The following is a 57,671-nucleotide window of genomic DNA, read 5'->3' on the forward strand; positions in this document are numbered from 1 at the left end:
TTTGAGATCCTGGCGATAGAAAAGGACGGGGCAGCTTTTGGGAATGAAGACAATATTATCGGTATAAATGAGGAAACCGGATTGGTTACGGTAGCACATAACCATGTTTTGGAACAGGGACGATACAAGATTCGTGTGCAGGCCAATTCGGTCACCGGCCTTGTTTTTGAGACGGAATTAACCCTGATTATGGAGTCCGTATCGGAAGACGATCACCATCATTAACATCTTTTGCCGTTACGGTATACAACAAGAGGTTGTCAAAAAAGTGAAGACAACCTCTTGTTGATAACAGGATATTTTTGCTTACCGGAGCTCCCGTATCCAAATATTCCTGTAACTGACCTCACTGCCGTGATCCTGTAACCGGACAGGGCCTTCTCCGTGGGGTTCGTTCTTAGGCCACCCGATATATTCGGTTGTACCTTTTATTGCTACATGGTCCTGAACCAGAATACCGTTGTGCAGTACAGTTACGGTAGCAGGTTTGGTCTTATTGCCCGCTTCATCAAATTCCGGGCCGTGATAAATAATATCGTAAGTATTCCATTCCCCTGTTTTAACGGAAGCTTTGGCCAGGGGCACGTGTTGTTTATAGACGGCTCCTACCTGCCCGTTCACGTAGGTATCGTTATCATTGTTGTCCAGGACCTGTATTTCATAACGGTCCTGCAGGAACACTCCGCTGTTTCCGCGGTTTTGTCCGTCCCCTTTTATTTTCTCGGGAGATTTCCACTCCAGGTGCAGCTGTACGTCACCAAAGCTTTTTTTGGTTTGTATGTCCCCTGCTCCGGGTTTTACAGACATACTCCCGTCCCTGTTCAATGTCCAGGAAGCTTTGGAGGAGGTTTTTGTGCTGACCCATTGATCCAGGTCCTTACCGTCGAACAATACGATAGCGTCGCTCGGAGCGCTGTTTTCGCTTGCAGGGGTTACTACGGGCGGAACGGGTTCGTAAAATTCGGTTTCCTCCGGTTTTGTGGGTTCTTTTTCACCTTGTTTTTCCTGTCCACGGGTGTACATGCTTCCGAAGAGACAGATGGTAATAAATATGTGTGTCTTTTTCATCTTTGTTCTTTCTTCGGGCATTATAGTTCCTTGATCTTTATGTTCCGGAAAGAAACGCCGTCGCCATGATGCTGTAGCCCGATTTTTCCGGTTTGATAGGCACCGAAACCTTCCCAGCCGTTAAACTTGGACTTTTTAATCATATTCTGCCATGCTTCACCGTGTACCGGGAATTTAACAATTTCCACACCGTTCAGCCATATTTTCCCCTCATTGGCATTGTGATCTATTTTCAGGACCATGGTATTCCATTTTCCTGCGACCTTGGCTACATCTTCGGAGGGGGCAACCATATCATACAGGGCACCTGCCTGATGTGTTTTTCCGGCTTTGGCATCGGGATGCCTTTCATTGTCCAATACCTGTACCTCCGGGCCGGTCTGGTAAGGTTCATGTAATTCCGGGATTTCCTTTACACCCCAGAAGACACCGCTGTTCCCCCCTTCGGAAATTTTCCATTCGAGGGAGAGTTTAAAGTTGGTATAATCTTTATCGGTAACCAGGTTTTTTCCACCGGTTTTACTGTTGTTATCCGGGGTGAGCACCATTGCACCGTCCCGGATACTCCATTCGGGGGAGATCTCATCGGCATTATAACCGTGCCATCCGTTAAAGGTCTTGCCGTCAAAAAGGACTTCCCAGTCCCCTTCTTCTTTTTTCTCCTGTTTTTCCACACCGGCCGTTTCTTTTTTTGAAGCGGATTCCTGTGTATCTTTTTTGTTTGCCTCTTTGCAACCTGCCAGGAAAACCAGTGCAAGGGCGAAATAACTTATCTTCTTCATGTTAATATATTTTTTAGCTAATTAACGGGGCGGGGTATTACCTAAGACAACCCCAGGATTTTTTTTAATTTTTCATCATCCGTGTCGGCACCTGCGAAATCGTCAAATGCCTTTTCCGTGGCTTCTATGATATGGCTCTGAATGAACGGGGCGCCTTCCCGGGCTCCCTGTTCCGGTGATTTTATACAGCATTCCCATTCCATAACGGCCCATACGTCACATCCGTACTGGGTGAGTTTGGAGAAAATGGTCTTGAAATCCACCTGCCCGTCTCCGAGGGAACGGTATCTTCCCGCCCGATCTCTCCAGTCATTGAACCCTCCGAAAGCTCCCTTTTTTCCGGTAGGGTTGAACTCGGAATCCTTAACATGGAAGGCTTTTATAAATTCGTGATAATGGTCTATGTAAGCGATATAATCCAGTTGTTGTAATACGAAGTGGCTGGGGTCATATAATATGTTTACTCTTTTGTGGTTGTCGGTAGCTTTCAGGAACCTTTCAAAAGTATCGCCATCGTGCAGGTCTTCGCCGGGGTGGATTTCATAACATACGTCCACATCGTTTTCATCGAAAGTATCCAGAATGGGTTTCCAGCGTTTTGCCAGTTCTTCAAAACCCATTTCCACAAGTCCGGGCGGACGCTGTGGCCAGGGGTGTGCGGTGTGCCACAGGAGGGAACCGGAAAAGGTAGCATGTGCCTTAAGCCCTAACCGGCGACTGGCAACTGCGGCCTTTTTTACCTGGTCTACAGCCCATGCTGTCCGGGCTTTCGGGTTGTTTTTATATTTGTCCGGGGCAAAATTGTCGAACATAACATCGTAAGCAGGGTGTACCGCTACAAGCTGTCCCTGAAGGTGGGTAGAAAGTTCGGTTATTTCCAGTCCGTAGGAACCCACTTTTTCTTTGAGTTCATCACAGTAATCCTGTCCTTCCGATTCGTCTACGCTTCCCGCTTTATCCAGGTCTATCAGGAAAGTTTCGGGAGTGGGTATCTGAATACCTTTATAGCCCAGTCCGGCGGCCCAGTTACACAGACCGTCCAGCGAATTGAAAGGCGCTTTGTTGTCTACAAACTGTGCCAGAAATACGGCAGGGCCTTTAATTGTTTTCATTATGATTATTTTAATTTAACTTTTAATAGAGTTTGTTTGTGTCTCCGGGAACCTTCGGTTAAATGCTCACCCAGGCAGCGTTGTTCTCATCGCTCTTTACTGCGGCATGTATGAACTGTACTCCTCTGACACCGTCACTTACCGTGGGGTAATCCGGGTTCTCAAAGGGTTTGTTTTCCAGTACGTTCATAAGATGCCTTCCGAAATTCCTGTAAATGGTGGCAAAAGCTTCCAGGTATCCTTCGGGATGCCCTTTAGGTATCCGGGAAACGGCTCTTACTTCATCGTAAATGGAATTCCCGTCCGGTGTAAATGTCTGCTCCGGCTTGTCCACCCATTTGGCGTACAGGCGGGTAGAATCTTCCTGGTTCCACTGAATGCTCCCTTTGCTGCCGTATACACGTATAGCAAGGTCGTTTTCTTCGCCCACCGCGATCTGCGAGATGGACATGGTACCTTTTGCACCGTTTTTCATACGGAACAGGATGTTGCCGTCGTTATCCAGGACCCTGCCCTCACCGATTCTTCCGAGATCGGCTGCAAGTTCGGTAATGTCTGTTCCCGTGATGTAAGAAACCAGGTTTTCGGCATGGGTGCCTATATCTGCCAGCGAACCTCCGACACCCGATTTGGCGGGGTCGGCCCTCCAGGGTTTTATGGCGGCCTGTTCGTCGAGTTCGGCAGCCATCCAGCCCTGTAAATACTGAACATGGATTTTGCGAATGCTCCCAAGATCACCGCTTTCCACCATTTTCCTGGCCTGTTTTACCATGGCATTGCCTGTGTAATTATGGGTCAGGGCAAATAAAAGTCCCGTTTCCTTTACGAGTTTTTCCAGGGTTTTTGCTTCTTCTACGGTAAGTGTCATGGGTTTGTCACATACCACATGAAACCCGTTCTCCAGGGCCATTTTTGCAGGCTCAAAATGAAGGTGGTTGGGGGTGACAATAGCTACGAAGTCCATTCGTTCTCCTTCGGGCAGTTCTTTCTCCTTTGAGATCATTTCCTCAAAATTGCCATAACACCTTTCTTCAGGAAGGTAAAGCGACCTTCCGGTTTCTCTGGATTTTTCCGCAGTGCTGCTGAAGGCGCCACATACGAGTTCTATCATACCATCCATGGCAGATGCTTTTCTATGGACACCGCCCATAAAAGAACCGATTCCGCCACCGATCATACCCATTCTTAGTCTTCTCATTTTGCTTTGTTTATTTTTTAGCTGCTTAATTCACCGGTTATTTTTGGCTTTTGATGATCCCTCAAAAGCCTTTGTTGAGAGCGTGCCTAAAAAGTACAAAATATATGTCGAAAATTAAATATGTTTAGCTGCCTTTAACCTTAGAAGCACCTAAAAAACGTTTTTTATACACTTTCTCTTCGGTGAAAGAACTTTTTATGAAAAATTATTCGGAAAGCTTCCGTAATGCCGGGCTTATACTTCTACCCAGACATTCCCTTTTTTATGGGACTCAACTACTTTTTCAATAAAATTCATACCGCGAACGCCATCGTTTATAGTAGGAAACTCACCGGGATGGTATTTTTCGTTCCGGATAGCTCTGGCAACTCCCTTGTAGATATTGCCCATGGAATCGAAAATACCTTCGGGATGCCCGGGAGGCAATTTACTGCCGTCCAAAGACAATTGACTGTTATACGCGTGTCCGGGCTTTAATACTTTTAACGGGCCGTCTTCGGTGAGGTGATAGAGGTAATTGGGGTTTTCCTGTTCCCATTTCAGGCCTCCTTTATTGCCGTAAATACTCACGGTAAAGTTGTTTTCTTCGCCGGTAGCGATCTGGCTGGTGCGGATAAGCCCTTTTACAAATTCGGAGAAACGCAGAAGTACAGTACCGTCAACATCCATTTTATTATCACTGTACACGTAATTGAGGTCCGCAAGTATTTCTTTTACTTCCATTCCGGTCACGTATTCTATCATGTCAAAAGCATGCGTACCGATATCGCCTATACAACAACTGATCCCGGATTTTTCGGGGTCGAGTCGCCATGTGACAGCACGTTTTTCCGCATCGTGGATGATAGGGTTGATCCATCCCTGGTAATACTGTACATCTATCTTTTGTATGGTGCCGATCATCCCGGACGCGATCATCTCTTTCATTTGGCGCACCATAGGATACCCGGTATAGGTGTAGGTTACTGCAAATATGGTTTTGGATTTACCGAGGATCTCTTTCAGTATTTTTGCTTCCTCATAGGTGGTGGTCATCGGTTTTTCGCAAATGACATTGAACCCGTTTTCCAGCAGCTTTTTTGCCATGGGAAAATGAAGGAAGTTGGGTGTCAGGATTGAAATCACCTCCATCCTTTCGGTTTCGGGGAGTTTAAGTTCTTCTTCGATCAATGTGTCGAAGTCTCTATACACCCGGTTGGTAGGAATACCGATTTTTTCGGCAAAGCCGATATTCTGTTCAAAATCAGGGTTAAATACGCCGCCTACTAATTGGTAACTATCATACATGGAGGAAGCAACCCGGTGCAATACCCCTATTAACGAATCGCCACCCCCTCCGAGAATTCCTAATCTGATTTTAGTGCTCATTTTTTAGTTAGTATGTTATTGTTGTGTTTAAAATTAAAATAAAAAGGATTACTGGAAAAAATGGAATGAAAATCCGGATGATCCCGGATTTTCGTTCTTTAATATATTATCCGTAAATGAAGTGTCCTTCATTGTTGGTTTTTCTTAAATCATAAATACTGCGGTCCCGTATACGGTCCGGAAAAGTTTACGAATTTTTGTATTCCACTTTTTCGTTCCGGAATAACAGGACAAAAAGCACGGATACGGCAAAGGCAAAAATAGCAGGAAAGATCCATATGTTCTCCCAGTTGTGAGAACCATCTGCTGCGAGGTACGTATCGGTAATCTTACCGGCTACCCAGAATCCGATAAGCATACCCACACCATAGGTAGCCAGGGTAATGAGTCCCTGTGCCGCACTTTTGTATTTTTCTCCTGCCTTGGTATCTGTATATATCTGACCGGAAACAAAGAAGAAATCATAACAGAGGCCATGTAACGCAATACCCGTAAGGAGCATAAACGCAAGTTCTCCGGCATTGCCGTAAGCAAATAACAGGTAACGTAGTGTCCATGCCAGCATTCCGGCAAGGATGGTCTTTTTGAAACCAAACTTTTTAAAGAAAAATGGCAGGAGCAGCATAAACAAGACTTCGGATGCCTGGCCCAAAGCCATTTTCTCCGTAGGACTTTCCAAACCTGCTTCCGTAAGGAACGGGTGAGTGTTCTGATAGTAGAAAGCCAGGGGAATACAAATCAATACGGAAGAGATAAAGAACATGAGGAAGTTCTTATCTTTTAACAGTTTCAGGGCTTCCAGTCCGAGTACGTCAGACAGGGTGACTTTTTCTCCCTTGCTGACTTTAGGAGGAGTTTTGGGAAGGGTAAAACTGAAAATCCCCAGTATTGCGGAAGCTACCGCCGTCATTAAAAAGGTGTTTTTCAACATGCCGTTTTCCACACCTTCCGCAGAGTCCCAATGGAACACCCGGCTTATAAGTACTCCGGCAATGATCCATCCGATGGTACCGAATACCCGTACGAAAGAGAACTCCTTCGCAGGGTCTTTCATTTGATTAAAGGCAACCGAATTTACCAGTGCGAGGGTAGGCATGTACAAGATCATATATCCGAGAACATAGGGATAAAAAGCAGTGAATTCGGTAGTACCGGCCATTTGGTACATGAGAACGGCACCAATGAGATGAAGTATTCCGAGAATGCGCTCCGCATTAAAATATCTGTCGGCAATAAGTCCTATAATAAAGGGAGCGATAATGGCACCCCAGGATTGTGTGGAGAATGCCTGGGCAGATTGTCCTGCGGTTGCGTCCAGGTTATGCCCCAGGAAAGTTCCCAGGGAGACAAACCATCCTCCCCAGATGAAAAATTCGAGAAACATCATCAGGGAGAGCTGGAATTGTGTTTTTTTATTCATAGATGGTTAAATGTTAGATTTAAATATGAGATTCAGATGTCGGATGAGTTGCAAACAGATATGCGGGAGGGCTAATGTCTGAAGCTATGAAATTTGTTTTGCAGCATTGATCAGCAGTTTTTTAGTGGCAAGAATGCCTTCCTCTTCACTGAGCCTTTCCCCTTCATATTCTACACCGATATACCCGGTATAGCCTGCATCTTTAACAATTTGCAGCATTTTTACGTAGTCTATAGTTGTTTCGTTCCCGGCTTCATCGAAATCATATGATTTTGCGCTTACAGCTTTGGCGAATGGCATTAATTCCCGTACTCCTTTATATTTGTCGTACTCTTCCACACATGGTGCTCCCCAGGGTTCACCGTTTTCCCTTTTTATGCAGAAATTACCGAAATCGGGGAGTGTGCCGCAGTTTTTCATGTTCACTTCCTGCATAACTTCCGCCAGTAGCTCACCGTCAGAGGAAAAACCGCCGTGGTTTTCTACCAGTATGTTCACACCGGATTTCGCGGCATATGTGGCAAGACCGGACAAGCCTTCGGCAGCGTATTGTTTCCAGGCCTCAGGGTCCTGTTCACCGAAAAGGTTTACCCGGATGGAGTGGCAACCCAGTATAGCGGCTGCATCTACCCATTTATGATGGGCTTCAATGGCCCTGGTCCGTTCTGTTTTGTCCCTAACCCCGAGATTGCCTTCGGCATCTACCATTATAACGAGGTTTTTTATATCATTGTCATTACTGCGTTTGTTGAGTTCCCTGGCAAGATTATAGACAGCCGCAGCGGAGCTGGAATTTTTTTCCAGTTCTTTCCGGTATAATTGGCTTACGTATTCCAGTCCCTCAAATCCCCATGCTTTTGCTTTCTTTGCAAAGTCCAGCGGGTCGAAACCTTGTTCCATTATCATTCTGTGGATGGACCACTGTGCCAGAGATAATTTAAAAAAAGGAGTGCTTTCTTTTTCAGCAATAGCTTTTTCCGGTGTTGCAGACAGGGACTCTTTATCTTTTTTAGGGTCTTTGCAAGCATATAGTCCCAGTAACGATAAGGCTATACCGGCTTTACCGGAATTCCCGATAAAATTTCGTCTGTTCATTATAATCGGTATTTTGATTTAAGAATTGCTAAAATAATAAGTTTTAAAAGTAATATGTATTTATCTTACAAAAAAATTTATCGAAAAATATATAAAATTTATATATTTGAAGCTTACTCTAATATAAAAACAAATTACGAATAATGGGCACTATGTACTATAATCCTCCGCAGGAGGAATACGATGCTATTGTAATAGGCACCGGAGTGAGCGGCGGATGGGCTGCTAAAGAATTGTGTGAGAAAGGCTTGAAAACCCTGGTACTGGAGCGGGGGCGCATGGTAAAACATATAGAAGATTACCCTACGATGCACCTGGACCCCTGGGATATGGAAAACGGAGGGGCCCCTACACAGGAAGATCTTCGCAAGCAGGCAAAACAGGCGAGGACCGGTTACACCGTCCGCCAGGATACCAAACACTTCTTTGTGAACGACCTGGAGCACCCTTATAATGAAGTAGAACGTTTTGACTGGATGCGTGGATATCATGTGGGAGGACGCTCTATTATGTGGGGAAGGCAGAGTTACAGGCATGGTGACATTGATTTTGAAGCGAATTTAAAGGAGGGCGTAGCCGTAGACTGGCCTATCCGTTATAAAGATATAGCACCCTGGTATGACTATGTAGAGAAGCATATAGGGGTGAGTGGTGAAAAACTGGGCTTACCTCAATTGCCGGACGGGCAATTTCTTCCGCCTATGGAACTTTACTGTGTGGAGGAAGACCTGAAAAAAGCCATGGCCAGCAAATTTGATGACGGAAGGTTATTAACCATTGGCCGGGTAGCACATATAACCGGAGGGCAGTTTGACGGAAGGAGCCACTGCCAGTTCCGTAACCGTTGTGCCAGAGGATGTCCTTTCGGAGCCTATTTCAGCAGTAATTCTTCTACGCTTCCTGCTGCCGAGCGTACCGGGAACATGACACTTCGCCCGTTCTCTATAGTACATGAAATTATGTATGATAAGGATAAGAAACGTGCTACCGGAGTGAGGATTATAGATGCGGAAAGTAATGAAACTTATGAATTCAAAGCCAAAGTGATCTTTGTTTGTGCTTCTGCTATCGGGTCTACCTCAATCCTGATGCAATCCAAATCCGAACGTTTCCCGGAAGGAATGGGGAACGATTCGGGAGAACTCGGGCACAACCTGATGGACCACCATTTCCAGGTGGGGGCTTCCGCAAAAGTGGACGGCTTCGAAGATAAATACTTCAAAGGCAGAAGGCCCAACGGGTTCTATATCCCGAGGTTCCGCAACCTGGGAGGGAATACTGATAAAAAAGACTTCCTCAGGGGTTACGGCTACCAGGGTGGCGGCGGAAGAGGTGATTTGACTAATACGGTAAAAGAATTATCTTATGGTAAAGAGTTGAAAGAGCTAATCCTTCAGCCTGGTGGCTGGGGTATTAATATGACTGCCTTCGGAGAAATGCTGCCACACCACGACAATAAGATGTTCCTGGACTATGAAAAGACAGATAAATGGGGGCTGCCAACCGTAACTTTTGATGCTAAATTCCGTGAGAACGAATTTAATATGCGTAAGGATATGAAACAGCAGGCCATAGATATGCTGGAAGCTGCCGGATTTAAAGAGATAAGACCTTATGACAATCCCGGGGCCCCCGGTCTCGGTATCCATGAAATGGGAACGGCACGTATGGGAAGAGATCCGAAAACCTCTGTGCTCAACGGAAACAACCAGATACACGCTGTGCCTAACGTATATGTAACTGACGGTGCGGCAATGACTTCCGCCAGTTGTGTTAACCCATCCCTGACTTATATGGCCCTTACTGCAAGGGCAGCGGATCACGCAGTGAACGAACTGAAAAAAATGAATATTTAAAACAAATGCCATGCAAAGAAGAGACGCGATAAAAAATATAGGACTTTCTTTGGGGTTTGTTGCTGCTACCCCGACCTTGTTAAGCATACTTCAAAGTTGTACGGGAGATCCTAAAGTGGAATGGACCCCGGAATTCTTTACACCTGAGGAAGGTAGTATATTGTCTAAAATGGTAGATATTATCCTTCCGAAAACAGAAGACCTTCCCGGAGCTGCAGAACTGAACGTACCGCAGTTTATCGATAAATATATCAAAGAAGTGTACAGTCCGGAGGACCAGAAGCGGGTAAAGAACGGAATGAAAGCTTTTACCGATAAACTTGGGGTGAGTGCACAGGACCTTCCTAAAGTGAAGGAAGAAGAAATTGAAAAGGTCATAGCTTCTTCCCTTAAAATAAATGCGGATCAGAGAAAGGATATGGAAAGAAAACTGCGGGAATACAAAGACAGCGATGACGGGGCTTCTCCGGAAAATGAAGATGTCCTGGTTTTTGGTTTTGTAAAGGATATACGCGAAAAAACTATTGCCGGGTTTAAGATCAGTGAATATATAGGAGAGGAAGTCCTCGCTTATGATCCCATTCCCGGAAAACAACAGGGCTGTATTTCCCTGGAAGAAGCTACCGGAGGGAAATTGTGGTCTTTATAAAAGTATCCCTGTCCCGGATTTTTACATGTCCGGGATAGTATCCTACTAAACCAACCTATTGTGAAAAGAAGAACATTTGTACAGAATTCTCTTATGGCAACCCTGGGAGCTTCGGTGACGACCACCGGAGCTTTCGGTCTTGCCGGTAATACCGAAGGGACAAGACAGGAAAAACACAAATTCAATCTTAAATATGCGCCTCATGAAGGCATGTTTAAGCACAATGCCGGCGGGGATATTATTTCCCAGCTCGAATACATGGCGGAGCAGGGGTTTACTGCCCTTGAAGATAACGGCATGAGCGGCCGACCGGTTAATGTACAGGAAGCCATAGCCAAGACCATGCAGGACCTGGGTATGGAAATGGGGGTATTTGTCGCCCATAAAATATACTGGACAGAACCGAATCTCACCAGTGGGGATGTGGGAAAAAGGGAAGAATTCCTGGCGGATATACGAAAGTCCGTGGAAATAGCCAAGAGAGTAAATGCCAAATGGGTCACTGTTGTTCCGGGATATAAGGATTTCAGGAAAGAACCGGGTTATCAAACGGTAAATGTGGTGGAATCCCTTAAACAGGCTTCCGGAATACTGGAGCCCCATGGTATAACTATGGTACTGGAACCTCTGAATTATATGAATCACCCGGGATTGTTCCTGGAGAAATCAGCACAGGCCTACGAGATCTGCAAAGCGGTAAACTCGCCTTCCTGTAAGATACTTTACGATATTTATCATCAGCAGATAACCGAGGGAAATCTAATCCCCAATATAGAAGCCAGCTGGGATGAGATCGCTTATTTCCAGGTAGGGGATAACCCGGGAAGGAAAGAACCGACGACCGGGGAGATCAATTACAAAAATATCTTCAAATATATCTACGATAAAGGATTTCAAGGTATTGTAGGTATGGAACATGGAAATTCCAGACCGAACGGAGAAGGCGAACTTGCAGTGATTGAAGCTTACAAAGAAGTGGATAATTTCCTGTAGGCTTTCCGGAACAAATCAAAATTATCTGCCTGCGATCCCCATAATATATTATTTCCGGGGATCGCAGGCAGATAATTTGTTTATGGACGGCCCTGAAAAAGCATTAAAACACGCCCCACCTATTTACGGATTTATTTTTTCTCCCTGTGTAGTATATGCTCCTGCCTGTTTGCTGAAAAGATTATTCTGGTCGGAAAGGACGATGCCTTTTGTGTGGTGGGAAACCAGTTCCTGTCAGCGGCGGCCAGTATAAAAAGGCCTTCTTCATCTCCCATAACAGTAAAATGTTCCTGGGGAGGTTGTTTCGGATAGGTCTCTACACCGTATTTTGCCGTGATTTCGGATGCAAGATCGGGTACATTTCCGGTGACCAGGCCTATTTCACTGATATTGAGTACGGACAGACCGTCGAAGTCACGATCGGATGTTTTCTTACGGTCATACCGGGTAATGTACTCCAGTATATTGCCATTGTTATCCCGAAAGTAAAAGGATTTGGCATTCCACCTTGAGAAATCTGCTATGGTTTCATTATCTTCATCAGACACGAAGAGTATACCCACTTTTCCCTTCATGAGAGAATGGGCTTCTTCCAGCTTGTTGTTGGGAATATCGAATGCAATATGGTACACCGGGTTTAATTGCTCCGATTTATTAAAAACGAGCAGGGTTTCCCCCGCCTGTATGTGTAAGGATGTATTATCGGACCGGACCGGTAAGCCCATGATATCGGCGTAAAAACCGGCCGTTTCTTCTAAATTATCCGCACTTAAATGTATTTCTTTCAGTTTCATGGCTTATCGGGAACAAGTAATGCGTTAGCCTGGGCATAGAGTAAAAGGGCAATTGTTTTTCCGTCTTTTATCCTGCCGTCCGTAATCATCGCCATAGCCTCGGAAAAAGGGATTTCCAGTACCTCTATATTCTCGTGTTCGCTTTCTACGCCACCTCCGTCACTTACTTTCATTTCTCTGGAATATTCTCCGGTGAAAAAATAGATGATCTCTGTTACGGAACCGGGTGACATGTATGCTTCAAATATCTTGCAGACCTCCCTGATCCTATAGCCGGTTTCTTCTTCTGCTTCTCGTTTAATACATGCTTCGGGGCTGTCCTCATCTAACAGGCCGGCACAAGCCTCTATCATCATACCTGTTTCGTTACCGTTCAGATAAGTAGGCATACGGAATTGCCGGGTTAATATAACGGTTTGTTCTTCTTTATTGAACAGCAGGATAGTGGCCCCGTTTCCACGATCGTATGCTTCCCGGCTTTGTGGCTGCCATTCCCCGTCTTTGTTTTGATATTCAAAAGTAGCCTTCTTTAAGGTATACCAATTGTCAGAGAGGATATCTATCTTCAGATCCCTTACTTTGGAGTTGCCCATAATTTTCTCTTAATTTACAAAAAATTATCCCTCTTACCCGGGGAGAGGAAGAGGGATAAAAACAGTATATTTTAAAATCCGGTCTTAGAGTGTTCTCAGGAACTCTGCGATTGCTCTGGCTTCATCCTCCGAGAGGTTCTGATTAAGCATCAGGGTTCCGTTATATTCTTCTACAAGCGCCTTTGCTATAGGATCTTCCTTTTGCATTTCATCCGGGTTGAGCATCATGTTCATCACCCATTCCGGGCTTCTTCGTTCATAGATACCTGTCAGAGCGGGACCTATAAATTTCTGATCAGTTTTGTGGCATGCCGTACATTTTACTTTAAAAGCTTCCTCACCTTTGGCAGCCAGGTCATTGTCTATATCCCCGAATTCTACTTCCTTAATAGGACCGATACCCTTGTTGCTCATATCTACCGGAACTTTGGAAGCCTGGGCTCCCGACTTTTCCGATTTCTTTTCGGTCTGGGTCCTTTCGTAACTGAATTTTTCCTTTTTCTCTTTTTTCTCTCCGCAACTTACCAATATCATGGCAGTGCCCAATGCCATTGTCAGCAATAATTTTTTCATTTTTTCTGAATTTTTGCCCATGCTCCCCGGATCGGACTTTGGAAATTATCGTGTACTTCTTTCCAGTGTCGCTGCCCCAGGCAACATTTACTGTTCATCTGGTTTAATACCCTGCCGGAAACAGGGTTAACGAATGTATTTATCCGGCTTTTGGGTTATTTATGGTTTTAAGCCACTAATATAGGTAATAAAACAGATTTTAGCTGCCGTTTTTAACATATTTTAAAAACCTTTTTGTGATTTTTGAAATATTCGCGACCCCAATTTTATGTCATTTGGGGCAAGGTTGCTTTTGTGGTTCCTGCCGGGACAGTGTTGTCCAAAAAGCCTTATATTTACCATATATTATGCATGCATAACGTCAAAAAAAGGAAATTATGTATTTTAAAGAATTTGATATACGGTGGAGCGATATAGATGCCAACCGTCACCTGGCCAATTCGGCCTATATCAATTTTATGAGCCATACGCGCATGTCGTTCCTTATCGAAAACGGGCTTACCCAAAAGGAGCTGGCCAAACACCGGATAGGCCCGGTGGTATTCTATGAGCATATTTATTACTTCAGGGAAGTATTTGCAGGACGACCCGTAAAGGTTTCACTGGAACTTGCCGGAATGAGTAAAGATGGCAGTTTCTTTGAGTTTCATCATAACTTTTTTGATGAAAGGGGAAGGAATTTTGCACATTGTGAAATGATGGGGGCCTGGATAGATATGGAGACCAGGAAACTCCGGGGGCTGCCTTCAGAATTCATACATATCCTGGAAAGCCTTCCCGAAACCGAAGATTTTAAAGTACTTACCAAAGAGGACACCCGTAAATACGGTAAGGTACCGAGGGATCTCGATCTTTAGTAAGTACTTGTCAGGAATTCTTCCCGGAGGAGCTTATTCCGTTGCAAAAATTTTCCCCAGATGTTCTTCCAGAATGAAATAGGGGTCGTTAGTATCTGTTACTGACCGGATCTGTATAAGGCTGGTCTTGCTCATCATGCGAAGCATTTGCCGGCGTTCGCACTTCACGATTCTTCCGTTTTCGGTGCGCTGGCCGGCGACAAAAGCACTTCTTCCGTGTGCACACAAATGGTTGTTTACAAATACGATATCTCCCGATTCTGGAATAAAATCACTGTTTATAAGGGGCTTGGCTTCTTCCCAGAAAGCCATCAGGTTATCCATGGCTTCAGGGCTCTGCCCGGCATGTTCACTGAATATCTGCTCTGCGGCATCGAATCGTATAAACGGAAGCTCCTTGTTTCCGTACAATACCGATGCAGTAGGCCCGGTACCGGAATTTTTCTTGTCCGAATAATTGGCATCTTTCGGACATTGATAAATAGGAGCAAATAGTTTTTTTAATGTAGAATTTATTTTTCCGTGAGACCGTATGGAGTATAAGGTGGAAGGGACCTTTTCTTCATTTCTCAGATAAAGAAAGCTCAGAAAATCGGCCTGGTTTAATAAAAAGGCATCTTCGGTATGGACGTAGAGATCGGTTTTAGAACCGGCTCCGGTCTGTGTTGAACTCATCTTTTCGTCGGGAATAATGGCGTGTAATAATCCCCCGCCTTTTCGCTGAGCATAATACTGCACGGGTTTGGACGGGACTGCGCCGTGCAACAGGGAACAGATAAATCCGTATTTACGAAGTTTGGAGTAATCGGCTTGCTGCCAGTTGGGAGGAGTGGGGCCTAGGTTTTCCTGGTCTATCTCCACCAGTCCCCGGAAGATAAGAGCACCGTACTGGTCTGCTGAAAAATCTGTCCCGAAACGACTTAGTACCCTTGTGATACGTTCCGGGAGCAATTGGTAGGCATGGAGGTGCAGTGCCGATATATAGTCCGGGTTATCGTAATTTTTAAATGCTTTCATAAGAAGGTTCCCTACACCGGAAAGAACATTTCTCTCCTGAGGAGTCACTTCAATAATAAGGGGTGCCTTGGGGGCAATAAGGTCACGTGTACTGGATTGGGCAGCCTGCTCAATACCATAAAGAGGTTGTAAGTCCATTTTTCAAAGCGTTTATAAATGTTAATTGGCATTTCAGATGATTTGTGGTAAGTGGGATTTTTTATTTGTTATTAGTTGGTAAATAGCTGTTTACCCGTATTTGATATAAAATATTTCATATTTGTTTTTGATTTATACATTAATGTTTATAGATTTGTTTTTAATAAGTCTAAATAAGTATTGATATACACAAATATATTTTAATAAGTCTAAATAACAATATTTAATTTGATTTTTTTGTCCCCGCTGAAAATCTTGCTTAAGAAATAACTGTATCTACTATGATGTACTATCGCGAATCATCTAAGGAATTATCGGATATTATCCGGAATCGCCGCAGCATTTATGCCGACGAATTTGTCAAAGGGGATATTCCGGATGCTCTGCTTGAAGAGATCTTGGTCAATGCCACCTGGGCCCCCACACATAAAATGACGGAACCCTGGAGGTTCCTTGTTTTCAGGGGGAAATACCTGGAGGAGTACGGGCATTATATGGCGGCTTATTACCGCGATTATTACAGTAGAAATCTTTCGGGAGAAGCATTGGATGAAAAATTGTCTTACCTGAAACACTATCCCCGAAGTGCAGCCTGTATGATAGGGGTGGTCCTGGTGCGAAATGAAAAAATAGGTCTTCCGGAGTGGGAAGAAATAGCCGCAGTATCATCTGCCGTACAGAATATAGCGCTTACCTGTACCGCAAATAATATCGGGAGTTACTGGAGCACCAAAAGTGTAGCTATAGATTATGTCTCCGGGTTCGGCCTGGCTCCTCATGAGAAATCATTGGGACTGCTCTATCTCGGTTACCCTTCGGAGAACAGGACGCTGTCCAGGAAAAAACGAAGTCCCCTGTCAAAAAAAGTCACCTTTCTGCCCTGAATCTTACCTAAACTTAAACCTTACAATCTTATGAACAAAACACTATGGAATAATACTGAAGTTTCTCCGGTGATAGAAGCCCCGGGGGAAGACCTGTATAAAGATATCTTTCACGAGTTGTCCGGAGAGGAGTATAAAGAAGCCATCCGTCTGGCCGGTGAACGGGTTTCCGGCTTTTTGAAAAACAACAAAAAGCCGTTTAGCGGGATCAAACCTGCAGATATCCGTGAGATGGTAGAAGACATCGATCTCGCTACTCCCTTACAGGATTATAAACGTTTGTTTGATGAGGTAGATGCCTTGTATGTACAACATGCAACTGCTTATCATTTGCCCGGGTATATTGCCCATTTGAATTGCCCTGTGGTAATTCCCGCTCTTGCCGCAGAAGTGCTGATAAGTGCTATCAACTCTTCGCAGGACACGTACGATCAGAGTGCCGGCGGAACTTTTATGGAACGTAAGCTTATTGCCTGGACCGGGGAACAGATCGGTTTTTCCCCGGATTGTGACGGGATTTTCACGGCAGGCGGTTCGCAAAGTAACCTGATGGGCCTGCTCCTTGCCCGCGATTATTTTGCTTTGGAATACCTGCGCTGGAACATTAAGCTGGACGGAAACCCTCCTGATGCGGGGAAGTTCCGGGTTTTTGTTTCCGAAAAGGCACATTTCAGTAATCAAAAAAATGCTTCGATAATGGGACTTGGGGAACAGGTGATAGTACCGGTAGCAACAGATTCCCGTTACCGTATGGACCCCGATGAACTGGAGAAAGCCATCCTCAGGGAAAAAGAGCGTGGGAACATCCCCATAGCCATCACGGCTACTGCGGGGACCACCGATTTCGGAAATATAGATCCGCTTCAGGGAATAGCCCGCATTGCCCGTGAACATCATTTGTGGCTGCATGTAGATGCAGCGTACGGATGCGGATTGCTGTTAACCGATAAGTACAGGCACTTGCTTCGGGGAATCGAACAGGCCGATTCGGTAACTATCGATTATCATAAATCCTTCTTTCAGCCCATCAGCAGCAGTGCGTTTATTGTACGTAATAAACTTCATCTGAATATCATAAAACACCATGCGGATTATCTGAATCCCAAAGAGCAGAATTACGATGAACTTCCGGCGCAGATCAACAAGTCCATTGTGCAGAGTACACGGAGATTTGATGCGCTTAAACTCTGGTTTACCCTTCGGTACCTCGGAAGAGAAAAACTGGGGCAATATACCAATGCCATTATAGAAACGGCCAAACAAACCGCGAAGGAACTCGACCGTGATCCCGATTTCGAATTATTGTGCCATTCGGATATGGGCGCATTGGTTTTCCGGTATGTGAAAGGCGTACCTCCATCGGAATTTTGCACATTGAACCAGCGTATTAAGAAATCCTTATTCTTTAGTGGAGAAGTTTTGCTGGCCAGTACGAAAGTCGAGGGTGAGTTCTACCTCAAATTTACCATTTTCAATCCCCTTACCACCATACATGACATACAAGATATTCTTACCAAAATAAAACAGCAAGGAAATGAACACCTACAACTTAACCGGATTCCGTCAGCAGGCGGAACAAATTAATTTCACCTCGCTCCTGAACAGCTATTGCAGGGAATTTGATAACTGGAGTCGCTATGAAGGCATCCCGAAATACGATCCTTCTCTGGCGGATTATATGAAGACCGCCGGTCATTCTTCTTTTATCCGTTTTGATTTTGCAGATGCTGCTGCTGAGGTTTTTGCCCCTTTGACTTATTTCTCCGAGACCGGGATACACGTTTTTGCCTTTCCGGTAGTGTATCGTCATGTTCCGTCCGACAAAATTGAGGAAATAGGCCCTCTGGAATTCACCGATCTTGCGGCAGCCCAAGCTGCTAAGGATTATCCTGATGCAGATGCGGCATTGACCAAAGAACGGTTGCAGAACAGTATCCGGAATCTTGCCGGGTACCTCGAATATACTGAAATGAATCAGCGGAGTGTAAGCGATCCGGAGCAAACATTCATAGCTTCGGAACAATCATTGATTGCCGGGCATAATGTACATCCGCTACCCAAAAGCCGCGAAGGCTTTTCCGAAAAAGAACTTATGCGGTACTCACCGGAAACCGCGGGAACTTTTCCGCTTCATTATTTTCTGGTCCATCCCGATAATGTCATTTCCGAAAATGCAGACGGGCCACTGCCATCAGAACAGTTACGGGCACAACTCGCCACAGCGGAAAACGAGAATATACAGTTGCTTCTGATAAAATACCCTGATTGGAAAGTGGTGCCGGTACACCCGTGGGAAGCAGTTTACCTGTTGAAGCTCCCCGAAGTGCAGGAAATGCTCGACGAAAAATGCTTGCTCAGCCTCGGGCAGGCGGGCCCCTTATTTACGCCTACCTCCTCGGTCCGGACGGTATATAATGCCGACAGCGAGTGGATGTACAAATTTTCCCTGCACGTCAAGATCACTAATTCTTTTCGTGTAAACTATCCGCATGAACTACACCGCGGATATGATGCAGCCAGGTTGTTGAAAACCGAATGGGGTACGGGGATCCGAAAGGATTTTCCCGAAATTGAACTGATAGATGACCCTGCTTTTATTATGGTTAGCTATAAGGGTAAGGTGATCGATGGTTTTAATACCAGTATCCGTCGTAATCCGTTCAGAGGCAAAAGTGCAGAAAAGAATGTGGGGCTTGTGGCGTCCCTCTGCCAGGACGGTATCGGGGAGCAGGAACCGAGAATACGCAGACTGATGGAGAAGGCGGCGGAATACAGGAAGGAAGGGGTAGAGGATGTGGCGGTTTCGTGGTTCCGGAAATACCTCGATATCACCGTACGACCGTTGATCGGGATGTTCAATAAATACGGCTTCGGGATGGAATTCCATCAGCAGAATATGCTTCTGGAACTCAATGATGAGCTTTTTCCGGAAAAGCTGTATTACCGGGATAACCAGGGCTATTTTTTCCGCGAAGGCAAAATGGAAGAACTCACCGGTATATTGCCGGATTTCGGTAAAGACAGCAGGTCATTTATTGCCGAACCCAGAATGATAAATTTCTGGGGGTATTATTTTTTGGTCAATCATCTTTTCGGATTGATCAATGTGTCCGGGAAGAATAACCTGGTATCTGAGCGCAGGCTTATAGAACTTCTGTATGAATCTTTAAAAGCCGGGGGAGGAGCTGATGAAACCGGACTGGTTTCTCATATGCTGAATAGTGTAAAGCTTGTGGTTAAAGGCAACTTGCTTACCAGCTTGAACAATATGGACGAAGCCAGTGCGCCACGTACCAATCCGGCAGTTTATACTGCTTTTCCCAATCCGCTCAATAAATACTTTTTTTCCGACAAACTGATCTGCCCCCGGGGAAAAGATATTGTTTTCAGCCGGTATTTTGAAAGAGAAGATGTGACCATCACTTTAAGGCCTGTAGATCTGGATCGCGACCTGGAGATGCTTCACGAATGGTTTCACCGGGAACATGCCCTGAAAATATGGCAAATGAACTGGCCCATCCGGGAACTGGAAAAATACTACAGGACATTGCTTCCGGGAGATATGCTGTACAGCTATATAGGCGAAGCCAATGGAGTGCCCACTTTTAATATCGAAGTGTACTGGGCAAGCCGGGATATTGTAGGGGAGTATTACGACGTATTGCCTACGGATTACGGAACCCATCAGCTTATCGCCCCTACCGATCCGAAGCTGAAATATGCCTCTCCGGCCACGCAATCCATGATGGATTTTGTCTTTGGAGAACCAAAGGTGGGGAAAATGGTGGGAGAAGGCGCTGTAGATTCCCTGGCCTCCATGATGAACAAGGCACACGTAGGGTTCAAGATCGAAAAGGTCATCGAAATGCCGCATAAAAAAGCCAATCTCAATTTCTGTTACAGGGAATGGTACTGGGCCAAGTTTCCCGCAGCCAAGGATTTTAAGAACATTCCGGTTTCAGAACCCCAGATATAAAAACAACAAATGATGAAACCGACATGACTAAAATAATCTTTAGACACCATAAGGGCATGATTATTTTAGTCATCAAAGGTTACATGTGACCATTAAAAAACAATAAAAAAACACATGAAAAACAAAGAAAAATTTGATGTAATCGGGATCGGTATCGGACCTTTTAATCTTGGCCTGGCAGCCCTTTTAGACCCCGTAGACGAGCTTTCTTCTGTATTTTTTGACCAGTCGGACGGATTTGACTGGCACCCGGGCCTCATGTTGAGCCATGTAACCCTGCAGGTCCCCTTCCTGGCCGACCTGGTCACTATGGCCGACCCGACGAGTAAATACAGCTTTCTCAACTTCGTAAAAGAAAGCGGGCGGCTCTACAAATTCTTTATACGTGAAAACTTTTATGTCCTCCGGAAAGAATACAATGCCTATTGTAAATGGGTGGTTTCCAAACTGCCCAACTGTAAGTTTTCTCATAAAGTGGTTGCCGTAGAGCACCGCGATGGGCTGTATGCGGTTACCGTATTAGATACCAGGACGGCACAGGCCTCTGTTTATTATACGGAAAAACTGGTTCTGGGAACCGGAACCTCACCACATATCCCGGATTTTATCGATAAGGACATCTTGCCAAAGGTGATCCATGCGTCCCGGTATTTACATTTCAAACCGGATATTCTGGAGAGCAGTTCTGTGAGTATCATAGGTTCCGGACAGAGTGCAGCAGAAATATTTCAGGATATTCTGCCCGCAACAGAAAACGGACTGCAACTCAACTGGTTTACCCGTTCTGCCCGTTTCTTCCCTATGGAATATTCCAAACTTACCCTGGAACTTACTTCCCCGGAATACGTGGACTACTTCTACAACATGCCTTATGAGCAACGGAAGCAACTATTAGCCCGTCAGAATGCACTTTACAAAGGGATCAATTACGACCTTATCAATGAGATCTTCGATACCCTGTATGAAATGAGCGTGGAAAGTACACCCCTCAATGTGGAATTGCGTTCCAATATGCAATTAGATAAAGTCGCCGCCACTGCTAACGGGTCCTATGATCTGTATTTCACACAAACGGAACTACAGCAGGTATATCGCTGTCAGAGCGATTTTGTGATCCTGGCTACCGGATACACCTATAAAGAACCGGATTTCTTAGAGGGAATTGGACACAGGATAGACCGGATGCGTAACGGTTTGTTCAATGTGCGGCGCAACTATACCATAGACAAGGACGGAAAGGACATCTTTGTTCAGAATGCCGAGTTGCATACCCACGGTTTTGTGACCCCTGACCTGGGCATGGGCGCTTATCGCAATTCCTGGATTATTAATCAACTGGCAGGCCGGGAAGTTTACAAGATTGAAAAACGTATTGCTTTCCAGCAATTTGGCATAGCGGAGGAAAGGGACCGTTTTTCCCGGAAGGAAGAGACCATGGCAATCGAAGCGACGAAATAGTACTGCAGCAACCCAAAAAACAGATGACCATGACCACTACTAAAGATATATTAACGCAACATATAGATGCAAAGGCCTGGAAAAGAGTTAATACTGACCTTCTGGCCAAGAGCCTCGCAGAATTGATGCACGAGGAGATTATTGTTCCCGAGGTCGTATCGAGGGAAGAGGACGGGCTGACGCACTTCCGGCTAAGGACAGACCATGAGCATATACACTATACCTTTTCTGCTTATCCGAGGTTCCTGGACTACTGGCATATCGAAAAGCAGTATATCCGCAAATGGGAGAACGGGAGGGAACTAACTGTGGTAGACGTGCTCGATTTCTTTGTAGAACTACAACATACTTTTGGCATCGATCCGTTTACACTGGCCCATTATATCGAAGAGATGTTAAATACGCTATATGCCGATGCCCGTATACGTACCAGGGGAAAACTCAGTGCAGACAGCCTGGCAGCAGCAGACTACCAGACGGTAGAGCATCAGATGGACGGGCATCCCTGGGTGATCGTAAACAAAGGGCGTATTGGTTTTGATTATACCGACCACGCCACTTACGCACCGGAAATGGACAAACAGTTCAAACTTTTCTGGCTGGCTGCCCACAAGAACAGGGCAAAGTTCTTTGCCCTGGAGAACATAAATATGAGGGGTTTCTACACAGACGAGCTGGGAGAAGAAAAAGTGCTCGGCTTTGAGAAAAAATTGAAAGACCTGGGGCTTGACCCGGAAGACTATATTTTTCTGCCTGTACACGAATGGCAGCTGAACAATAAGATAGTTTTTCAGTTTCAGCAGGATCTGGCCATGCAGTTCCTGGTTTTCCTTGGTGCCGGCGATAACCTGTACGCCCCTCAGCAGAGCATCAGAACGCTTTTTAATATGAGCGATCCTTCTAAGCATTACGTAAAGACCGCAGTTTCTATTTTAAGCACCGGTAATATCCGGGGACTGTCGCCCCGGCAGATGGCCAACGCTCCCGGTGTGACCAAATGGGTAAAGGGTTTGTTAGACCATGACCCTTATCTTCAGCGTACGGGTGTGATCCTTTTGGGAGAAGTGGCTACGGTGGCCTACCATCATCCTCAATACAGCGCTATTAAAGACAGCCCCTATCAATATAAGGAAATGCTGGGAGTCTTATGGCGGGAGAGTGCCGTAAATTACCTGAAACCCGGAGAAAAGCTGATGACCATGGCAGCCCTGCTGTATATAGACGACGAAGGCTGCCCTTTGGTGAAAGCATTGGTACGCAAATCCGGCCTCAGTGTTCAGGACTGGATAGAGGCTTATCTGAAAGCCTACCTGAAGCCGCTGTTGTACATCTATTACCAGCATTCCCTGTGTGTCACACCTCATGGGGAGAACATAGTGCTGGTGATGAGAGACGGCGTGCCGGAAAGAATGGTTATCAAGGACTTTGTAGACGATATTGTCCTCACCGCCGGGGCCCGGGAAAAATTACCGCCCGAATTGGCAGACAGTTTAATACATTCGTCCAATAAAGAAAATGTACCACTGTTTATCCTGTTGGGCGTTTTTGATGCTTTTTTCAGATACCTGTCGGACATTCTGCACAGCTATCTCGGCTATAATGAACAGTTGTTTTGGAATACTGTTGCAGCCACTGTCCACACATATCAACAGGAACACCCTCATCTGGCAGAGCGTTTTGAAAAATACGACCTCTTTGTACCAGAGTTCAAGCGCTTTTATATCAACAGTTCAAAACTGCGCTCCCAAGGCTATGCCGAAAGGACAGGTTTTGTAATCCCGAAGAAAGGAGGGAAGCTGGCCAATCCGCTTTACCTGGTCAAACAAAAGGAAACCTCCCTGGCCGATGGATAGGTATAAACCTGATAAGACGCTGAATATAAAAGCTATTGCCTTGCGGGCACAGCCATATCTTCACCTGTTTGTACAGGCTGTCCTGGGCCGGGAGAAGAAATTCACCTCCGGGAGCATTAACCGTTCTATCGTATTGCTCGCCGTGCCCATGGTGCTGGAACTGGTTATGGAATCTTTGTTTGTTTGTGCAAGCCTGTTCTTTGTGAGCAAGCTCGGGGCCAACGCTGTTTCTATCGTAGGAGCTACGGAGTCGGTCATCACCTTTTCTTATTCGGTTTCCATAGGTCTCAGTATTGCAGCTTCGGCCGTGATCTCCAGGAGAGTAGGAGAGCAGAAGTTTAAGGAAGCCGGGCTTACTGCAATGCAGGTCATATATCTGGCGATGGGGCTGGCTTTGGTCATAAGCCTGCTGGGTTTTATCTGGAGCGGCGAGATATTGGGGCTCATAGGCCTATCTTCTGACATGGTAACGGAAGGGCTTGTGTATGCCAGGGTGATGTTTGCCTGTACGGGTTTTATTATTCTTCGCATTGCGATAAACGGTATTTTTCGCGGGGCAGGCAGCGCCTCTACGGCTATGCGTACCCTGTGGCTGTCTAATGCCCTGAACATACTGTTGTGTCCTGTTCTCATTTTCGGCTGGGGCCCTGTACCGGCTTTAGGTCTTTTGGGAGTGGGCCTCGCTACGGGAATAGCCCGTATGGTCGGCGTTTGTTATCAGGGGTGGTACCTGGCAAAAGGCAAAACCGTAATGCATATAAGCAAGGCACAGCTGGCTTTTCATTACGGCATATTTAAAAAAGTGTCCAGGCTGGCCTTTGGCGGTACGGTACAATATATCATTCCGGCTTCGAGCTGGCTGTTTATGATAAAGATCATCTCGTATTTCGGTGGGAATGCCCTGGCAGGCTACATTATAGCCCAGCGCGTGGCTTCCATAGCCACCATGCCTGCCTGGGGCATAGGAAATGCCGCCGGGATACTGACCGGGCAAAACCTGGGAGCCAACCAGGCAGATCGTGCGGAAAGATCGGTGTGGAAGGCGGGGGTGATGAATATGGGTTTCCTGGTGGTGGTGGCAATTTGCTGGATTTTCCTGGCCGGTCCGGTAGTTAGGATATTTTCTGATGTGCCTGAAATCATCGGGCATAGTACCACCTATATCCATTTTATTTCCATAGCCTATGTGCTGCTGGGATATACCATGGTCATTTCGAGGGCGCTGAATGCCGCCGGAGAAGTGATAGTCGTGACCCTGCTTTATATTCTCATGTTTTATGTAACCCAGCTCCCCCTTTCTTATGTGCTGGGAATTGCCTTTGACCTGGGAGTTAACGGCGTCTTTGCGGGGATACTGATTTCCGAGATTGTCCTGGCCGTAGCATGTATCCTGGTCTTTCGCCGGGGAAAGTGGAAGCATACAAAAGTTTAAAAAAGTTCAATTAATTAAAATAACAGAAAGATGAATTCGACAGAACAATTACACCAGGTATTCGCAAAAGCCTTCGAAGTACCTGTTGAAACAGTAACCGACCAACTGGAATACCAGGGGATAGCCGAGTGGGATTCCATGAGCCACCTGGTCCTCGTTAGCGAACTGGAAAGTTCTTATGGTATCTCTATCGATATGGAAGATGTACTGGAGATGGGCAGTGTGGAAAAAGTAAAGGGAATACTTCAAAAGTACGGGGTTGAGATCAATTAGGAAAAGCCTATGGAACTTTATGACCTGATAAAGAAAAACGACAGACTGGCCTTTGTAGATGCCCGTACAGGAGTTACCAAGCCTGTCGGGGAAATGCACCGGTCCCTGGATATTGACGATTTACGGTCTTTGGTTTTTATCTATAACGACAACCAGTTGCCAGCTGTAGAGACCCTGTTGAATTTTTACAGGGGGAAACATGTAGTGGCGTTGCTGGGTGCAGGCCTGCACCCCCACTTTAAGCAAAGCCTGGAAGAAAAATACGGGCCCCGTTATATTTACGACCCTTTGCGTTCACATATAGAAGGATACAGCACCGTAAATGTGTCGGATACCGTGGTGCTATTTGAGCGCCGCCAAAGAGCAGATTACCCTATTCACCCGGATATCAAGCTCCTGATGAGCACTTCCGGAACCACAGGGTCTCCGAAATTTGTCAGGCTTTCCGATAATAATCTCGTGCAGAATGCCAGGGCTATTATGGAATATATGCCTATTCAAACGAACGATGTGGTGCCGCTGAACGTACCGCTCAATTTTGTATATGGCTTATCCATCTTTACAACAAATTGTATAAAGGCCAGGACGATTGTCTGTACGGATAAAGACGCTTTTCAAAAAGAATTCTGGTCAGATTTTAAAGAATACGGTTATTCCACCCTGGGAGGGGTGCCCTATTTCTACGAAATGCTGCACCGTATAGGCTTCTTTAAAAAAGATCACCCTTCATTGCGATACCTCACCCACACCGGGGGCATGCTGAACCATAAGCTGATTGAGGTAATTGCCGAATACACCGGAAAATTCGGTAAGCAGTTCATTGCACAATACGGGCAGACCGAGGCCGGAGGGAGAATGGCCTTTTTACCACCGGAAGACTTACAACGGAAAGGAGGCTCTATCGGTTTCCCGGTAAAGAACGGAAAGTTTGAGATCGATGAAGAGACTTCCGAACTCATCTATTATGGTTCCAATGTTTTTGGAGGTTATGCCAACAGCAGTGCCGACCTGCAATTTTTTGAGCAGCAAAACAAGTTGTATACGGGCGATATGGCCAGGAAAGACGACGACGGTTATTATTATATCACGGGACGGATAAAGCGGATCGTAAAATTGTTCGGTATCCGTCTCAATCTCGACGAAACGGAGCTCCTTCTCAAGGATGCCATGGGAGGCCAGACCTTTATCTGTACAGGGATCAGTGATAAATACCTGGCCGTGGTATACACGGATAAAAATATAAAAAGAGAAGCTGTTACAGAAGTGTTGAAGGAAAAACTCAATCTCCATGCAAGCACCTTAAAAGTAAGTTATATGGAAGAGGTGCCGTTAACGCCCAACGGAAAAGTGAACTACCCGGTAATCAAAGAATGGCTCGAGTCGGGGAGCCTTGTATCATAAACCCTGAAGAATACGATGAACTTAACCTCAGTAAAACCATTTTTTAATTTTTATAACCTATAAGAATAAATATGAGACATTTTTTTACATCGTATGTAACCGTGTTATTTTTCCTGTGTGGTATGTTGTCATATGCCCAGCAAACAACAACAGTCAGAGGTAAAGTTTTGGACGCAGGGAGCAGGCCCGTAGAAGGAGCTTCAGTACAGTTAGCAGGAACTGCAAGAGGCACGAGTACTTCCGCTTCGGGACAATACCGGATCACTGGTGTCAGGCAGGGAGAATACACGCTTCGTATTACTGCCGTAGGATTTGCACCCACAGAAAAAAGGATCGTTGTAAAGGGGGAAACACTTGTAGTACCGGACCTGGAACTTGTAGAAAAGGCAGAGGAATTAATAGGAGTAACAGTGTCGTCATTCCGGGCAAATAAATTTGCGGAAAAACAAAGCCAGACCGTGGCAAAGATGCCGTTGAAAGACCTGGAAAATCCACAGGTTTATTCCTCTATCCCCAATGAGTTACTGACCGAACAGATCACCACCGATTTTGGTAATGTGCTTAAAAACAGCCCCGGGGTATACAAGGTACAGGGAAACAGGAATATCAATACCGATGGCGGTTCTTTTTACACGATCCGTGGTTTCAGGACGGGATTAGGTCTGGTAGATGGTGTATTGGGAGAGACCAATGCCGAATACGACCCGGCAAACGTGGAAAAGGTGGAAGTCCTGAAAGGCCCTTCCGGCACTTTATATGGCGGACAGGTCACTTCATTTGGAGGATTGGTTAACATCATCACTAAAAAACCCTTAGATACTTTTGGAGGAGAAGTTACCTATACCGGGGGAAGTAATGACCTGAACCGCGTTGCAGCGGATATTTACGGTCCGGTCAATAAAAGGGGAAATCTACTGTTCAGGGTAAATACGGCATACCAATATCAGAACAGTTTTCAGGATGCCGGGTTTAAAAGGACCTTTTTTGTAGCTCCCGTGGTGGAATACCGGGCTAATGAACGCCTGAATATAAAACTGAATACCAGCTTTTATCATGGCGAGAGTACCAGCCCTTCCGTATTGTTCCTGTCCCGTACCCGTCCGTTTATCGCTACAAGGCCCGAAGAGTTGCATTTTGACTGGGAACGCTCTTATACCAGTAATGATATCACTATGGAAAACCCCACTACGAATTTAAAGGGTGAGGTAAACTATAAAATATCGGATACATGGAACTCGCAGACCATTGTCGCATATAACGACAGAAGGTCGAAAGGGTTTTATCAGTATCAATTTATCCGTAAGGCTACAGACGATACTTTAGAGCGCAACATTGTTAAAATGAATACTATAAACACCTCTACTAATATACAACAGAATTTCACAGGCGATTTCAGGATTGCGGGGCTTAGGAACAGGCTTGTCGTCGGGTTCGATTACCTGGATCAGACCGTTAAGAACGACAATTCACCCTACATAGTTTTCGATTATGTCAATGGGGTAATGCCGGGTGATAATTACAACGATTTGACCCGTGCTGCTGTGGAAGCAAGACTCGCCGAAAGTGAGGGCCCCCGGACAGAGAACCGCAGTTCTAATGGTATGGCTGGCATTTATGCTTCCAATATGCTCAATATGACGGATGATTTAATGGCCATGTTCAGTTTACGCGTGGACCGTTTCTGGAACGATACCTATAACCAAACCGCACTCTCTCCGAAATTCGGACTGGTCTACCAGGTTGTTAAGGATAAAGTTTCCCTTTTCGGGAATTATATGAATGGCTTTTTGAACGTAAGCCCTGTATCCCAGCCGCTCCCGGATATTTCGGGAATTTTTGAGCCCCAGCATGCCAACCAGGCCGAAGGCGGGGTAAAAATGAACCTGTTTAATAACAAGCTGGCCCTTACGGCCAGTTATTACTATATCAAAGTTGAGAACATGACCTACAGGGATGGTCTCGTCAGGGACGGTCAGGAATATAGTGTAACGGTCCAGGACGGGACTCAGCATAGTAAAGGTGTGGAACTGGAAGTCATAGCAAACCCGGTCGAAGGACTGAATATCATAGCCGGATACAGCTATAATGACAGCGAACTCACCAAGGGCGTCCCTGCTTTAGTCAACAGGAGGCCCGCTTCCGCCGGTCCGGCCAACTTGGTCAATGCCTGGGTGAGTTATGTATTGCCCAAAGGAAAATTAAAAGGATTGGGAGTGGGTGCCGGAGGAAATTATGTAGGGAAACACCTCACCTCAAACTCTGCGGTGACGGGTGTATTTACACTGCCCGCCTATACATTGGTCAATGCTACGGCATTTTATGATACCAGTCATTATCGCCTGGGCATAAAAGTGGATAACCTGGCCAATGAGCGTTATTTTGTCGGACAAGGCGTGATAGCTCCGCAAATGCGCAGGAATTTTGCGGCAAACCTCGTCATTAAGTTTTGATGCAAGGCAAATGTATCATTAAAAAATATGCCGGATAATGGCTTTCAAAAGAATGGAACATCGGGATAAGAGAATTTTAGCATTGGATGTTATAAAAGGGATGAGTGTTATTGGAATGGTTATTATACATACCTTGCTTACTTATGCCGATGTTTCAGTACAATCAGGATCAATAGCAGGAAAATTTGTTGTGTTTCTGGGAAGGGGGACTTCCGTTTTTTTAGTTTGTATGGGGATCACTTTTATGACCTCTCGTCATCAAAGCCTGATAAGTGCTTTAAAACGGGGGTGCCTGCTTTTGGGAATTGCCTTGCTGATGAACTTTATGAAGTTCATAATTCCGATATGGTTTCATTTTGCTCCGGATAACTTTATCCAGCGATACGGATGGGACGCTCCGATACGGATGCAATATATTTATCTGGTTTTGCTGGGAGATATTTTACAGTTGGCTGGCATGTCTCTGTTGGTAATAGGGTTTATCAGGAAGTTTGTAAAAAACAAATATGCAATTCTGTTCATCGGATTGTCGGTAGCGGCCTTGTCTAGAGAACTTAGCGGGATCAACACTAATATTCCGGTTTTGAATTATGTTCTGGACATGCTCTTTAGTAACGACTTTCCGGCGTTCGTATATTTTCCTGTTTTTCCATGGATGTCATTTATAATTTTTGGAATGTACTTTGGCAAATGGTATATGGAGGCAAACGGTGACAAAAAAAGCCTGTTTAAACATATACTTTTGGTAGGAGTACTGTTTATAGCTATTGGAACTCCCCTTGTATTTTTGTATGAAGAATACAACTACAATGATTTTTATCATATGGGCCCCGGCGGGGTGATCTATTTTGGAGGATGGACATTGGTCTTTCTGTGGGTTATCCACAAACTGTTTTTAAAGAGCGAGAATAATGTGTTTATCCGGATCGTACAATATTGTAGCAGGAATCTTACGTCTATGTATGTTATACAATGGGTTTTAATATCCTGGGGCAAAGGAATTTTTGGTTATCGTCAAAACCAAACATCAACGGTGTTCCTATTAATTATATTCTTTATTATACTTACATTTCTAGTGCAGTTTCTTATAGATTTTCTCAGAGGGGAAAAGCGGGGTTTACAAATGATAAAAAGAACGATATGATCACCACATCTAGCAAACCCGTTCTTTAAATATAGAAGTTTACGTTAAATCAATACCTTATGTGATTACAACTGCTTTTGGGATTCCTTTTCTTTATTATTACCTTTGTTAGGCAATGCAGAAAAAAATCAAATCCAACTACCGGAATCAGATCTTAAAGACTTTGACGGAGTTTACTTCCCTGAAAAAGTTCTTCAAGACCATATCTCCTCCATAATATTTGTCATAATCCATCTTCCGGGAAAACAGTTTCGTTACTCTATTTTTTTACAAATCAAAAGTATTACCTGTATTATGACATTTGTTATCTACAATCCCAATCAGAAACTTTCCGACGACCAAAAAGAAGAAGTCGCCGGTTTTTTATACACTCAACTCGAAAAATACGGGGATGAAAAAGCGGATATTCTCGCCGCGATAAATTTTGCCATGAGGGATGTTATCCCGTCTATGGGAGGTTTTGTGCTGGTGGCTAAGGAAAATAAAGAGATTGTTGCGGTTACGGTAGTGAACAGTACCGGGATGAAAGGTTACATCCCCGAAAACATACTGGTATACATCGCCACACACAAAGACAGTAGGGGAAAGGGTATCGGAAAAGAACTGATGCAGAAAGCGATGGAGCTTGCCGATGGCAGTATTGCTCTTCATGTAGAGCCAGATAATCCTGCGAGACATCTTTACGAAAAACTGGGATTTGTGAATAAATACCTCGAAATGCGCTTCACCAAAAAATAGGGCATGAGCTTTATTGATATTGTTATTTTCGTTGCCTACATCATAGGAGTGATGATTGTGGGGTGGTATTACTATCTCAAAAATGAAAATAATGAAGACTATTACGTTGGCGGACGTAATATGAGCAGTACCCATGTAGGACTTTCGGTGGTAGCCACAGATGTAGGTGGGGGGTTTTCCATCGGCCTGGGAGGTCTGGGGTTTGTAATGGGGATATCCGGCTCATGGATGCTCTTTACCGGCCTGGTGGGAGCATGGCTGGCAGCAGTATTTCTCATTCCGAAAGTGATAAAAATGGGGCACCTGTACAAACTGCTGACCTTCCCCCAGTTATTAAAGCGGTTCTATGGTAAAAATGTAGCTTTACTGGCCGGGTTGATCTCTTTCGTAGGTTATCTCGGTTTTACCTCCTCGCAACTTTTGGCGGGGGCCAAGCTGGCTACCGGAACATTTCCGGCTTTAAGCATGGAGAATGCGCTTATAACTATGGGCGCGGTTGCCGTGGCCTATACTGTGGCCGGAGGTATAAAAGCAGTTATTTATACCGATACTTTTCAATGGATGCTCCTTATGGGAGGGCTGATATGTATAGGAATACCCATGGCCTGCATAAAACTGGGAGGGATATCCGCGATACGCGAAAGTTTACCGGACGCGTTTTTCAGTTTTTCCAACCTGAGCTGGGTCCAGTTTGTCAATTGGCTGGTAACTATTGTACCGATCTGGTTTATAGGGATGACCCTGTACCAACGGATATTTTCCTGTAAAGATGAACAGACAGCCAAAAAAGCCTGGTATATTGCCGGTTTGTTCGAGTATCCTGTAATGGCATTTATGGGAGTATTGCTCGGTCTCTTTGCACGGGTAGCGGCAGATGCGGGAATGTTCGCCGCATTCGATTATGCTACGGGAGAAGCCATGGCAGAAAGCGATCCGGAAATGGGCTTGCCGCTGCTTTTGCGTTCCATTTTGCCCGTAGGGCTGACAGGGTTGATGATGTCTGCCTATTTTTCGGCAATAATGTCCACGGCAGACAGTTGCCTGATGGCAGCTTCGGGAAATTTCGTCACCGATATCCTGGGACTGAAAAGTACCGACAGGAAAGCGATCCGGATATCGCAGGTTACCACTCTTGTCATTGGTGTCCTTGCTATCCTTATTGCGTCGCAGATGCAAAATGTACTTACCCTGATGCTGAAATCTTATGCCTTTATGGTGTCGGGGCTTTTTGTTCCGGTTCTCGGAATGTTGTTTGCGCGAAACCCAAAACCTTCCGCTGCCCTTGTTTCCATGCTGGTAGGTGGGGGCAGTACGCTGATTTTTAGTATATTTACTTTTCCTGTCCCTTTTGGTTTTGATCCGATCATTATAGTGATTTTATCCTCCGGGTTGGTGTTCCTGGCAATTAACCGTGCATAAAATATGGCATATCTCAAATTAAATACACGTGCTCTGAAACATAATTACCTGTTCCTGAAAAATCTTTTCGGAAGCCATAAAAAAGACTGGGGGGTAGTTACCAAACTGTTGTGCGGTAACAAGCTTTTCCTGAAAGAAGTTATAGGACTTCATCCCGACTGTATCTTCGATTCCCGCCTCAGCAACCTGGCCATGGTGAAAAAAATCAGCCTGGAAATTAAGACCGGATATATAAAACCACCGCCAACACGCAGTATAGAAGAGTTGATAGAAGTAGCGGATATAAGTTTCAATACCCAGTTTGAAACCATAGAGATGATAAACCGTTATGCAGAAAAGGCAGGTAAAGTCCACCAGATCGTTATAATGATAGAAATGGGCGACCTTCGCGAAGGAGTGATGAGAGAGAATTTCGTAGATTTTTATGCGAGAGTGTTCGAGTTGAAGGCGGTGGAGGTAATGGGGATCGGTGCCAACCTGAATTGCCTGAACGGTATTATGCCCTCACATGACAAACTCATCCAGTTGAGCCTGTATGAACAGATCATAGAGGCCAAGTTCAATAAAAAAATTCCTTGGGTATCGCTGGGAACTTCGGTGACCTTGCCCCTGTTACTGAAAAACCTCGTGCCGGAGGGCGTTAATCACTTCCGGATTGGGGAAACCCTGTTTTTCGGTAACGATTTGTTTGAGGATTCTCCCATGGAAGGCATGAAACAGGATGTTTTTATGTTGTATGCGGAAGTGCTGGAAGTCATGGAAAAACCGATCAATCCCACCGGGTATGTGGGTTCCAATGTAGCCGGGGAAATTCCGATTTTTGAGATAGAAGATTATTCGGAGACCAGTATACGGATTTTAGTAGACATCGGTATACTCGACATCGAAATAAAAAATATAAAACCTCTTTATGAAGAATATCGTCTCGAAGGGGGAAGCTCCGATATGATAGTTCTGGATGTAGGTAAAAACAACCACAACATCAGGGTAGGCGATATGATCCCCTTTCACATTAATTACATGGGGGCTTTGCGCCTTCTCAATTCGAAATATATAGAAAAGCGTCTGGGGTAACCAGCGGTACAAATCCCGGAATTTTAGCCCGTTGTGCATTTGGAATGGCATTTCCCAACATGCACAACGGGTTAATTTTACGGAGCGGGTACTCCTTCACCATTTTGCTCTTCTATGAAGTCGAGGGAAAATACCGATGTTACTTTCCACAACTCTACAATCTCATCGGTTGCCATCCGCATTTGAGGGGAGATCACTTTTTTGTCATTGACGAGATGCAAAAAGCCGGGAAGGGCCGGATCGGATTCCACCCGGTTGATAAAAATTCCCTTGACCTTACTTATCAGCACGTAAATATGTCCGCTGATAATAGAATTTATATTTTTCACGTATTCTCCTACCACAAAGTCCCCGTCCTCCAGCTTCGGGGACATGCCGGAACCGACCATCTGGAAGGCCCGGAGATTTTTTCCCGAAATAAACGGGAAGTCAAATCTCGGAAGCGAATTGATGAAAAGCGGGTCTTTCAGGTTGGCAACATACGGATAATATACTTCCCTGGGGACCACAAGAAAGCCCCTTTTGGTATTGGGCTCCGAAAGAGAAAGCGCTTTTTGGCTGAAAAACAGCTTGTTTATATCCAGGCGGTAATTATAACATGCAGTGAGTACTTTTTTATAATCCAGGGTATTCCTCTTTTTCCAGGTGGAAAGCGTATTGGGTTTTATACCGAGGATATCCGAAAGTTCAACATCGGTCCGGATTCCGATGTGCTCCTTGAGCCTTTGTAACAAAGCCGTAGTCTCCGTGAGGATCTTTGCGCTATTTTCTGGCATTAAAACAGTATTCATGGGGTAGAAGTTTGGTTAACTGCCATTCACAGGAATGTATAAATAATCCGTGAAATGACGTATGTCAGTTGTTTGGTACTTGGAAACGTACAGTAAGTAAGGGGCAATTCAAAGATAACTATTTTTTGCTATTTGTCTGTCCGGTTGTTATATACCACTTCGGTTACTCTTGAGATAGACACATTTTTTACCGTAATCTATGATCGCTCTGGCCTTTTTCAGGATGTCTGCTCCGATAATGCCGTGTACGGGCAGAGAGTCGTGTTGTATCAGCGCTTCGTTGACATGAGAGAGGTTGAACAGAACAAGTTTTACCTTGTCCCTGTTCCACGGGCCTATAGAAAGAGTGTTCCGTTTGGACATCCGTGTATCCATGTTGTTAGCCCCCGCCCCGGCAGCTTTTACCTGCGAATCTTCCGTGTTTAAGTTAAAATGTTCGGCACAATCCACTCCTACACAGGTGCTGGACGCTCCGGTATCCAGTATAAAGCGCCCTTCGATACCATTTATTTTGGCCTGTATCTCAAAATGGTTCGTATTGGTTAATACCAGTGGAATCTTAACGAACCCTTTTTCGCCGAGGAAAGTCTTTAAACTTTTCATATGCTGTTTTTCAATTTAAAGTACGGGGCGATTTATCAAACTTTTTCCGTTTCCCTTTCTGTTACCGGGACCGGTCTTTTTAAAAATATGTGCAAAGATAGCTTTAATGTTTTTATTTTTGCCCCATGATGGTAACGGATACACATACACATTTATATAGTGAAGCTTATGACGAGGATCGGCATGAGATGATACAACGGGCCCTCGATGCGGATATTAAACATTTTTTTGTGCCTGCCATAGACTCTTCATATACGGAGCGAATGCTGCAACTGGAAAAGGATTACCCCGATCATGTTTTCCTGATGGCAGGACTGCATCCTACGCATGTAAAGGAGAACTATAAGGAAGAACTGGCGCATGTAGAGCAAATGCTGGATACGCATAAGTTTTATGCGGTAGGGGAAATAGGAATAGACCTTTATTGGGATAAAAATCACCTTCATTGGCAACAGGAAGCTTTTCGGTATCAGATAAGGCTCGCCAAAAAATACGGAATACCCATTGTTATTCATTGCCGGGAAGCCTTTGATGAGGTCTTCGCCATTCTGGAAGAAGAAAAGGGAGAGGACCTGTTCGGGATTTTTCATTGCTTTACCGGTAACAGAGAACAGGCCGAACGTGCCGTATCTTATAATATGAAACTGGGCATCGGTGGGGTAGTAACCTTTAAAAACGGAAAAATAGACCGTTTTCTGAATGAGATGGATATCAGTAATATCGTCCTGGAAACAGATGCCCCTTACCTGGCCCCCGTACCTTATCGCGGCAAACGTAACGAAAGTGCATATATTATTAACGTTCTGCGGAAACTGAGCAATATCTACGGGCTTTCCGAAGAAGAGGTCGCGGAAATAACGACAAAAAACGCAAATGAGGTTTTCGGGGTCTGAAAAAGAAGAGTGTCGGAAAGCCTGATACATAAAATTTTAAATATCTCACCGACGGTAAAGTCAATTAATTTTTGTTCATTTGCCCGATGTGCTTAAATTTGTTACGAGGTCCCGAACAGTTGTTTGTCATAAAGCTGATGTTGCTGTGTTTCATTGTCTTGTCGTTGTGAAGGGAATCCTGTTCTGTATTTAAAGAATTAATCATTGGATAGTTATAAAGAAATTCGTCCTTATCTGGACAGTGAAGTAAATGGAGCTCTTAAAGAGTACAAGGATCATCCTATGATCCGGGCTTTGCTCCATTTTACTTTTCCGGACAAGACGCAGGAAGAAATAGAAGGAGTGCTGGATTCCTGTCATTCCGTCAACGACTTCCAGGCAAAAGTCATATATCAAAGCGTTCGTAATGTTCTGGAAAAAAGTTCGGAAGGATTTTTTACTACGGGTTTTGAAAAATTGAAATCCGGGACCTCTTACCTCTTTATATCCAATCACCGCGATATTGTAATGGATACTTCCCTGCTCAATGTAGCCCTGATGGAGAACAATCTGGTAATGACTGCATCGGCAATAGGGGATAACCTGGTACACAAGCCGTTTTTATTGGCATTGTCCAAACTGGTCAGGAATTTCCTCATTCAAAGAGGGCTTTCACCACGGGAAATGCTCGAAAGTTCCAGGAAAGTTTCCGGTTATATAAAACACCTGCTGCAGGAAGAAGGCAGGTCTGTTTGGATTGCCCAGAGGGAAGGCCGCACAAAAGACGGCAACGACCGTACACAACAGGGAGTGTTGAAGATGCTGGCGCTGGCCAGTGATGAAAAGGAGATCATGGACTATTTTAAAAAATTGCGTATTGCCCCCGTTTCCATCTCCTATGAATACGATCCTACCGACCTTTTGAAAATGCCGGAGCTTCTGGCAAGGCATTACGACATGGAATACGTAAAGACCAGTAACGAGGATTTTAATTCCATACTCAAAGGTGCGCTGGGGCAAAAGAAACGCATTTGTATAAATGTAGGGGATGTACTGGATGCAGAACTGGATGAGATACGCAACAGCGGTGAGCCCGTAAACAGGCAATTTCAGATGCTTGCAGACCGTATTGACAAGCAGATCCACAAAAACTACCGGCTGTGGCCTACCAATTACCTCGCCTATGACCTGCTGCATGGTACCGGAACGTTTGCGGATAAATATAACGAAAAAGAGAAACGGCAGTTTGAAAGAAGACTGGAGAGGAGAGTGGGCAAGGAAAATGAAGTCGCCAGAAAGAATTTCCTTTCCATGTATGCCAATCCCGTGGTAAACCGGATGGAACACGACCGGTAAAGCACAGGTATCACAGACAATGAAATATTTGGCAGAAAAGAGCGTTACCTCTTATATGTATGAAGCAGGGCCGTTTGATTTTACACAAGATATTATAGAAACAGAGTTTACAAAACAGTTTTTCGGTTATGGGGAAAAGATCTGATATACTCCTGATATATACGGGTGGTACCATCGGAATGATAAAAGATTATGAAACCGGAGCGTTACGGGCCTTTAACTTCGATAAACTGTTAAAAAGAATTCCCGAACTTTCGCATCTGGACTGTAATATAAAAACGGTATCGTTTGATGATCCTATAGATTCATCCAATATGAATCCGGAATACTGGATATTGATAGCCGGGATAATAGAGGACAATTACGATGCTTTTGACGGCTTTGTGGTATTGCATGGCAGCGATACGATGAGCTATACCGGGGCGGCATTGAGCTTTATGCTGGAAAATCTGACCAAACCGGTTATTCTCACCGGCTCGCAATTACCTATCGGGGATTTGCGTACCGATGCCAAGGAGAATCTTATAACGTCCATACAAATAGCTGCGCTGAGGGAAAAGGGAAAACCGAAAGTGGCCGAGGTATGCCTGTATTTCGAGTACAAACTGTATAGGGCCAACCGCACAACGAAAATAAATGCGGAGCATTTTGAGGCATTTGCATCACTGAATTATCCGCCTCTTGCGGAAAGCGGGGTGCATCTGAAGATTAATGATGAGCACCTTTTGGTGCCAAACAGAAGAAAAAAATTCCAGGTACATAAAGAACTGGACAACAATATAGCGGTAATAAGGCTTTTTCCGGGAATAAACGAAGCCGTACTTTCGGGGATATTTGAGACTCCGGGGCTGAAAGCGGTTATAGTCGAAACGTATGGAGCCGGTAATGCCCCGACGGAAGAATGGTTCCGGGTTTTAGTGGAAAAAGCAGTAAAAAAAGGGATATTTGTAGTCAATGTGACACAATGTTCGGGAGGAAGTGTGCTGATGGGGAAGTACGAGACCAGTACGCACCTTCGGAAAATGGGTGTTATCAACGGAAAAAATATCACCACAGAGGCCGCGATTGCTAAGCTCATGTACCTTTTGGGATGTAAAATCAACAAAAAAGCATTTAAAACTGTGTTCGAAACACCCTTGAGGGGCGAATTACATTAAAAATAACAAGATAAATTTTATCAACTAAAAAAAAATTCGTTATTTGGCACCCCGAAGAAAATCATAGAAGCAGTTCTTCAAAATATAGAGAGGTGGCCGAGTGGTCGAAGGCGCACGCCTGGAAAGTGTGTATACGTCACAAGCGTATCGAGGGTTCGAATCCCTTCCTCTCTGCAAGTTTGACAAGCGAAATTAGCCCGCTTGTATTACAAAAAAAACGGCAAATATGTCTTTGAAAAAAATATAATTGCCGAAACCGTTACAAAGTTCTTAAAAAAACTATTAGTTTTCCGGTAACGGAACTCGGAAGGATGGAATCGGAAGAGTTTCTCCTTCTTTGTTACAAATTCATTAATTGTAAAAATTTTATATCTTTAACCCTATTAACTAACAAAATTTAAGTTTAGAAGAAATGAAAAGATTATTCTCTGTTCTGGCTGTTGCCGGATTGATGGCTCTTAACGCAACAACGGCAGAAGCGAAGGATCTTGCTCCTGTTGTGTCTGAAAATATTTCAGAAATAGTTGCTCCCGTAGACGACGCTGCTGCTTTCGTCCAAGACGATGCTGTTGCTACAAGTGAAGATAGCAAACCTTTTCATCAGGTATTGAAAGAATATTTTATAAAAGGTGGTGCCGGATTTATGGGAATCGTGTTGCTGTGTTTGATTCTCGGACTTGCAGTTGCAATTGAAAGGATTATTTTCCTTAACCTTTCTACTACCAATACCAGAAAGCTTACTTCCAGAGTAGAAGATGCGCTGGCTTCAGGTGGGGTAGAAGCTGCAAAAGAAGTATGCAGAAACACAAAAGGTCCTGTTGCCTCTATATTTTACCAGGGGCTGGAAAGAGCTGATGAAGGAGCGGAAGCTGCTGAAAAAGCTGTTGTGGCTTACGGTGGTGTACAGATGGGACAGTTGGAAAAGAACGTATCTTGGGTTTCTTTATTTATCGCGGTGGCCCCGATGCTCGGGTTCATGGGTACGGTAATCGGTATGATCCAGGCGTTTGATAAAATTAGTGCAGCCGGCGGACTGGACGCATCTTTGATTGCTGCAGATATCCAGGTGGCATTATTGACTACGGTATTTGGTCTTATTGTGGCAATTATCCTGCAAATATTTTACAACTACATCATTGCTAAAATCGATAGTATAGTGAACGACATGGAAGAAGCTTCCATTACACTGATCGATTTGTTGGTAGCCCACAAAAAGTAAAACGGATTAAAAAGTAGTTATGAAAATATATAAAATATTCTTAATTATTGCTGGTATCATCGGCGCCGTACTGTGGTTTATGTTGCCCAGTAGCGATATGCCGGTAGAAGAAGCGGCAACAGACTCTAACGTAAACCTGATGTTTATCGTCTCTTACGTACTGTTTGGTATAGCTGTTCTTATTACAGTGATATTCAGTATAAAAAGTTTGTTCTCGCATCACAAACTGAAAGAAATGCTCATTTCCCTGGTGGCTTTCGTTGCTATACTGGTAGTTAGCTATGCGCTGGCTTCCGGAAGCGAAGTTACATCATCGGATGGTAGTATGTTGGCTACGGCCGAAACTTCCAGACTTGTTGGAGGCGGACTCATAGCCTTTTACATACTTGCTGTTATTGCAATACTTGCAATGATATTGTCAAGCGTGAAAAAAATATTAATGAAGTAATTATGGCAAGAAGAAGTATACCGGAAGTAAATGCTGGTTCCATGGCAGACATTGCGTTTCTGCTCCTTATCTTCTTCCTGGTGACAACCACCATTGAGACGGATTCCGGGCTGGATCGTAAGCTTCCGCCGCTGGAACCGCCAGAGGAAGATGTTGTGATAAAGGAGAGAAACTTGCTGCAGGTGCTTATCAACAAGAGTAACCAGTTAATGGTTAACGACGAACTCACCAAGCTGGAAGATCTTCGTCAGGTTGCTGTGGATTTTATTGATAACGGTGGTGGATTGAATGATAAAGGAGAACCTTGTGACTATTGTCAGGGGGCCAAAGATCCCAAATCTTCCGTACACCCGGAAAAAGCGATAATTTCTCTTCAGAATGACAGGGAGACCAAGTACAGTACCTATATCGCTGTACAGAATGAATTGGTGGCCGCATACAATGTATTGCGAAACCGCGAATCACAACGTCTGTACAAAACGGATTTCACGGCAATGCAGGACATGTATAACGATCCTAAAACTTCCGATGATCAGAAAGATAAGCTGAAACCGAGAGTAGAACGTATACAGAAGATGTACCCGCAATATTTATCCGAAGCGGAACCGAAGAAAAACTAAAAATACTATTATGGCTAAATTCACAAAGAAAAAAGATGGCGAATTGCCAGCCGTTTCCACCGCGTCTCTGCCGGATATCGTATTTATGCTACTGTTTTTCTTTATGACCGTTACAGTGATGAAGGATGATTCGTTAATGGTAGATAATACACTGCCTATTGCGGACCAGGTTCAGAAACTGGATAAAAGGGACAGGGTAGTATATGTATATGCCGGGAAACCACATCCGAGATATCAGTCCAAGTACGGTTCTCAGGCGAGAATCCAGCTGAACGATAAATTTGCGGATGTAGACGAGGTAGCGCCTTATATTCTGGCGGAAAGGGCAAAAATGAGGCAGGAACTTCAACCCTTGATGACTACAGCTCTTAAAGTGGATAAAGAGACCAACATGGGACTTATATCTGACATTAAGCAGGAGTTGAGAAAAGTAAATGCTTTAAAAGTAAATTACACAACCAAGGAAGGAGATGCAATGAGGAATATCGAATAGTCCTCGTTTCTTGAACTTATATTTTGAGAGAACCGGCCGTATTTTACGTGCCGGTTTTTTTTATGGGAATGGTTTTGAAAAAGATATATAAAAAACTAAATAGAGTATATTTGTTTAAAAAGGGATATATGAGAAGCTCGTTTTACGTAGTTTACCTGGTCCTGTTTCGTTGTACGATCGGGGTTTTTGCCCAGGAAAGTCCTGCAATTCACACACTGGCCCCGGACAGCACTGTTATAGACCATAAATATAAAGAGGACCAGATATATCTGGGAGTTAGTTATAATATACTTTTAAATCGCCCTGAGGATGTAAAACAGAACAATCTGTCCAGGGGTATACAGTTCGGGGTAGTTAAAGACATGCCCCTGAACAAACGGAGAAATATTGCCATGGGAATTGGGGTCGGATATGCCTATAATGCGCACTTTCACAATCTGCAGTTCCTGAAAGGCGATGAAGGAATGCAGTACAGGGTCATACCGGACTCCGTGGATTACAGCCGTAATAGAATGGAAGCGCATTTGCTGGAAATGCCCATAGAGTTCCGGTGGCGGTCTTCTACTGCTGCCACATATAAATTCTGGCGTATATATGCCGGGGTGAAATTAGGATATGTTTTTGCCGAAGGGTATAAGTTTGTGGGCGATGAGAAGACAAAGTTTTCAAATAAAGATATCTCAAGGTTTCAGGCCGGCCTTCACTTGAGTGCAGGGTATAATACCTGGAATTTTTATGCCTATTACGGATTGAGAAATTTATTTGAAGACGGTGTGGTAACAGAAAGCGGAGAGCAGATAGATATGAGATCTTTAAAAGTGGGCATTATTTTTTATGCCCTATAACCAGTAAGGAAAAATGACAGCCTGGGGTACCGCTCCCAGGAGTATCCCCAGCGAGATTTCCCTGATATTATGTGCTTTCAGGTATAACCTTGACGATGCTACGATCCCCGTAAAAAGGATGAGTGCGGCCAGCAGGAAGGTCATATTGAGACGGTAATGCATGCTGAGCCCCAGTATAAAAGTTGTCAGCCCGGTTATGCCCATCATGTGAATACTTGCCTTGACCTTTAATAACACCAGGACCAGGCAGAGGAATAAGGTTACTAATATCCCCATAAAGAAATAGTGCAGTTCGGCTGAAGAGGTCGCAGGTGTAATATGCCTTGTGATGATGAATATGATCGGCATGGCGGCATAAAGCGGTACTTTGCGTTCTTCCACCCCCGATAGTTCCGGGGAGCGCACCCATCCGAGGTTTTTTAACAGGAAATACAGTACGACCGGAACGATCAGGGTGAGTATGAGTACGGGGATTATAACGCTTTTACGGGCTTCTTCAGAGAAATAGGCAGGAGAGATTATATAATAAGCTATTGTTCCCGCAAAGGGCATAAAAATAGGGTGAAGCAGGTAGCTGAATAATCTTGAAAAATACATCTGTAATTTCCGGGCTTGAAAGAGGCCTCGCTTGTGTCTGTTTCCGTTCTTATATCTGTTTTCTCAGTCGTGCTACGGGGATATCCAGCTGTTCCCGGTATTTGGCTATTGTTCTTCGTGCAATAGGATAGCCTTTTTCCTTGAGGAGTACGGCCAGTCTGTCGTCCGTAAGCGGTGTTTTTTTATCTTCTTCTTCGATAATGTTTTCGAGGATTTTTTTGATTTCCCGGGTGGAAACATCTTCTCCCTGTTCATTTTTCATGGCTTCAGAGAAAAAGTCTTTGATGAACTTGGTCCCGTAAGGGGTGTCCACGTACTTGCTGTTGGCCACTCTGGAAACCGTAGAGACATCCATGCCTATGCTGTCGGCAATGTCTTTCAGGATCATTGGCTTCAGTTTCCGCTCATCCCCTGTCAGAAAATATTCGGACTGATAATGCATAATGGCATTCATCGTAACAAAAAGGGTTTCCTGACGTTGTTTTATAGCATCTATAAACCATTTGGCCGCATCGAGCTTTTGTTTGATAAACTGTACGGCATCTTTCTGGGACCTGGATTTCTCTTTGGAATCCTTATATCCCTGTAGCATATTGCTGTATTCTTTGGAAACGTGCAGCTGGGGAGCATTCCTTCCGTTGAGGGAGAGTTCCAGCTCCCCGTCTACGATGCGTATGGTAAAATCGGGAACAATGTGTTCTACCATACGGTTGCTTCCGGAATAGGAGCTTCCCGGTTTCGGGTTTAATTTTTCAATTTCGTGTACGGCATCTTTGAGTTCTTCTTCATCGATATGGTGCCGTTGCAGTAATTTTTTATAGTGTTTTTTCGTAAACTGCTCAAAAGACTTTTCCAGGATGTCGATGGCCAGGTCTACCGAAGGTGCAGCCTCTTTCCTTCGTAACTGGATGAGCAGGCACTCTTTAAGGTCCCTGGCGCCTACCCCCGCAGGGTCCAGGTGATGCACTATCTGCAGGATCTTTTCAATGGAGGCCTCATCCGTATATATGTTCTGGGTAAAAGCAAGATCGTCCATAATATCTTCAACGGACCGTCTTATATAACCGCTTTCGTCTACACTTCCCACCAGGAATTCGGCAATATCCCGCTGGTCGTCATTCAGGGAGTAAGTGTTCAGCTGATTGACCAGGTGCTGGTGAAAGGAAGTACCGGCAGCATAAGGAACGGTCTTCTCTTCGTCATCGGAGCTGTAGTTATTGGCATGCAGCCGGTAGTCCGGAATTTCGTCGTCGCTGAGATACTCATCCACATTAATATCCTCGGCCTCTATTTTTTCATTACCGTCGTCATAGAGCTCATCATAAGAATCGTTCATATCGTCCTCATAATTTGCCTCTTCCTCTTTACCGCTTTCCAAAGCTGGGTTTTCCTCTATCTCCTGTTTCAACCGCTGCTCAAAGGCCAATGTAGGCAATTGGATCAGCTTCATCAACTGTATTTGCTGAGGCGATAGTTTCTGCGATAATTTAAACTGTAACTGTTGTTTCAGCATCTGTCTTTCAATTACTCCTGGCTTATAATACAAAAATAATCGAAAACTTTGAACCAGGGAATAATAAAGGTATAAATACGGGGGGAACACCCCCGGAAACAGTACCATAATTTTATTTCCGGCACCCCGGACCGGCAAGGTCAAACCATGATAATGAATTTATGATGCTGCTGTGCCGACGGGAGATCAATCCGTAAATAAATCGCTCGCCGGGGAGGTTTCCTCAACCCAGATTCCGGAGCCTGCACTCAGTACAAATTCACTTAATCCCACCTCTTCGGTTTCCGGGGCCCAATCGTATGTATATCCGAGGCGTGTCCAGGGATAATGACGATCGGTTTCTTGGGCAAGTGTCCGGTAGTAGGCAAAAATAATATAATCATTAAACCAGGAGGAGTAGGTTTCTGTTACATTGTCGGAAAGGGCAGACCCGGTTGTGGTAGTACCGATATCCGGGTTACCGGCAGGACGGTAAAGGTTTTCCGGGCGTACCCACAGGGCACTGATGTGTGTATTGCTGTTTTCATCGGCAGGAGGGAGCCCCAGAACCTGACAAATACGCATTATGGTATCCGAACTTTGAATGAAATCGTCTTTTATACGCGATTTCATTTGACCGGGAATAAATAACCAGGATTCTCCCCAGGTGTTGGTAATGGAGTCTCCTTCGGGATAACTGGAAGGATATTTGTGAAAACTGGCCATCAATACATATTCATGTCCATTGATGGTCTTCCATTGCAGCCTTTCGTTTGCAGGGGATATAGCCCATAATGAATCGATGATCTCATTTTCTTCGGTCACCATGGCATCTGAAATGGAAAGATAATATAGTTCTTCGAAAGTCAATTCCGGTTCCGGAACCGTATCGTCATCACTGCTACAGGCGGCACAGAGCATGGTAATTAACAGGACGGCAAATGGCCATGACGGGGTAGTGCGAAAGGTCATAAGTCAGGTTTTTAATTTTAAAGATTTGGTGGGGTAAATATAACTAAAAAACGACAGGGAGAATAAGATTACGTAGGAAAAATAGATGATAAATAAGTATTTTCTGTCGGTGTATGATAGGGTATTTTCGGCAAAAGAGGGTGAAGAAGAAAATACGGTGTATGTGTGGAGAAGTTGTAAAAATGAATCCCGGTCCGAAATAATCCGGACCGGGACGTATAATAAGAATCTTAAAACTCCGCATTTTGTGGTGTCCTCGGGAAGGGGATAACGTCCCGTATATTGGTCATGCCTGTGGTGAATAATACAAGCCGTTCGAAGCCCAGCCCGAAACCGCTGTGAACTGCAGTACCGTATTTCCTGAGGTCCAGGTACCACCAAAGTTCTTTTTCGTCTATGCCCATGGCTTTTACTTTTTCCAGGAGGACGTCATAGCGCTCTTCCCTTTGCGATCCTCCCACGATCTCCCCGATACCGGGGAACAGGATATCCATTGCCCTTACCGTTTTGCCGTCATCGTTCAGGCGCATGTAGAAAGCCTTGATCTTGGCCGGATAATCAAACAGGATTACCGGGCACTTAAAGTGCTTTTCTACCAGGTAACGTTCGTGTTCGCTTTGCAGGTCGGCGCCCCATTCTTCAATGATATACTGGAATTTTTTCTTCTTGTTGGGTTTTGAGTTCCTGAGGATATCAATTGCTTCGGTATAACTTACCCTTTTAAAATTATTGTCGAGGACGAAGCGAAGCTTTTCCGTAAGGGTCATATCGCTTCTTTCGTTCTGTGGTTTGGTCTTTTCTTCGTCCGAAAGACGTTTTTCCAGGAATTCCAGATCGTCTTTGCAGTTTTCGAGAGCATAGCGGATCACATATTTTATGAAATCTTCCGCAAGGTCCATATCTCCGTCGAGATCCATAAAGGCCACTTCGGGCTCTATCATCCAGAATTCGGCAAGGTGCCTGGACGTGTTGGAGTTTTCGGCACGGAAAGTAGGACCAAAGGTGTATACTTTGCCGAGAGACATGGCATAAGCCTCGGCTTCAAGCTGTCCGGAGACAGTGAGATTGGTCTCCTTTCCGAAAAAATCTTCCTTATAGTTTACACTGCCGTCTTCCTGCAACGGAGGATTTCTGGGATCCAGGGTAGTGACGCGGAACATTTCTCCGGCCCCTTCCGCATCGCTTCCCGTAATGATGGGGGTATTTACGTAATTAAACCCGTTATTCTGAAAATACTGGTGTACGGCAAATGACAATGTGGACCTCACCCGCATCACTGCACCGAAAGTACTGGTGCGTGTGCGCAAATGGGCTTTTTCCCTGAGAAATTCCAGGGAATGCTTTTTGGGCTGAATAGGGTATTCTTCCGGATGTGAATCCCCGAGGATTTCCAGTTGGTTTGCCTGTATCTCTACTTTTTGTCCTTTTCCGGAGCTTTCCACAAGCGTACCTTTTATCCGGATGGCAGCCCCGGTGGTAATACGTTTCAGGACATCTTCTGAAGTATTTTCGAAATCCACCACACATTGAATATTATGAATGGTAGAACCGTCATTCAAAGCAATGAAACGATTGCTCCTGAATGTTCTTACCCATCCCTTAACACTTACTTCCTGTAATAGCAGATCCTCGACAAGCAGGTCTTTTACACTGTACACCTTCATTTTTTTAATCTTCTTGATAAATGATGTTTTTTGACCGGATTCAGTGACTGCCGGGCACCGGAAGTCAGCCGGAACAGAAACACGTGACGTGTTTGATATCAGTTGGCAAATATAGGTGTTTTTTTAAAGAATGTCCGGGGATTATAAAAAACAAAAAGGGGATTTTTCCCCTTATCCGGTATTGTTTACAGCCGTACTTTTGAGTCGCAATTAATACCTTGTATTATTTGAATTAGGAAAAGTAGGTTTGGGGAAACCATACGTGCCTGCCGGCCCGCTCCGATTATGAAAAATCGGGGTTATGTCCGGCAGGTTTTTTATTTTTCTTCATCGTCTTCCGTAAGGACATCAATATTAGGTTCTTTTAAAACCTGCTTATTGGCAATACTTTTTTCCAGCGACAGCAGTAAGGAAGGCAGTAATATAAGGTTGGACAGCATGGCGAACAGCAGGGTAGTGGAAACCAGCCCCCCAAGTGCTACCGTACCGCCGAAACTGGAAGTGGTGAATACGGAAAAGCCGAAAAAGAGGACAATGGAAGTGTAGAACATACTTACCCCGGTCTCACGCAATGCCGCAAAGACCGATTTTCGTATTTTCCATCCATTGCTTACGAGCTCCTGCCGGTATTTGGCAAGGAAGTGGATGGTGTCATCTACCGATATCCCAAACGCAATACTGAACACCAGTATCGTAGAAGGTTTGATGGGAATACCTAAGAATCCCATGACCCCGGCAGTAATGACCAGGGGGAAAAGGTTAGGTATCAGTGATATAATGATCATTTTGAAAGAGCGGAACATGTAGGCCATGAATATGGCGATCAAAATTACGGCCAGGGCCAGCGAAATAACAAGGTTTTTCACCAGGTATTTGGTCCCTTTCATAAATACCAGGGCCTTTCCGGTCATGCTGACTTCGTACCTGTCTTCCGGGAACACTTTGTGTATGGTTGTCCATAACTGGTTCTGGATACCTTCCATTTCGTCTGTTCCCATATCCTGCATAAAAGTGGTAATGCGGGCTACCTGTCCTGTTGAATCCACAAAACTGCGCAACAGGTTCGCGCTTTCCGAAGACTTTTTGGCGTAGGAAAGGATGAAGTGGTTTTCCTGGTTTGAAGGGAGTTGATAATATGCCGGATTGCCATTATAATATGCCTGTTTGGAATATTTGACCAGGTTGACTACCGAAATGGGTTTGGAAAGCCCCGGAATATCCCTTATCAGTTCTTCGAGTTCATCCATCCTGCGGAGTGTGGATAGTTTCATAACCCCGTTCTTTCGCTTGGTATTCACCATGATCTCCAGTGGCATGATACCGTCGAATTCCTTTTCAAAGAAACGTATATCATTGAAAAAATCCGTGCTTTTGGGCATGTCTTCGATAATGCTCCCGGATATGCGTATCTGGTAAATACCGATAATGCTGGCCACAAGAAGGACCAGCGAACATATGCTTATCTCAATGCGCCTGTGCCTTACCGTCTTTTCCATCCAGTTTACAAAGCCGCCTATCCAGCGTTTGTTCAAGTGTTTCAGGTGCCTTTTTTTAGGTAAGGGCATGAAGCTGTAAATGATGGGGATAATAAGCAGGGACAGGATAAAAATGGCCAGTATGTTTATGGAAGCCACAATACCGAATTCCTTGAGCAGTTTACTCTCCGTTACGATAAAGGAAGCAAACCCCACGGCGGTAGTGGCGTTGGTCATTAAAGTGGCATTACCTATTTTAGAGATTACTCTTTGGAGGGATTTTGCCTGGTTACCGTGTTTTTTTACTTCCTGTTGATATTTGTTAATGAGAAAAATACAGTTGGGAATACCAATAACAATGATCAAAGGGGGGATGAGTGCGGTAAGTACGGTTATTTCGTAATGGAGCAGCCCCAGAATACCAAAGGCCCACATAACACCGATGATAACCACGATCATCGAGATCAGGGTGGCCCGGAACGAACGGAAAAAGAAAAAGAAAATAAGTGAGGTAACCCCAAGTGCAGCAAGGATAAATCCGCCTATTTCATCTATGATATTCTGGGAATTTAAAGTTCTTATATAAGGCATTCCGGAAACGTGTACTTTTAATCCGGTATTACTCTCGAACTTCTCGACAAGAGGAATGAAGTCGTTGAAAATAAAATCTTTTCGTACCGGCGTATTTACAATTTCCTTATCTATATAGACGGCAGTACGGAGTGTTTCGGTGTCTTTGTTGAACAAAAGGCTCTCGTAGAAGGGCAATTCGTGAAACAAATGGTTTTTAAGGGTGTCTATGGCCTCTTCGGACTCAGGTTGATGGTCCAGGAAAGGTTTTAATTCGAATTTCTGTTCCTCAGTACTCTTGACCAGTTCTTTCAGGTTATCGGTAGAGACAACCAGGTCTACCTCCGGGAAAGCATTCAGCTGTTTGCTCAGTTTGTTCCACAGATTAAAGTTATGCGGAGTAAACAACGCCGGGTCTTTTACGGCCAGAACAATGAGATTGCCTTCTTCGCCAAATGTATCCAGGAATTTATTGTATTCTACATTTACCGGGTGATGGTCGGGCAACAGGTTGGCCTCGGTATAGGTAAAACGCATGTTTTTCCATTGCATAGCAAGAAAAACAGTAATGCCGGCAATTATAAGAAGTATAAAAATCCTATTCCGTAGAATTATTCGTGCGACCCTTTCCCAAAAGCCTTTGCGTATCCAAGCGACCATCTCGTTTTTTTAACTCGGCAAAGGTAAGAAATTAGTGCAGAATAGTCTCTTAAGTTTTTGTTAGAAACCTGGTGGGACCGGCGGTGTTTATCCTTTAAAAACCTAAACTCATGTAATATGTGAATTTGAAAGATATGTTGTCATCAAAACGGGGCAGGTGATAGGCCCCGTAACGGTACATGGCACTTAAGCCGAACCCTTTGAATATTTTATTTAACTCGAACCCGCTTTCGAGATATCCCTTGTTAAGAGATTTGAAATCCAGGCCTATGTGTTTTTCGGAATGGGTGATGCTTCCTACGGCAAAGCGGGATATAAGGGTGAAGTCGGGCCTTATTTTTCCGATCAGTTTGAACCTGGTGGTTTGGTGTTTTAACTGGGCCATAACATAACGGTCCGAAAAGAATTCATTAAAAAACATTGTCTCGAAACTATTCCTTCCGGCAACGGCGAACCGCTGTAGTATGGCATCGCCCTGGGGTTGGTTCGGCGAGGCGTTATAGAGGTGGGTAACCGGAATGTCTCCGTATGCGAGTCCTCCTTTGACCAGGAAGCTGGTGACGGTACGGTTGGGGTGTACAATTTGGTGCATTCCCCGGAAATCGAGTTTCGTAAATTCAAAATCTCCTTCCATGACATTGCGAAAACTCCGGGTGGCCTGGAAAGTGAAATTGGGATAACTGTTGCGCATGGTCGCCTTGCCATGCCGTGTTTGCATGTAACGGCTGAAAGGAGCCCATTGTAAAGCCAGTGTTGCTTCCGTAAGCTTGAAGTCGTAATAAGATGCGCCATCGTGGATATAAAGGTAATTGTATGTGGGAACAATGTTGCTCTGGCTGAACTGAAGTTTGGCACCGATCTTGGCCGTAATGTCGTGTTCCAGATAAGCGCTGGTCTTACGGGTTTTGTGAAACATGGTAATATTGAAAAGACGGGGTTCGAACAGCGAAAAACTCCGCGCTTCATTGATAAACTCCGCACTTCCGGTTTCTACAAGATCGTCCATATAAGAAGCTCCTATCCAGGTGTTGGTTATTTTGGCAAGTCTGGCAGCTGCACCGACACCGAATTTTATCCTTTGGTCTTTGGTACCATAGACACTATATGCCTGCAGGCGGTACCTGGATGAAAAATCAGTATTGGTTATGGCGCCTATTCCTAATCGGAAACCTTCATAATTGTTGTATTTCAACAGGTACCTCAGGTCCAGGTCCACATATTTCAACGGATAGTACCCGATCAGTAACTTTCTTGCCAGGTTGACTTTTCGTTCAATGTTATTGGCATCTGCTATGCTGTCTGCCACACTATAGGTCTCTGCACCTCTTTCCGAAAGAGGAGATGTCCGGTAAGAATTCCAGAACTCTTCACTTTTATGGTGGGCATCATCTACGATTTCCATGGCGATACCCCTTCCTTTGATCTCTACAGGTGTGTTTAGGGAAATGTCAAAGTTTTCCTCCCTGCTTATAAAATGCATGAGTTTGGACACATCCTGGCTTGTTGAAACGGAGGTAGGGTCTTCGGATTTGTCTTCCGGCCCTGTAATGGAGGCTCCCATGAGCGATATGGCATCTTTGTTATCGCCCCGGACAATTTTTATTTGTTTGGAAGAAGGGAACCACAGTTTTTCTTCCGGAAAATATGCAAAGGTCTGGGAAGCACTGATATCTATGACTGCTTTTAACTGGGCGACGGCTTTTTGAAGGGCATAAGACTCGGTATCGATATACAATACCCCTTCCATGCTGGCAGTTTTGGTTTTTCCCTTGGGATAGTAATAGATCATATACGCAGGTCTCCCGTTGTTCTCGTTAGGTACGGTATCGAGTATCCTGTAGTGATATGTACTAAGGGCGCCGTTCCCGACAGGAGCGGGATAGTCCGTGCCGAAAATGGTGTATTTGTTCCGGTAAAAAGAGAAAGACTGCATTTGCAAAGCCAGGAATTCATAGACAGGCTCTTCAAAACCGGCCATTTTAGCAGCCAGTACGGTTTCTCTTTTGCCCTTTTTACGGTTAAAAGTATATTCGGATACCTTTTCGGAAATATAAAGATGGGAATGCGATAGTTGTTTCTTCAGTTCATAGCCGGTAGAATCCAGTTTTTCGAATTTCTTTCTCCCGTTGCTTTTCTTGAAAACGGAATCTATGGTGCCGTTTATGGAATCGGGGTTTGCGGTAATGAGAAGTTTGTTATAAGCTTTGTACTTAAAGGTATGCAATGCCCTTTCCGGATCGTTTACCGTTCTTTTTCGCATGGTTTCCCTGATGATCTGTATAGCGGGATTTTCTCCTCCGGTGACCACTACTTCACTGAGTTTTTCCGATTTTTCGGTAAGGGTTACGGTATAGAAGGATTTATTTTGCTCTATAGTTACCGTCTTTTCGAGATACCCTATATAAGAAAAGACCAGGCTGCGTATTCCTTCTTTCCGGTTGTCTATTTCGAATTTCCCGTCTGCATTGGTTATGGTGCCTTCGCCGGTATTGGTAAGGATATTGGCAAAGGGCAGGGGAGCCCCGGTATGCTGGTCACGGGCCACACCGGAAATGATCTCCTGGGACAGACAGAAAGCCGGAATAGCAAAAATAAAAAAGAGGAGTAGCTGCTTTTTCATTAAACATGGGTCTTTATATTATCTCATAACGGATTAAAAACAGTAATGTTACAAAAAAATGCCCGTGATATGCGGGCACTCAAAAAAAATTATATGAAGTTTAACTTATACCGTCATGATTTCTTTTTCCTTTACGGTAAGGAGATCATCTACCTTCTTGATGTAACTGTCGGTTAGTTCCTGTATATCCACTTCGGCATTCTTCTTGAGGTCTTCGGAAGCATCTTCCAGTTTTTTGACATCTTTATTGGCATCCTGCCTTGCAGCCCTGATACTCACTTTGGCATCTTCGGCTTCGCCTTTGGCCTGTTTTACAAGGTCGCGTCTTCTCTCTTCGGTCAGTGGAGGAACATTGATGATAACGGTTTCGCCGTTATTCATCGGGTTAAACCCTAAATTAGCTACAATGATAGCTTTTTCGATAGCCTGGAGCATACTCTTTTCCCAGGGTTGGATAGAAATTGTCCTGGCATCGGGAGTGCTGACATTGGCTACCTGGTTCAGCGGGGTTTGTGATCCGTAATAATCTACAAATACACTTCCTACCATAGCAGGGCTTGCCTTTCCTGCACGGATATTAACAAACTCTTTTTCGAGGTGCGTTATGGCACTGTCCATGGCTTCTTTGGCGCTGTCTAGTATAAAATCGATCTCTTCATTCATGATTGTTGATTTTACTTGGTTGTGATGCTTTCGGATAAGTTAGAGATTCACCTTTGTCCCCACATTTTCACCGGAAACTACCTTGTAAAGGTTTCCTTTTTTATTCATGTCAAAGACAATAATAGGCAATTCGTTTTCCTGGCTGAGGGTAAAGGCTGTGGTGTCCATTACTTTCAGTCCTTTTTTCAGTACATCGTCAAAAGTGATGAAATCGAACTTGGTTGCACTTTTGTCTTTTTCCGGATCCGAGGTGTAGATGCCGTCTACCCTGGTGCCTTTGAGTATTACATTGGCTTCTATTTCAATAGCACGCAGTACCGCTGCGGAGTCTGTGGTAAAATAAGGGTTCCCGGTACCGCCCCCGAAAATCACGACCCTTCCTTTTTCGAGATGGCGGATGGCTCTTCTGCGGATAAAAGGTTCTGCAACCTCGTTGATTTTAATGGCAGATTGAAGCCTGGTCTGTACTCCCGTATTTTCCAGTGCGCTCTGTAATGCAAGCCCGTTGATAACTGTAGCCAGCATGCCCATGTGGTCGCCCTGTACGCGGTCCATACCGTTGCTGGCTCCTGCCACTCCCCGGAAAATATTACCTCCTCCTATTACAATGGCCACTTCTACGCCTTTATCTACTATTTCTTTAATGTCTGTTGCGTATTCCGCAAGGCGTTTGGGATCTATTCCGTATTGTCGTTCTCCCATTAAGGCCTCGCCACTTAGTTTGAGGAGGATTCTCTTGTATTGCATAGTTTTTTGGATGAGTTGTGTGGCAAATATAAGGATAATCTCAAATTAAGAAAGTGGAAAATTAAAAGGGTAAAAGAAGGGCTTGTAGCAGGGGCATAAAAAAACCGTATACTGTTATCAGCATACGGTTTTTAAATGTGTTATAGGAGTTGATTGTTTATCCCAAAGCAACCCTTTTGAATCCTTTTACGGTAAGGTCGCCGTTTACGGATTTTACGTAGGCGGCAACACTAACCTTGCTGTCTTTTATATAATCCTGATTTATCAGGGTATTATCTTTAAAGAAACGTTTGAGTTTTCCTTTGGCAATATTTTCAAGCATGGCTTCCGGTTTCCCTTCTGCACGAAGTTGATCTTTTGCAATTTCGATCTCCTTGTCAATTACGGATTGATCAACACCTGTTTCGTCAAGAGCAATAGGGTTCATTGCCGCGGCCTGCATTGCTACGTTTTTAGCAGCTTCTTCAGCGCCGTCCACGTTAGCAGATAAACCTACCAGGGTAGCTATTTTGTTCCCGGCATGGATGTAAGAACCTACAAAAGGAGCCTGGATAGACTCGAAACCGCCGATCTCTATTTTCTCTCCGATCACACCGGTCTGTTCCGTAAGTTTCTCTTCTACGGTGATACCATTGTAATCCGCTTTAAGCAGCTCTTCTTTAGTAGCGTGGTTCAGTGCCATTTCGGCCAGGTCTGTAGCCAGTTTTATAAAAGATTCGTTTTTGGCAACAAAGTCAGTTTCGCAATTCAGGGAAACGATTACACCCTGAGTGGCGTCATCATTTACTTTAGCGATAACAGCGCCTTCGGTAGACTCCCTGTCTGCGCGGTTAGCGGCTACTTTTTGTCCTTTTTTGCGAAGTATTTCTATCGCTTTGTCAAAATCGCCTTCGGCTTCTACCAATGCCTTTTTACAGTCCATCATACCGGCGCCGGTAGCTTGTCTCAATTTATTAACTTCTGCGGCTGTGATGTTTGCCATTTTTTCTCTTTTTATTTGAGTAATATTAAAGGGCCGGCCAGATAAGGCCTTTACAAAAGTATTGTTTTGACATTATGCGGCCGGCACCTCAATATTAATTTTAGGTTTAATTTTCGTTGTTGCTTTCTGTCGCTTCTGCTTTTGCTTCTGCTTCTTCCGATGCCTGGGTCTCTTCATTTTTTGAAGAGTCCTTGTCGGTTTTGGCGGCTTCTTTCTCAGCTCTTTCCGCTTTTCTTTCGGAAAGGCCTTCGGCAACAGCAGCTGTTACATGCGCAAGAACTTTTTCTATGGATTTGGAAGCATCGTCATTGGACGGGATCACGTAGTCCACATCACGGGGATCGGAGTTGGTGTCTACCATTGCGAATATTGGAATGTTTAATTTCTGCGCTTCTTTCACAGCAATGTGCTCACGCATGGTGTCCACGATAAACAGTGCTCCGGGAAGACGTGTCATGTCTGCAATAGAACCAAGTTGTTTCTCTAACTTAGCCCTTAAACGATCTACCTGTAAACGTTCTTTTTTGGAGAGGGTGTTGAACGTACCATCTTTTTTCATCTTGTCGATGGACGTCATTTTCTTAACGGCTTTACGGATGGTCACGAAGTTTGTGAGCATTCCGCCGGGCCATCTTTCTGTAATATAGGGCATATTAACGGCACCTGCTTTTTCAGCAACGATGTCTTTTGCCTGTTTTTTAGTGGCTACGAAAAGTATCTTTCGGCCTGAAGCTGCGATTTTCTTAAGGGCTTCTCCGGCCTCATCGATTTTTGCAGCGGTCTTGTACAGATTAATAACATGGATTCCGTTACGCTCCATATAGATGTAAGGAGCCATGTTGGGATTCCATTTCCTGGTGAGGTGTCCGAAGTGTACACCTGCTTCTAATAAATCTTTTACGTCTATTTTGCTTGCCATTTTTGTAATAGTTTACGTTCCGTTGAGTTAGCAATGCTGAAGTGGCTCGGTGTGAGGCCTCCGTCATTTGGATGCTAAACTAATTTCCCGTTTTGTTCGTCCGGGACAACGACAACATGGTTATTTTTATACCTGTACCGGTAAAAGAACCGGAGTCGGTAGCATTTCGGATAAAAATATCCTGAAAAAATTAACGTTTGGAGAACTGGAATTTCTTACGGGCTTTCTTCTGTCCGTATTTCTTACGTTCTACCATTCGCGGATCCCTGGTAAGCAGACCTTCCGGTTTCAGGGTGCTCCTGTTTTCCACATCTACTTCACAAAGTGCTCTGGATATGGCGAGGCGTATGGCTTCTGCCTGTCCGGTGCTGCCACCTCCGTAAACATTTACCTTGATGTCAAAGTTTTCTGCATTTTCGGTAAGGTTCAGAGGCTGTTTTACTTTGTACTGTAAAGTAGCAGTAGGGAAATAAGTGTTCAGTTCTTTCTTGTTGACTGTAATGTTTCCGCTTCCCTGAGAAACATATACACGTGCAACTGCAGTTTTTCTTCTGCCGATTTTGTGAATAACTTCCATTACTTCAGCTCGTTTAAATTAATTGCAGTAGGTTTTTGTGCTTCCTGTTTGTGTTCGGCACCTACATATACTTTCAGGTTGCGGAATAAAGCTGCTCCCAGCCTGTTCTTAGGCAGCATCCCTTTAACGGATTTCTCGATAATCCTTGCCGGATCTTTAGCAAAAAGTTCTTTTGCGTTCAGAGACCGCTGACCACCCGGATAGCCCGTGTGACGGATATACTCCTTTGCTTCCCACTTGTTACCTGTAAGATTGATTTTTTCTGCGTTGATAATAACCACATTATCTCCACAGTCCACATGCGGGGTGTAACTAGGCTTGTACTTACCTCTGAGGATTTTTGCTACCTTAGAGGCAAGACGTCCTAACGTCTGTCCTTCGGCATCAACCAGCACCCACTTCTTGTCAGCAGTCGCTTTGTTGGCCGAGATGGTTTTGTAGCTTAACGTGTTCACACTAATTTTTTTAAATTAAACATTCCATTCCCAATAAACGGGGTGCAAATGTACAACTATAAATTGTAATTACAAATACAGGCTTGGTATTATTTTGAAGCAGATAACCGTTTGGTTTTCATTAGGGTATTAACCGCACGGGCGAAGCAGATAGTACGGAGGAAGTCTGAAGTGGTATTGTAGGTTTTTTATGGTATATTATTTGTTATTTGTCACTGTAGTACTGAATAAAGATGTATTTTTAAAAGGAGGAAATAAACATCAGTATCCCGCCCCGGAGAATGTGGCAGCTTCCGGCAGGTGTGCGGGACAAACAATTAGTGTATATGAGAACATATCTGTTTTGCATTGTGGTCCTTTTTTGTATTCCCCTGGGTGCCCAGGAATTTCCCTATGAAAAGAAATGGAAAGAGATCGAAAAGAAAGAGGCGGAAGGCCTTCTTAAAAATATATTGCCCGCGGTAAACGAAATTTACGAAGCGGCAAAAAAAGAGGGAAATGTCCGGCAACGGATCCGCGCTTTGCTCTACCGGGGCAAGATAGCCATAATTACGGATGATGACGATGAAGTGCAGCTTCGGGTAATCCGGGATTTCGAAAATGAGATCGCTGAAGCCGACGGGGCTGAAAAAAGTATCCTGGAATCCATGCTGGCGGAGATATTTTATAAGTATTACCAGAACAACCGGTGGACCATTAACCAGCGGACGCGTATGGAAGAAGCTTCCGCCGAAGATTTTCGCTTCTGGAGTGAAAATATCTTTAACAGCAAGGTCACGGCTTTTTATCTCCGCTCCCTGGATAATGCAGAAGCATTAAAGCAGCAGCCGGTGGAAAACTGGAAAGAAATACTCGAAGTTTACGAATGGGAAAGGACTTACGATACCACTGTCCCGGATAAAGATAAGGTCAGGGACAAGCGTATTGCAAAAGGAAGAGAACTCCGCCCCACCCTGTATGACCTTGTTGCGCACCGGGCTATAGATTTTTTCCGCGATCAGTCCGGCGTTTTCTTTAATTCTTTCGAGAAGGATGCAGATTCCGGGAGCAAAAAGGAAAGAGCTGCTGCCTTGCTTCGTGAACTGGCTGATTTTCATAAAGAAAAGAAAAATACAAACGGCAGGCTATACAATGAACTTGAAGCGCTCAAACTGTGTAAACAGGAATACGGAAGGGATTCCTATATTGAAGAACTTGAAAAACTCGCCCGTGTTTCTCCTGCCGATTGGTATACCGGAGAGGTCCTGCTGGAGCTGGCC

The 57,671-nt window shown here is 44.6% G+C and carries 52 protein-coding genes and 1 tRNA gene (2 of these 53 cut by a window edge); 28 read left to right on the top strand and 25 right to left on the bottom strand.

Annotated elements, in window-relative coordinates:
* Window positions 1–225, top strand: partial view of a hypothetical protein gene (locus ED312_RS03030; RefSeq protein ID WP_123214530.1) — the 3' portion only. It extends 894 nt beyond the left edge of the window; only the last 225 of its 1,119 coding nucleotides appear in the window; its start codon lies beyond the left edge, outside the window; it ends in the stop codon at window positions 223–225.
* An 81-nt stretch (window positions 226–306) separates the two neighbouring features.
* Here ED312_RS03030 and ED312_RS03035 read toward each other — a convergent pair whose 3' ends face one another.
* The 7 genes from ED312_RS03035 to ED312_RS03065 form a co-directional block, all read right to left on the bottom strand.
* Window positions 307–1,023 (bottom strand): 3-keto-disaccharide hydrolase, encoded by a 717-nt coding sequence (locus ED312_RS03035; protein ID WP_240643006.1) that lies wholly within the window; start codon window positions 1,021–1,023, stop codon window positions 307–309.
* 65 nt (window positions 1,024–1,088) lie between these two features.
* Window positions 1,089–1,850, bottom strand: a complete 762-nt coding sequence (locus ED312_RS03040; RefSeq protein WP_123214531.1) for a 3-keto-disaccharide hydrolase — start codon at window positions 1,848–1,850, stop codon at window positions 1,089–1,091.
* Between the two features lie 41 nt (window positions 1,851–1,891).
* Entirely contained in the window at window positions 1,892–2,962 is a 1,071-nt protein-coding gene (locus ED312_RS03045) for a sugar phosphate isomerase/epimerase family protein (protein WP_123214532.1), read from the bottom strand.
* Between the two features lie 58 nt (window positions 2,963–3,020).
* Window positions 3,021–4,160 (bottom strand): Gfo/Idh/MocA family protein, encoded by a 1,140-nt coding sequence (locus ED312_RS03050; RefSeq protein WP_123214533.1) that lies wholly within the window; start codon window positions 4,158–4,160, stop codon window positions 3,021–3,023.
* A 234-nt stretch (window positions 4,161–4,394) separates the two neighbouring features.
* On the bottom strand, window positions 4,395–5,528 hold the full coding sequence (locus tag ED312_RS03055; protein ID WP_123214534.1) for a Gfo/Idh/MocA family protein: 1,134 nt from the start codon (window positions 5,526–5,528) through the stop codon (window positions 4,395–4,397).
* Window positions 5,529–5,715: 187 nt separating this feature from the next.
* Complete coding sequence (locus ED312_RS03060) at window positions 5,716–6,948, bottom strand: MFS transporter (protein ID WP_123214535.1); 1,233 nt, start codon at window positions 6,946–6,948, stop codon at window positions 5,716–5,718.
* An 84-nt stretch (window positions 6,949–7,032) separates the two neighbouring features.
* On the bottom strand, window positions 7,033–8,043 hold the full coding sequence (locus ED312_RS03065; RefSeq protein WP_123214536.1) for a sugar phosphate isomerase/epimerase family protein: 1,011 nt from the start codon (window positions 8,041–8,043) through the stop codon (window positions 7,033–7,035).
* A gap of 143 nt (window positions 8,044–8,186) precedes the next feature.
* Here ED312_RS03065 and ED312_RS03070 point away from each other — a divergent pair, with 143 nt between their 5' ends.
* Genes ED312_RS03070 through ED312_RS03080 form a run of 3 tightly spaced genes read left to right on the top strand, consistent with a single transcriptional unit; the run spans window position 8,187 to window position 11,541 of the window.
* Window positions 8,187–9,899: a GMC oxidoreductase gene (locus tag ED312_RS03070; RefSeq protein WP_123214537.1), complete on the top strand. Its 1,713-nt coding sequence runs from the start codon at window positions 8,187–8,189 to the stop codon at window positions 9,897–9,899.
* A 10-nt stretch (window positions 9,900–9,909) separates the two neighbouring features.
* Window positions 9,910–10,548, top strand: coding sequence for a gluconate 2-dehydrogenase subunit 3 family protein (locus ED312_RS03075; RefSeq protein ID WP_123214538.1), 639 nt, complete (start codon window positions 9,910–9,912; stop codon window positions 10,546–10,548).
* Between the two features lie 60 nt (window positions 10,549–10,608).
* Entirely contained in the window at window positions 10,609–11,541 is a 933-nt protein-coding gene (locus ED312_RS03080) for a hydroxypyruvate isomerase family protein (protein WP_123214539.1), read from the top strand.
* Between the two features lie 131 nt (window positions 11,542–11,672).
* Here the strand turns inward: ED312_RS03080 and ED312_RS03085 are convergent, their stop codons facing one another.
* The 3 genes from ED312_RS03085 to ED312_RS03095 form a co-directional block, all read right to left on the bottom strand.
* The gene (locus ED312_RS03085) at window positions 11,673–12,335 is read right to left on the bottom strand and encodes a VOC family protein (RefSeq protein ID WP_123214540.1); all 663 of its coding nucleotides are present in this window, start codon (window positions 12,333–12,335) and stop codon (window positions 11,673–11,675) included.
* A complete protein-coding gene (gene nudK / locus ED312_RS03090) occupies window positions 12,332–12,928 on the bottom strand; it encodes a GDP-mannose pyrophosphatase NudK (protein WP_123214541.1) in 597 nt (198 codons plus the stop codon). The genes ED312_RS03085 and nudK overlap by 4 nt, the downstream gene beginning before the upstream one ends.
* An 84-nt stretch (window positions 12,929–13,012) precedes the next feature.
* Complete coding sequence (locus ED312_RS03095) at window positions 13,013–13,501, bottom strand: c-type cytochrome (RefSeq protein ID WP_123214542.1); 489 nt, start codon at window positions 13,499–13,501, stop codon at window positions 13,013–13,015.
* A 377-nt stretch (window positions 13,502–13,878) separates the two neighbouring features.
* Here ED312_RS03095 and ED312_RS03100 point away from each other — a divergent pair, with 377 nt between their 5' ends.
* Window positions 13,879–14,358: an acyl-CoA thioesterase gene (locus tag ED312_RS03100; protein ID WP_123214543.1), complete on the top strand. Its 480-nt coding sequence runs from the start codon at window positions 13,879–13,881 to the stop codon at window positions 14,356–14,358.
* A 33-nt stretch (window positions 14,359–14,391) separates the two neighbouring features.
* Here the strand turns inward: ED312_RS03100 and ED312_RS03105 are convergent, their stop codons facing one another.
* Window positions 14,392–15,513, bottom strand: a complete 1,122-nt coding sequence (locus ED312_RS03105) for a Fe(II)-2OG oxygenase family protein (RefSeq protein ID WP_123214544.1) — start codon at window positions 15,511–15,513, stop codon at window positions 14,392–14,394.
* 281 nt (window positions 15,514–15,794) lie between these two features.
* Here ED312_RS03105 and ED312_RS03110 point away from each other — a divergent pair, with 281 nt between their 5' ends.
* From ED312_RS03110 to ED312_RS03170, 13 genes are all read left to right on the top strand, one after another.
* A complete protein-coding gene (locus ED312_RS03110) occupies window positions 15,795–16,397 on the top strand; it encodes a nitroreductase family protein (protein ID WP_123214545.1) in 603 nt (200 codons plus the stop codon).
* 30 nt (window positions 16,398–16,427) lie between these two features.
* Window positions 16,428–17,981: a pyridoxal phosphate-dependent decarboxylase family protein gene (locus ED312_RS03115; RefSeq protein WP_123214546.1), complete on the top strand. Its 1,554-nt coding sequence runs from the start codon at window positions 16,428–16,430 to the stop codon at window positions 17,979–17,981.
* A complete protein-coding gene (locus tag ED312_RS03120) occupies window positions 17,932–20,373 on the top strand; it encodes a GNAT family N-acetyltransferase (RefSeq protein WP_123214547.1) in 2,442 nt (813 codons plus the stop codon). Before ED312_RS03115 ends, ED312_RS03120 begins: the two co-directional genes overlap by 50 nt.
* Window positions 20,374–20,487: 114 nt before the next feature.
* Window positions 20,488–21,831 carry a lysine N(6)-hydroxylase/L-ornithine N(5)-oxygenase family protein gene (locus tag ED312_RS03125; protein ID WP_123214548.1) on the top strand — a complete coding sequence of 448 codons (1,344 nt, stop codon included), beginning with the start codon at window positions 20,488–20,490 and terminating at the stop codon, window positions 21,829–21,831.
* Window positions 21,832–21,860: 29 nt separating this feature from the next.
* The gene (locus tag ED312_RS03130; protein ID WP_123214549.1) at window positions 21,861–23,684 is read left to right on the top strand and encodes an IucA/IucC family protein; all 1,824 of its coding nucleotides are present in this window, start codon (window positions 21,861–21,863) and stop codon (window positions 23,682–23,684) included.
* Window positions 23,677–25,116, top strand: coding sequence for an MATE family efflux transporter (locus ED312_RS03135; RefSeq protein ID WP_123214550.1), 1,440 nt, complete (start codon window positions 23,677–23,679; stop codon window positions 25,114–25,116). Before ED312_RS03130 ends, ED312_RS03135 begins: the two co-directional genes overlap by 8 nt.
* 30 nt (window positions 25,117–25,146) lie before the next feature.
* Entirely contained in the window at window positions 25,147–25,389 is a 243-nt protein-coding gene (locus ED312_RS03140; protein WP_123214551.1) for an acyl carrier protein, read from the top strand.
* 9 nt (window positions 25,390–25,398) lie between these two features.
* Window positions 25,399–26,790, top strand: a complete 1,392-nt coding sequence (locus ED312_RS03145; RefSeq protein WP_123214552.1) for an AMP-binding protein — start codon at window positions 25,399–25,401, stop codon at window positions 26,788–26,790.
* A 71-nt stretch (window positions 26,791–26,861) separates the two neighbouring features.
* Window positions 26,862–29,240, top strand: coding sequence for a TonB-dependent receptor (locus tag ED312_RS03150; protein ID WP_123214553.1), 2,379 nt, complete (start codon window positions 26,862–26,864; stop codon window positions 29,238–29,240).
* Window positions 29,241–29,277: 37 nt separating this feature from the next.
* Window positions 29,278–30,384, top strand: a complete 1,107-nt coding sequence (locus tag ED312_RS03155; RefSeq protein ID WP_123214554.1) for a heparan-alpha-glucosaminide N-acetyltransferase domain-containing protein — start codon at window positions 29,278–29,280, stop codon at window positions 30,382–30,384.
* A 294-nt stretch (window positions 30,385–30,678) separates the two neighbouring features.
* Entirely contained in the window at window positions 30,679–31,122 is a 444-nt protein-coding gene (locus ED312_RS03160; protein WP_123214555.1) for a GNAT family N-acetyltransferase, read from the top strand.
* A gap of 3 nt (window positions 31,123–31,125) precedes the next feature.
* Window positions 31,126–32,541 carry a sodium:solute symporter family protein gene (locus tag ED312_RS03165; protein WP_123214556.1) on the top strand — a complete coding sequence of 472 codons (1,416 nt, stop codon included), beginning with the start codon at window positions 31,126–31,128 and terminating at the stop codon, window positions 32,539–32,541.
* 3 nt (window positions 32,542–32,544) lie between these two features.
* Window positions 32,545–33,615 carry an alanine racemase gene (locus tag ED312_RS03170; RefSeq protein ID WP_123214557.1) on the top strand — a complete coding sequence of 357 codons (1,071 nt, stop codon included), beginning with the start codon at window positions 32,545–32,547 and terminating at the stop codon, window positions 33,613–33,615.
* A 77-nt stretch (window positions 33,616–33,692) separates the two neighbouring features.
* Here the strand turns inward: ED312_RS03170 and ED312_RS03175 are convergent, their stop codons facing one another.
* Both ED312_RS03175 and ED312_RS03180 read right to left on the bottom strand, forming a co-directional pair.
* On the bottom strand, window positions 33,693–34,406 hold the full coding sequence (locus ED312_RS03175; RefSeq protein WP_123214558.1) for a LexA family transcriptional regulator: 714 nt from the start codon (window positions 34,404–34,406) through the stop codon (window positions 33,693–33,695).
* 147 nt (window positions 34,407–34,553) lie between these two features.
* Window positions 34,554–35,009, bottom strand: coding sequence for a retropepsin-like aspartic protease family protein (locus tag ED312_RS03180; protein ID WP_123214559.1), 456 nt, complete (start codon window positions 35,007–35,009; stop codon window positions 34,554–34,556).
* Between the two features lie 125 nt (window positions 35,010–35,134).
* Between ED312_RS03180 and ED312_RS03185 the strand changes: the two genes are divergently transcribed.
* The 9 genes from ED312_RS03185 to ED312_RS03225 all read left to right on the top strand — a co-directional run bounded on the left by ED312_RS03185 (window position 35,135) and on the right by ED312_RS03225 (window position 42,019).
* Window positions 35,135–35,902, top strand: a complete 768-nt coding sequence (locus ED312_RS03185) for a TatD family hydrolase (protein WP_123214560.1) — start codon at window positions 35,135–35,137, stop codon at window positions 35,900–35,902.
* Between the two features lie 204 nt (window positions 35,903–36,106).
* Window positions 36,107–37,237, top strand: coding sequence for a 1-acyl-sn-glycerol-3-phosphate acyltransferase (locus tag ED312_RS03190; RefSeq protein ID WP_240643002.1), 1,131 nt, complete (start codon window positions 36,107–36,109; stop codon window positions 37,235–37,237).
* A 128-nt stretch (window positions 37,238–37,365) separates the two neighbouring features.
* Window positions 37,366–38,394, top strand: coding sequence for an asparaginase (locus ED312_RS03195; protein WP_123214561.1), 1,029 nt, complete (start codon window positions 37,366–37,368; stop codon window positions 38,392–38,394).
* 86 nt (window positions 38,395–38,480) lie between these two features.
* Window positions 38,481–38,568 (top strand) — tRNA-Ser (locus ED312_RS03200).
* A gap of 238 nt (window positions 38,569–38,806) precedes the next feature.
* On the top strand, window positions 38,807–39,613 hold the full coding sequence (locus ED312_RS03205) for a MotA/TolQ/ExbB proton channel family protein (RefSeq protein ID WP_123214562.1): 807 nt from the start codon (window positions 38,807–38,809) through the stop codon (window positions 39,611–39,613).
* A gap of 19 nt (window positions 39,614–39,632) precedes the next feature.
* On the top strand, window positions 39,633–40,061 hold the full coding sequence (locus ED312_RS03210) for a hypothetical protein (RefSeq protein WP_123214563.1): 429 nt from the start codon (window positions 39,633–39,635) through the stop codon (window positions 40,059–40,061).
* Between the two features lie 2 nt (window positions 40,062–40,063).
* Entirely contained in the window at window positions 40,064–40,681 is a 618-nt protein-coding gene (locus tag ED312_RS03215; RefSeq protein WP_123214564.1) for an ExbD/TolR family protein, read from the top strand.
* A gap of 10 nt (window positions 40,682–40,691) precedes the next feature.
* Window positions 40,692–41,174 carry an ExbD/TolR family protein gene (locus tag ED312_RS03220; RefSeq protein WP_123214565.1) on the top strand — a complete coding sequence of 161 codons (483 nt, stop codon included), beginning with the start codon at window positions 40,692–40,694 and terminating at the stop codon, window positions 41,172–41,174.
* A 128-nt stretch (window positions 41,175–41,302) separates the two neighbouring features.
* On the top strand, window positions 41,303–42,019 hold the full coding sequence (locus ED312_RS03225) for a porin family protein (RefSeq protein ID WP_123214597.1): 717 nt from the start codon (window positions 41,303–41,305) through the stop codon (window positions 42,017–42,019).
* On the opposite strand, the gene ED312_RS03230 is transcribed toward ED312_RS03225, so the two are convergent.
* The 12 genes from ED312_RS03230 to rplM form a co-directional block, all read right to left on the bottom strand.
* Window positions 42,014–42,616 (bottom strand): hypothetical protein, encoded by a 603-nt coding sequence (locus ED312_RS03230; protein WP_123214566.1) that lies wholly within the window; start codon window positions 42,614–42,616, stop codon window positions 42,014–42,016. The genes ED312_RS03225 and ED312_RS03230 overlap by 6 nt on opposite strands.
* Window positions 42,617–42,665: 49 nt before the next feature.
* Window positions 42,666–44,129, bottom strand: a complete 1,464-nt coding sequence (gene rpoN, locus ED312_RS03235) for an RNA polymerase factor sigma-54 (RefSeq protein WP_123214598.1) — start codon at window positions 44,127–44,129, stop codon at window positions 42,666–42,668.
* A 186-nt stretch (window positions 44,130–44,315) separates the two neighbouring features.
* A complete protein-coding gene (locus tag ED312_RS03240) occupies window positions 44,316–45,080 on the bottom strand; it encodes a hypothetical protein (protein WP_123214567.1) in 765 nt (254 codons plus the stop codon).
* A 230-nt stretch (window positions 45,081–45,310) separates the two neighbouring features.
* Window positions 45,311–46,744, bottom strand: a complete 1,434-nt coding sequence (gene asnS, locus ED312_RS03250; protein WP_123214569.1) for an asparagine--tRNA ligase — start codon at window positions 46,742–46,744, stop codon at window positions 45,311–45,313.
* Window positions 46,745–47,061: 317 nt separating this feature from the next.
* Window positions 47,062–49,449, bottom strand: coding sequence for an efflux RND transporter permease subunit (locus ED312_RS03255; RefSeq protein ID WP_123214570.1), 2,388 nt, complete (start codon window positions 49,447–49,449; stop codon window positions 47,062–47,064).
* A gap of 94 nt (window positions 49,450–49,543) precedes the next feature.
* Complete coding sequence (locus tag ED312_RS03260) at window positions 49,544–52,069, bottom strand: DUF5686 and carboxypeptidase-like regulatory domain-containing protein (RefSeq protein WP_123214571.1); 2,526 nt, start codon at window positions 52,067–52,069, stop codon at window positions 49,544–49,546.
* Window positions 52,070–52,174: 105 nt separating this feature from the next.
* Window positions 52,175–52,732: a ribosome recycling factor gene (frr, locus tag ED312_RS03265; RefSeq protein ID WP_123214572.1), complete on the bottom strand. Its 558-nt coding sequence runs from the start codon at window positions 52,730–52,732 to the stop codon at window positions 52,175–52,177.
* A gap of 39 nt (window positions 52,733–52,771) precedes the next feature.
* On the bottom strand, window positions 52,772–53,479 hold the full coding sequence (gene pyrH / locus ED312_RS03270) for a UMP kinase (protein ID WP_123214573.1): 708 nt from the start codon (window positions 53,477–53,479) through the stop codon (window positions 52,772–52,774).
* Between the two features lie 157 nt (window positions 53,480–53,636).
* Complete coding sequence (gene tsf / locus ED312_RS03275; protein ID WP_123214574.1) at window positions 53,637–54,461, bottom strand: translation elongation factor Ts; 825 nt, start codon at window positions 54,459–54,461, stop codon at window positions 53,637–53,639.
* Between the two features lie 106 nt (window positions 54,462–54,567).
* Window positions 54,568–55,380 carry a 30S ribosomal protein S2 gene (gene rpsB / locus ED312_RS03280; protein WP_123214575.1) on the bottom strand — a complete coding sequence of 271 codons (813 nt, stop codon included), beginning with the start codon at window positions 55,378–55,380 and terminating at the stop codon, window positions 54,568–54,570.
* Between the two features lie 190 nt (window positions 55,381–55,570).
* On the bottom strand, window positions 55,571–55,957 hold the full coding sequence (gene rpsI / locus ED312_RS03285; protein WP_123214576.1) for a 30S ribosomal protein S9: 387 nt from the start codon (window positions 55,955–55,957) through the stop codon (window positions 55,571–55,573).
* Window positions 55,957–56,412, bottom strand: a complete 456-nt coding sequence (gene rplM / locus ED312_RS03290) for a 50S ribosomal protein L13 (protein ID WP_123214577.1) — start codon at window positions 56,410–56,412, stop codon at window positions 55,957–55,959. Before rplM ends, rpsI begins: the two co-directional genes overlap by 1 nt.
* 326 nt (window positions 56,413–56,738) lie before the next feature.
* On the opposite strand from rplM, the gene ED312_RS03295 reads away from it, so the two are divergent.
* Window positions 56,739–57,671, top strand: partial view of an alpha-2-macroglobulin family protein gene (locus ED312_RS03295; RefSeq protein WP_170164436.1) — the 5' portion only. It continues 5,154 nt past the right edge of the window; 933 of the gene's 6,087 nt are visible here — the first part of the coding sequence; it begins with the start codon at window positions 56,739–56,741; the stop codon falls past the right edge of the window.

Origin of the sequence: Sinomicrobium pectinilyticum (genome assembly GCF_003725735.1) — a bacterium.
Lineage (GTDB): Bacteria > Bacteroidota > Bacteroidia > Flavobacteriales > Flavobacteriaceae > Sinomicrobium > Sinomicrobium pectinilyticum.

Bases quoted from the DNA above. Each gene is read 5' to 3' on its own strand.
- ED312_RS03035 (WP_240643006.1), bottom strand. From the start codon at position 1,023: ATGTACACCCGTGGACAGGAAAAACAAGGTGAAAAAGAACCCACAAAA.
- ED312_RS03040 (WP_123214531.1), bottom strand. From the start codon at position 1,850: ATGAAGAAGATAAGTTATTTCGCCCTTGCACTGGTTTTCCTGGCAGGT.
- ED312_RS03045 (WP_123214532.1), bottom strand. From the start codon at position 2,962: ATGAAAACAATTAAAGGCCCTGCCGTATTTCTGGCACAGTTTGTAGAC.
- ED312_RS03050 (WP_123214533.1), bottom strand. From the start codon at position 4,160: ATGAGAAGACTAAGAATGGGTATGATCGGTGGCGGAATCGGTTCTTTT.
- ED312_RS03055 (WP_123214534.1), bottom strand. From the start codon at position 5,528: ATGAGCACTAAAATCAGATTAGGAATTCTCGGAGGGGGTGGCGATTCG.
- ED312_RS03060 (WP_123214535.1), bottom strand. From the start codon at position 6,948: ATGAATAAAAAAACACAATTCCAGCTCTCCCTGATGATGTTTCTCGAA.
- ED312_RS03065 (WP_123214536.1), bottom strand. From the start codon at position 8,043: ATGAACAGACGAAATTTTATCGGGAATTCCGGTAAAGCCGGTATAGCC.
- ED312_RS03070 (WP_123214537.1), top strand. From the start codon at position 8,187: ATGGGCACTATGTACTATAATCCTCCGCAGGAGGAATACGATGCTATT.
- ED312_RS03075 (WP_123214538.1), top strand. From the start codon at position 9,910: ATGCAAAGAAGAGACGCGATAAAAAATATAGGACTTTCTTTGGGGTTT.
- ED312_RS03085 (WP_123214540.1), bottom strand. From the start codon at position 12,335: ATGAAACTGAAAGAAATACATTTAAGTGCGGATAATTTAGAAGAAACG.
- nudK (WP_123214541.1), bottom strand. From the start codon at position 12,928: ATGGGCAACTCCAAAGTAAGGGATCTGAAGATAGATATCCTCTCTGAC.
- ED312_RS03095 (WP_123214542.1), bottom strand. From the start codon at position 13,501: ATGAAAAAATTATTGCTGACAATGGCATTGGGCACTGCCATGATATTG.
- ED312_RS03100 (WP_123214543.1), top strand. From the start codon at position 13,879: ATGTATTTTAAAGAATTTGATATACGGTGGAGCGATATAGATGCCAAC.
- ED312_RS03105 (WP_123214544.1), bottom strand. From the start codon at position 15,513: ATGGACTTACAACCTCTTTATGGTATTGAGCAGGCTGCCCAATCCAGT.
- ED312_RS03110 (WP_123214545.1), top strand. From the start codon at position 15,795: ATGATGTACTATCGCGAATCATCTAAGGAATTATCGGATATTATCCGG.
- ED312_RS03115 (WP_123214546.1), top strand. From the start codon at position 16,428: ATGAACAAAACACTATGGAATAATACTGAAGTTTCTCCGGTGATAGAA.
- ED312_RS03120 (WP_123214547.1), top strand. From the start codon at position 17,932: ATGAACACCTACAACTTAACCGGATTCCGTCAGCAGGCGGAACAAATT.
- ED312_RS03125 (WP_123214548.1), top strand. From the start codon at position 20,488: ATGAAAAACAAAGAAAAATTTGATGTAATCGGGATCGGTATCGGACCT.
- ED312_RS03130 (WP_123214549.1), top strand. From the start codon at position 21,861: ATGACCACTACTAAAGATATATTAACGCAACATATAGATGCAAAGGCC.
- ED312_RS03135 (WP_123214550.1), top strand. From the start codon at position 23,677: ATGGATAGGTATAAACCTGATAAGACGCTGAATATAAAAGCTATTGCC.
- ED312_RS03140 (WP_123214551.1), top strand. From the start codon at position 25,147: ATGAATTCGACAGAACAATTACACCAGGTATTCGCAAAAGCCTTCGAA.
- ED312_RS03145 (WP_123214552.1), top strand. From the start codon at position 25,399: ATGGAACTTTATGACCTGATAAAGAAAAACGACAGACTGGCCTTTGTA.
- ED312_RS03150 (WP_123214553.1), top strand. From the start codon at position 26,862: ATGAGACATTTTTTTACATCGTATGTAACCGTGTTATTTTTCCTGTGT.
- ED312_RS03155 (WP_123214554.1), top strand. From the start codon at position 29,278: ATGGCTTTCAAAAGAATGGAACATCGGGATAAGAGAATTTTAGCATTG.
- ED312_RS03160 (WP_123214555.1), top strand. From the start codon at position 30,679: ATGACATTTGTTATCTACAATCCCAATCAGAAACTTTCCGACGACCAA.
- ED312_RS03165 (WP_123214556.1), top strand. From the start codon at position 31,126: ATGAGCTTTATTGATATTGTTATTTTCGTTGCCTACATCATAGGAGTG.
- ED312_RS03170 (WP_123214557.1), top strand. From the start codon at position 32,545: ATGGCATATCTCAAATTAAATACACGTGCTCTGAAACATAATTACCTG.
- ED312_RS03175 (WP_123214558.1), bottom strand. From the start codon at position 34,406: ATGAATACTGTTTTAATGCCAGAAAATAGCGCAAAGATCCTCACGGAG.
- ED312_RS03180 (WP_123214559.1), bottom strand. From the start codon at position 35,009: ATGAAAAGTTTAAAGACTTTCCTCGGCGAAAAAGGGTTCGTTAAGATT.
- ED312_RS03185 (WP_123214560.1), top strand. From the start codon at position 35,135: ATGATGGTAACGGATACACATACACATTTATATAGTGAAGCTTATGAC.
- ED312_RS03195 (WP_123214561.1), top strand. From the start codon at position 37,366: ATGGGGAAAAGATCTGATATACTCCTGATATATACGGGTGGTACCATC.
- ED312_RS03205 (WP_123214562.1), top strand. From the start codon at position 38,807: ATGAAAAGATTATTCTCTGTTCTGGCTGTTGCCGGATTGATGGCTCTT.
- ED312_RS03210 (WP_123214563.1), top strand. From the start codon at position 39,633: ATGAAAATATATAAAATATTCTTAATTATTGCTGGTATCATCGGCGCC.
- ED312_RS03215 (WP_123214564.1), top strand. From the start codon at position 40,064: ATGGCAAGAAGAAGTATACCGGAAGTAAATGCTGGTTCCATGGCAGAC.
- ED312_RS03220 (WP_123214565.1), top strand. From the start codon at position 40,692: ATGGCTAAATTCACAAAGAAAAAAGATGGCGAATTGCCAGCCGTTTCC.
- ED312_RS03225 (WP_123214597.1), top strand. From the start codon at position 41,303: ATGAGAAGCTCGTTTTACGTAGTTTACCTGGTCCTGTTTCGTTGTACG.
- ED312_RS03230 (WP_123214566.1), bottom strand. From the start codon at position 42,616: ATGTATTTTTCAAGATTATTCAGCTACCTGCTTCACCCTATTTTTATG.
- rpoN (WP_123214598.1), bottom strand. From the start codon at position 44,129: ATGCTGAAACAACAGTTACAGTTTAAATTATCGCAGAAACTATCGCCT.
- ED312_RS03240 (WP_123214567.1), bottom strand. From the start codon at position 45,080: ATGACCTTTCGCACTACCCCGTCATGGCCATTTGCCGTCCTGTTAATT.
- asnS (WP_123214569.1), bottom strand. From the start codon at position 46,744: ATGAAGGTGTACAGTGTAAAAGACCTGCTTGTCGAGGATCTGCTATTA.
- ED312_RS03255 (WP_123214570.1), bottom strand. From the start codon at position 49,449: ATGGTCGCTTGGATACGCAAAGGCTTTTGGGAAAGGGTCGCACGAATA.
- ED312_RS03260 (WP_123214571.1), bottom strand. From the start codon at position 52,069: ATGAAAAAGCAGCTACTCCTCTTTTTTATTTTTGCTATTCCGGCTTTC.
- frr (WP_123214572.1), bottom strand. From the start codon at position 52,732: ATGAATGAAGAGATCGATTTTATACTAGACAGCGCCAAAGAAGCCATG.
- pyrH (WP_123214573.1), bottom strand. From the start codon at position 53,479: ATGCAATACAAGAGAATCCTCCTCAAACTAAGTGGCGAGGCCTTAATG.
- tsf (WP_123214574.1), bottom strand. From the start codon at position 54,461: ATGGCAAACATCACAGCCGCAGAAGTTAATAAATTGAGACAAGCTACC.
- rpsB (WP_123214575.1), bottom strand. From the start codon at position 55,380: ATGGCAAGCAAAATAGACGTAAAAGATTTATTAGAAGCAGGTGTACAC.
- rpsI (WP_123214576.1), bottom strand. From the start codon at position 55,957: ATGGAAGTTATTCACAAAATCGGCAGAAGAAAAACTGCAGTTGCACGT.